Genomic DNA, 57,671 nt, shown 5'->3' with positions numbered 1-57,671 from the left:
TTCCAGCCGGTCGAGCCGTTCCATGATGCCCGACATTACCGGGTCGACCCCTGCGTCCTGCGCACTCGCTGGCAGCGCAAGCACCGTTATCATGGCCGCACTGCCTAGAGCTGCGCCCTTGCGCGAAAGCGAGAGAAAGGTTCGAGTCACGATATCTGCTCCGAGAGGAAGAATGCCGGAGTTTCGCTAGCTCACCGTGGTTACCAAACGTTTAACCATGATGCGCGTGGACGCCCTGTTTGCTCACTCGCATGCTGATATCCCTTGCCAAGACTTCCGAACGACCTACCTATTTAAGTAACACACCCCGGAATTTGCCGGGGGCAGGGCTTGAGTTGCAAAAATGCAACACTATATCGAGGCGGTAATCCAGTGAGGGAATCCGAATGAATCTCGAAAAGTTCACCGACCGCGCGAAGGGCTTCCTGCAAAGCGCGCAGACTGTTGCTATCCGGATGAATCATCAGCGGATTACGCCCGCTCACTTGCTGAAGGCGTTGCTTGAAGACGAAGAGGGGATGGCCGCCGGTCTGATCCAGCGTGCCGGGGGCAATACCGGCCTGGCAGTGGACAAAGTTGATTCCGAACTCGCGAAGATCCCGGCTGTTTCGGGCGGAGGTGCACAACAGACCCCGGGCCTCGACAACGACGCGGTGCGCGCGCTCGACCAGGCCGAACAGATTGCCGAGAAAGCAGGAGACAGTTTTGTCACTGTAGAGCGGTTGCTCGTCGCTCTCGCGCTGGCCAAGGGAACATCGGCTGGCGATGCGATGCAAGCGGCCAGTGTTACCCCGCAATCGCTCAATGCTGCGATCGAGGAATTACGCAAGGGGCGCACGGCTGACAGCGCCAACGCTGAACAGGCCTATGACGCGATGAAGCGCTACGCCCGCGACCTCACGCAAGCGGCGCGCGACGGCAAGCTTGATCCGGTCATTGGCCGTGACGAGGAAATCCGCCGCACGGTCCAGATCCTTGCTCGCCGCACGAAGAACAACCCCGCGCTGATTGGCGAACCGGGCACGGGCAAGACCGCAATTGCCGAAGGACTTGCGCTGCGCATCGCCAATGGCGACGTGCCTGACAGCCTCAAGGGCCGCACGCTGATGTCGCTCGATATGGGCGCGCTTATTGCCGGCGCAAAATATCGCGGCGAATTCGAAGAGCGGCTCAAGGCGGTGCTGGACGAAGTCAAGAATTCGGACGGGAACATCGTCCTGTTCATCGACGAAATGCACACGTTGATCGGTGCGGGCGCCAGCGAAGGCAGCATGGATGCCTCGAACCTGTTGAAACCTGCACTGAGCCGCGGCGAATTGCACTGCATCGGCGCGACCACGCTCGACGAATACCAGAAATATGTCGAGAAAGATCCGGCACTGCAGCGGCGATTCCAGCCTGTGTATATCGAGGAGCCGAGTGTCGAGGACACCATCAGCATTCTGCGCGGTATCAAGGACAAATACGAGCTGCACCACGGCGTGCGCATTACTGACGCGTCGATTGTGGCGGCGGCACAAATGTCCAACCGCTATATCCAGAACCGTTTCCTGCCCGACAAGGCGATCGACCTGATGGACGAGGCGGCCAGCCGTATCCGGATGGAAGTGGAATCCAAACCCGAAGAGATCGAAGCCCTCGACCGGCGGATCATCCAGCTCAAGATCGAGGAATCGGCGCTTGGCAAAGAGACCGACCAGGCGTCGCAGGATCGCCTTGCTGCTTTGCGCGAAGAGCTGGCAAACCTCGAACAGGAATCGTCCGAGCTGACAACGCGCTGGCAGAACGAGCGTGACAAGATCGCCGCCGAAGGCAAGATCAAGGAACGGCTCGATCAGGCACGGCTCGAGCTGGAACAGGCCGAACGCGAAGGTGATCTCGCGAAAGCGGGGGAGCTGTCCTACGGCACGATCCCGGCGCTCGAGAAGCAGCTGGCCGAAGCCGAGCAGCATTCCGAAAATGCGCTGCTGCGCGAGGAAGTGACTGAGGAAGACATTGCGGCTGTCGTCGAAAAGTGGACCGGTGTGCCGGTCGACAAGCTGCTGGAGGGCGAGCGCGAGAAGCTGCTCGATATGGAAAACATCATCGGCCAGCGGGTGATCGGACAAGGAGCAGCGGTGCAAGCCGTGGCCAAGGCTGTGCGCCGTTCGCGCGCGGGTTTGCAGGATCCCAATCGACCGCTCGGCTCCTTCCTGTTCCTCGGGCCAACCGGCGTCGGCAAGACCGAGCTGACCAAGGCGCTCGCAGGTTTTCTGTTCGATGACGACACGGCAATGGTCCGGATCGACATGAGTGAATTCATGGAAAAACACGCTGTAGCCCGGCTGATCGGCGCGCCTCCGGGCTATGTCGGCTATGAGGAAGGCGGCGTGCTCACCGAAGCCGTGCGGCGCAGGCCCTACCAGGTCGTGTTGTTCGACGAGGTCGAGAAGGCGCATAGCGACGTATTTAACGTGCTGCTGCAAGTGCTCGATGACGGGCGGCTGACCGACGGTCAGGGCAGGGTGGTCGACTTTTCAAACACGCTGATCATCCTGACATCCAACCTTGGCAGCCAGTATCTGAGCCAGATGACTGACGATCAGAAGGTTGCCGATGTAGAGCCGCAGGTGATGGACGTGGTGCGCGGGCATTTCCGCCCTGAATTCCTTAACCGGCTGGACGAGATCATCCTGTTCCACCGGCTGGGCCAGGAACACATGGCCCCGATCGTCAGGATTCAGGTCGGGCGGGTGCAGCAGCTGCTCAAGGACCGCAAGATCACCATCGACCTGAGCGAAGCGGCTCTGCGCTGGCTTGGCAGGGTGGGCTACGATCCAGTCTATGGCGCACGGCCCCTCAAACGCGCAGTTCAGCGTTATTTGCAGGACCCGCTGGCGGACAAGATTTTGTCCGGTGACGTGCCCGATGGCAGCACGGTGGAGATCGAAGAGGGTGACGGGCAGCTCAGCATGAAGGTGAGCTGACCCGAATCGCGATGAATTTTCGCGAAACTTCGTTTTGTTAAGCGCCTGTTGCATCAATCGGCTGGGTATTATGTTTCACGCAATTAGCCGTAATGCGCAACATCGTTTCGCCACTATCCGATCACCTGCCAATTTGTGGGATTTGGGCAACAACCCGCGCGTTCATTTGGGGGCAATGTCGTAATCCGCTTTGACAGTGGCTGATGCCTTTTGCAGAACGCAAGCATCTTGGGGTCGGGGACTCTTCGGGACTGAATCAAAAATTGCGGCGGCAGGGGATGAATTCGCCGCTTATTTTTGCCCGCAGAGTTTCTTCCGGTCCTTGTTGTCGCGACTGGAGAAAAAATGAAAAAGTTTAATGGTATTGCGCGTGTCGGGCTGGCCGGATCGGTCTCGGCGCTTGCGCTTGTTGTGTCGGCTCCGGCCTTTGCACAGGATGCGGATGTCGATTGTGACGATCTCGATCCGACCCTGCCGGTTCCGGCAGAGTGTGAGGCCGACATCACCGGCGCAGACGGTTCCGTTGGTGCTCAGGGCGGCATCGTCGTTACCGGTTCGCGTATCGTTCGCGACACCTATTCAAGCATTTCGCCGCTGCAGGTCCTGACGACCGACAGCGAGCAGGAAGCCGGTCTGTTCGACCCAACCTCCATCCTGCAGCGCTCGGAAAGCGCCGCCGGCGTTCAGATCGACGCGACTTTCCAGGGCTTCGTTCTCAACAACGGTCCAGGCTCGACCACGCTCGACCTACGCGGCCTCGGTGCTGACCGTACACTTCTTCTCATCAATGGCCGCCGCCTCGCGCCGGCTGGTGTGGAAGGCGCGCCTACCGCTCCGTCGCTGAACCTGCTGCCGAGCACGCTGATCGAACGCTACGACCTGCTGCTCGACGGTGCTTCGTCGGTTTATGGTTCGGACGCTGTTGCCGGTGTCGGCAACGTCATCCTCCGTAAGGATTTCGACGGCCTTGAGCTCACTGCATTCGGCAACCTCAATCCAAACGGCGGCGGCGATGACTACACCGTCGGCGGCGCTTGGGGTTTCAACACCGACCGCGGTTTCTTCGGCATCGGTGCTGAATACGATTATCGTGACAGCATCCGCCTCAGCGATCGCGACTTCTTCCGCGGTTGTACGACCAACCTCGACATCACCAACACCGGTGAAGTTCGTCGTCTGACGATTGACCAGCAGGCCAATGCGCTTGCCGACTCGAACGGTCTGATCACGACGTCGACCAGTGAGTGCATCCAGCAAGGCTTCAACGGCCGGATTATTGTTCCATTCACGAATGTCGGTTCGGTGTACTTCGATGAGCGCACCTACAATGGTCAGGTTGGTAACTCGGGCATTCCGGGGTTCAGCGAATCGTTCTTCGGTGGACCGATCGATGCTGATGGAGACGGTGTTCGCGATCTCGACTTCTTGAACGACTACAACCTGAACGGGGCGAACCCCGAGCAGACGTTCCTGAGCCAGCAAAAGCGTTACAATATCCTTGCCTATGGTGAGTACACCTTCCCCGGCGCGGCAAACATCACGCCGTTCTTCGAAGCCATGTACACCCGCGCGGAAATCTTCGGCGAAAACGAATTCTTCGCTCAGATTTTCCCGTATGTACCGGACAATAACCAGTTCAACCCGTGTAATACCGCAGTTAGCGGTGTGGATTGTCGTTCGGACACCAACTTCGGCGCCATCACCGGTTTTGGTCCGATCTCGGCACGCCCGGTCTTCGCGATCGAAGGTGACCGGAACAACACCGACGTGACGCAAGAGCAGTATCGCGGTGTGTTCGGCATCAAGGGCGACCTGCCCTTTATCTCACCGAGCTGGTCGTTCGAAACCGCGCTAGTTTACTCCTATGCCGATGGACGTTCAAACGTTCGCGGTATTCGTGAAGACAAGCTTGCCTTTGCGCTCGGAATTGACCCGACGATGGACTTTGACGGCGATGGCGTTGTCGACAACAATGGCGATGGCATTGCCGACGACTACAACTCGGGCGTGACAATCGGTAACTCGTTCATCGCGCGGGTAACCGGAGGCCTTCCGGCCATTACGCCGTGCGACGCCTCGGCGCTTGCCAATCCAGGCGCAGCACTGGCCGATCTGACGCAAGGCTGTGTTCCGGTGAACCTGTTCGCACCGAGCGTGCTCAACTCGGCGCAGGGTGACTTCGCCACGCAGGCCGAACGCGACTACGTTTTCGGTGACCGTTCGTTCGACACGACTTACGAGCAGATAGTCTGGAACGCTTACGCTACGGGTGACCTGTTCGACCTGCCTGCGGGCCCGGTCGGTGCCGTGGTCGGTGTCGAGTATCGCCGTGACGAAATCAACTCGATCGCCAGCGACGTTGCTTCGAACGGTCTGTTCTTCGGCTTCTTCGCTGACAGCGGCGCGGTTGGTTCCAAGGAAATCAAGGAAGCCTTCGCCGAAATCGATATTCCGCTTCAGGCAGGCAAGCCTTGGGTGGAAGAGCTGAACCTCAACCTCTCGGGCCGTGTTACGGATGAAGAGTTCTACGGAACCAACTTCACCTACTCGATCAAGGCTGGCTGGCGTCCGGTCGAACCGCTGCTGTTCAAGTTCAGCTACGGTACGTCGTTCCGCGCACCGAACCTGCGTGAGAACTTCCTCGGTTCGCAAACAGGGTTCAACACCCTGTTCGATCCTTGCGCTGTTCCGGACAATGCGTTCGATGCAACCACCGGCACGTACGATCCGACGAATGATACACGTGACCAGCGCATCCTCGACGCCTGTATCCGTGAAGGCCGCGATCCGACCACTGCCGGTCTGCAGATTGACCCGACAACTGGTAACGCGCTCGCGCCGACTCAGACCAGCAGTGTCGAGATTGCACGTGGTGGTGCGCTGGACATCGATCCGGAAACCTCGCGTTCGATCACAGCAGGCTTCGCCTTCGAAGAAACCTTCGGAGACGGATGGGATTTTGCTCTTGGCGCCAACTATTACGACATCAAGCTGAAGGACTCGATCATCTCGCCGAACCCGCAGTTCATCGTGAATGACTGCTATACACGCGAAGATGGTCAGCGGAGCACCTTCTGTGATCGGATCACGATTTCGCCGACCGGAACGCGCCTGGTATCGGACATCTTCGCCGGGTTTATCAACCTGAACGAAGAAAGCGTTCGCGGCATGGACTTCAATGCCCGTCTGGACAAAGAAGTGATGGCTTTCGGAACTCTGGTCGACCTCGGCCTGAGCGTTCGCGCCAACCATCTGATCGAACGTAGTTCGCTGTTCATCAACGACAATGGTGACCAGACATTCGACGACGATGCCGGCGAAGTCGGTCTGCAGGAATGGACCGGCCGTGCAACACTGACTGCCGACATCGACAAGTTCCGTCTGTCTTACAACATCCGCTATGTTGGCGGGTTTGATCAGGACCCCGACCTTATCGATGAGTTCTCGGATGTGTTCGGGTACAACGAAGCGGGCGAGTTCATTGGCCAGACCGGAAGCACCTGTCTGGGTGGCGGTTCTCGCGATGCAAACGGTGTCCAGGACGGTATTGTCCCTGGCGATGGCGTTTTCTGTCGCCCGATCGGTTTCGCCGATGAGCAGTTCCTGCACACCGCGTCGATCCGTTACCGTGCCGATCGCTTCGACATCCTGCTCGGCGTCAGCAACATCTTCGACACGGCTCCGCCGCAGGTCAGCCCCTTCGCTTCGGGTATCACTGATATCTCGAACACAGTGCTGGGTGCTGGTTATGACTACAACGGCCGTGAGTTCTTCGCACGTGTCAGCGTCGAATTCTAATCTGAATACAGCTTGTTAATCGCAGGCTAAAGGAAGCGGCTCCATGACATTGGCATGGGGCCGCTTCTTCGTTTATGGTTCCGACAAGATCGCAAACTTCCGAGAGTCGCTTTATGAAAATGCTCAAACCCCTTCTTCTAGCCGCGTCTGCCGGCATCATGACCGCTGCAGCCGTTCCTTCCATGGCGCAATCCGCTGACGCTTCCGTAGTCCCGATCGAGGACTGGGCGCTTCGTGATGTTGTAAATGCCGTGGAAGTCTCCCCTGACGGTAAGCATGTCCTTGTCCACGTACTTGGCAGCAAGAAGGGCGAGTATCTTCTTCAGATCTACAAAACGGACGATATGTCCAAGCCTTTTCGCACGCTCAACGCCGATCCGATGGAAATTATCTCCGTCCAGTGGGTCAGTGACACTCACATTTTCGGGACTGCCTGGCAGCAGAAGCGCTCCAAGGTCAGAGGCCCGGAAGACGATACGCGTGACTACAAGGCGTTTTCCTACAATCTGAAGAGCAACAAATTTGCCGATCTTCCCGGCAATTTCAGCTTGACGAACAGGCTCCCGAAAGAACCAAACCATATCTTGATCGAAAGCGGCAATGCCGTCGCCGATTTCAGTGGTGTCGATCCTTTTGCCGCCTTCCGTCCTCGCTCGTATTACAGGTTCGATCTCACCAAGGGCAGTCGGGAACTTGTCCTGAAAGGCAGTGAGAAATACCCGCAGGCCGTTTTCGACAACGAAGGCAATCCGCGGTGGACCAGCTCGGTGGAACGCGGTTCGAATGAACTTCAGTATTTCTACCGTGCGCCAGGTGACGGCTCATGGAAGCAGCTCGACCAGACCTATGATTACGACAAGCACGAGAATCTCTATCGTGTCCTGAGCGGCTTCATGGGGATCAAGGGCTTCGATCCGCAGAACCCCACCATCGGCTATATCATCGACAACCGCGGTGAAGACAAAGCTGCTTTGTGGGAATTCAACTTCGAAACCGGCCAATTCGGCAAGAAGTTGGCGGCGACCGACAACGCCGACATCATGTGGACCCAGTTCCATTCAGTCCCGGGGAACGACACACTCGTTGCGGCGCGTTATCCGTGGGCGAAACGTGAGCGCGTATGGTTCGATGCGGAAGAGAAAGCGCTCCACGAAGCATTGGAGGCGCAGATTCCGAATGCGCATGCAATTGCCATCACCAGTCGCTCGCGCGACGGAAAGACAATGGTAGTTTACAACAGCGGCCCGCGTGATCCGGGCTCCTACTGGATGGTGATGGACGGCAAGATGGCCAAGCTTGGCAGCCGCAATCCTCTGGTGAAGCCTGAACAGCTGTCGGATGTCGAATTCATCCGCTACACAGCGCGTGATGGCAAGATGATCGCCGGTTATGTGACCAAGCCCAAAGGCGAGGGTCCATTCCCGCTGATCGTCCTCCCGCACGGTGGGCCGCACGTCAACGAAGTCATCGGCTATGACGAGTGGGGCCAGTTTCTCGCTAACCGGGGCTACATGGTCCTGCAGCCGCAGTACCGCATGTCGGTTGGCTGGGGCCAGGAATTGTTCGACTCTGCCTATGGCGAACACGGCGGCAAGATGCAGGACGACAAGGACGACGGCGCGCAGTATTTGATTGACCAAGGTATCGTCGATCCCAATCGCGTTGCGATGTTCGGCTGGTCTTATGGCGGTTATGCCGCTCTGGTTGCATCGCAGCGTGAAGAGCAGATGTATCAGTGCGTGATCGCAGGCGCGGCAGTGGCTGATCCGGCCAAGAGCTATCGCGAGCGTCGCAGTCCCTATTCGCCGAAGGCGATCGATGATTGGGCGCAGCGGCGCGGCATGATCGGCATCAATCCGGTTGAAGATGTGGCAAAAACCAACATTCCGGTAATGATGGTCCACGGCGATGTCGATCGCCGGGTGGAAATCTACCATCTCGACGATTTCAAGTCCGCGATGGAAAAAGCCGGCAAGATGGACGCCTATGTCTACATCGGTGACGAGCGTGACGACCCGACTCGCGCATCAAATAGTGGTGCTGCTTCGGAGGCCGGGGGCAACTCGGCATTCCAGCAAGCGAATTATCGGCCAAATCACCGGTTCGTGAAACTGAAGGGCGCAGACCACTTCTACTCGACGCTGATGTACAACCATCAGGAGCAACTCTACACCGAGATGCTGGACTTCTTGAAGAACGATTGCGGGCCGGGCGGTCTATAAGTCACAGGCCATACTTGAAACGCAAAAAGCCCGCGCAACCAGAGAGTTGCGCGGGCTTTTTAATATCAGCAACGGCGCTGAGCGCCCGGGCCGCATGGGCCCGGTCAAACGCTAATCGACACGCTTGCCCTTGACCCCGGTCATGCCTTCGACCCGGATGAAATAGCTGCCCAGGGCGGCTTTCTTGAAGGCGACCGACGCCCCTGGCTCCAACCGCCGGATGACGCGCGACGGGGCGTCCGAAATATACCAGACACTGCCTTCTTCGATTTCAAAGGTGATTTTGTTTCGATTGATCGAAATAACCCGGGTGACCTTGGATTCGAGCAGTTCGAGTTCGCCTTCATCGCCGCTGCCAAAAATACCAAGATCGGGCAGCGAAAAACCGAACAGGCGCCGCCGTGTTTTGTCGACATCGCCCCGATCGACCAGCCGAACTTCACCAGCTTCGGATGCGGTGACCACACGCGCCACAGCGTTGTCATAGCAGCGGAGCCTCTCCGTGTCGGCCTGGACGGCCTGGCACGCCTGCAGGTTCTCCATGTAGTTGTCCCCCGTCTCTCCGGCTCCGCTTTCTTGTGCCAAAGTTGTTGACGACATGGCGACTGCAGACAGCCCGAACGCCAGGAACCCGATCAATTTGCAATGGGTCACGCGTTACTCCTCTGAAATGGCAGAATTCTGCGGCTTTGCTGGCACATTCCGAGGTCTACGCCAACTGTCACTCTAAAGACACACACAGACTTTTCCCTCAGATGTAACGACCTCTGCGATTGCGGAACGGCAGCGCATTGGCCTAAACGCCGAGCATTCGGGTGCTATGCCCGATATTCGTACTTATCACTATGCGCGCCAAGGGGGCGCGTATGAAAAAGGGGATTGGAATGTCCAACCGTTTTAGCAAGGCTACGCTGCTCGCGGGCACTTTCATGGCTGGTGCCATGATTGCCACGCCGGTTTATGCGCAGGAAGAGGCCGAAACCACGGCTTCGTCCGCTGACGACGATTTCATCGTTGTCACCGGTTCGCGTATTCAGCGTCGCGCAAATGTCGACACCGCAGCACCGATTGCTGTTGTTGGTGCGGAAGAATTCGAACTGTCCGGCACCGTCAACGTTGAAAACGTTGTCAACCAGCTGCCGCAGGTTGTTCCGGGTTTCACGTCAAACTCGAACAATCCGGGCACCGGTACCGCCACGCTGAACCTGCGTGGTCTTGGCTCGACCCGCACCATGGTGCTGGTCAACGGCCGCCGCTGGATGTTCTACGATACCGCACAGATCGTCGATCTTAACACGATCCCGTCGTTCCTGCTCGACTCTGTCGACGTTGTGACCGGTGGTGCTTCGGCTGTTTACGGTTCGGATGCCCTTTCGGGCGTTGTCAACTTCAAGCTGAAGGACGTCGACGGCGTCGAACTCGGCGGCCAGTACTCGCTCACCGAGCGTGGCGATGGCGACCGTTATGAACTCCATGGTGCCATCGGCACTTCGTTCGACGATGGCCGCGGTAGCGCGACTGTCTTCGCTGAATACTACAACCGTTCGTCGGTATTCCAGGGCGACCGCGCATTCTCGAATTTCGCACTTGGTGGCGAAAGCTTCGGCGTAACGCAGCAGCAGTTCGGTTCTTCGACCTTGCCGAACGGCGTCATCCGTTACTTCGGCGACGGCAATCGCACTGGTACGGACTTCGCAGCCAACCGCGCTGTGGTGTTCGACAACACGCCAGGTGATTTCCGTACCCGTACCGGTGACACTTACAACTACGCTCCGGTCAACTACCTGCAGATCCCGCAGGAACGTTACCTGATTGGCGGCTACGCAGACTACGAATTCACCGACGGGCACGAATTCTACACCGAAGTCTCGTTTGTGAATAACCGCGTTGCTCAGGAACTCGCCGCGACTCCGGTCACCGGCTCGTTCACTGTCAATCTTGCGACCATCCAGCCCTTCCTGACGCCGGGCGACTTCGCCCAGCTGCAGCAGCTTGATGCAACCGAGACCGACGGTAATCCCGGCAACACAGTGTTGTTCCTTCAGCGTCGTACAATTGAAACCGGTTCGCGTAATAGCCTCGACGAGCGCAACGCTTTCCGTGTTCTCGGCGGCGTTCGCGGTGGCATCACCGACTGGCTGAACTATGACGCATACTACATGTATGCCCGTACGCGTAACGCCAACGTCCAAGAAGGTAACATTTCGCGTTCGGCCTTCCAGGCTGGTCTCGACGGGACGGCACCTGCGATCAACATCTTCGGCCCTGGTACGCTCACGCCTGCCATGGTTCAGCAGATCTCGATCCGGGCGCAGAACGGCGACGTTTCGACCCTCGAACTCGCGCAGGGCTATCTTTATGGTCAGCTCGGCAACCTCGGCTTTGGCGCTGATGACATCGGCTTCGCCGTTGGTGCTGAGTACCGCAAGGTCGCTTCGCAGTTCATTCCTGACACCGCATTGTCCTCCGGCGACGTGATCGGCTTCAACGCCGGTAACCCGACCGAAGGTACCTACGACGTCAAGGAAATCTTCGCTGAGCTCAACATTCCGATCCTCGGACCGGATTCGGGCGTCGAGCGTCTCGAACTGACGGGCGCTGCTCGTTACTCGGATTACTCGCTTGCAGCTGTCGGCGGTGTGTGGACCTACTCGGGCGGTATCGAATTTGCTCCGATCCCAGACGTCACTTTGCGTGGCCAGTATCAGCGCGCTGTTCGTGCGCCGAACGTGGGTGAGCTCTTCGGTGGCCAGTCGATTGGTTTCCCGGGCGCAACCGATCCTTGCTCGACTCCAGCTGCTGGCAATGCGGGCGCACTGCGTGACCTGTGTATCGCAAACGGCGTTCCCGCCGGTGTAGTCGGTACCCCGGGCATTCAGCTGAACGCGCAGATCCCGGCTCTGTTCGGTGGTAACCCTGGTCTCCAGGAAGAAACTTCGAACAGCTGGACTGTTGGCCTGGTTCTCGAACCGACCTTCATTCCTGGTCTGACGATTACGGCTGACTACTTCGACATTGAAATCGAAGATGCGATCTCGACGATCTCGCTGCAGCAGACCTTCGACCTGTGTTTCAACCAGATCCAGGATCCGAATGCGACTGTCTGTGCTCCGTTCTTCGCTAACGGTGCGATCCGTAACGCAGGTGGTGCTATCACCACCGCAAACCCGCCGGTTCTCGGCGGTCAGAACGTTGCGACATTGGCAGTTTCGGGCGTCGACCTTCAGGTCAACTACACGACCACGATCCCGTTCTCGGTCCTGACCGACACGGGTGAGCAGGACTTCAACCTGTCGTTCCTCGGTACCTGGACTGAAAGCTCCGACTTTGAAGCTTTCCCTGGTGCAACCATCGTGGAATGTGCCGGCCAGTTCGGCTTCAACTGTGGCGAACCGACCCCGTCGTTCAAGTGGACGGCACGTGCGACCTTCGTGGATGGTCCGCTGACCACGTCGTTCCGCTGGCGTCACCTGTCCGGTATCGACGATGACGAAGATACGATCGACTTTGCAGCCTTCAATGGTGTCGAGCGTATTCCGGCATACGACCTGCTCGATCTGACTTTCTCGTTCGAAGCGAGCGAGAACTTGACCGTGGCATTCGGTGTCAACAACCTGTTCGACACACTGCCGCAGACGCCAACGTTTAATGGCATCCAGGTCTCGAGCACCAACAACGGAACGCTTATTGGTGATAACCAAGAGCAGGCCAACACCTACCCAAGCACTTACGACGTGCTTGGCCGTGACTTCTTCGCATCGGTCAGCGTCAAGTTCTAAGACGCAACCGCTGCAAAGCAGCTAAAAGGAAAGGGCGGCGGATCTTCGGATCCGTCGCCCTTTCTCTATGGAGCCCCATCTTCATGGCGGGAGCGAACAAGCGGGTGCCTCAAGCGCCCCGTGCATCGAAGGTTTGCTCAGGCCGCGTGTTGCAACAAGCGGAAGTCCGCAAAGGCGGCGTTCCCTGAACGCTCTGCAAGCGGCTCAACCGACAACTGCCGAAGCCCGGCAGATGATACATCCGCCAGAAAACGCTCGGCATTGCCGGTCGTCTGGCAGGCGGCCTCAAGCGAGGCGATCCGGCCAAGCTCGTTCTGCGCTTTGGCCCTGATGGTATCAAGCAACCGTGCCACGTTTTGCGGTCGGTCCCGCTTGCCAAACTGCAGCGATTGCAGGATCGCTTCGGAAATCTCCCACGCCGCTGAGCCGCGCCCGAACTTCCCGGCACCAATCTGAGGGGCCTGAAGAATCTTCGACGGAATCGTGGCAAGGCCGCCTGCCCGCAAGGCTAGGCTCCGCTTCGCCAGTTCCATCAGGCCTTCCTGTTCAAACACCCAATTGATCTGTTCCCGGCGGGCGAGATTGTGCGCCAGGATCGGGCCATCGATCCGGTGCGTCATCAATCCGACGACACCTCCGGGTTTGAGGATCCGGGCAATCTCCGCCGCTGCCGCGCCCGTCTGGCCATATTCAAAACCGAACTGGCTCGTCACGGCACCGAATGCGTCATCTTGATACGGTAACTCTTCCATCGCCACGCCGCCGCGGACCTTGGTTCCGGACGGAGGCGAGGGTAGCGTCGCCGCCAGATCGCAACCGACCGGTTTGAGGTCCTTGCGGCTTTTAAGCAGCCAGCCCATCACTCGGCCATCACCCGTCGCGATATCGAGCAGGCGTGTCTTGCGCGGAAGGTCTTGAGCGAATTTGCGCCAAGCGGCTTGTTGTGCGCCATCAATGCCTTGCCAGGCCGAAGGCAGACAGCCGCCACCGCCGCTCTCCGCATTGTCGGCCCAGAAATCACCCCAGGCTGCTGAATGGTCTTTGTTCATCAATTCGCCTCTGGCCTGAGTGTCACGTCGAACGCCACTGTCATCCGGCGGTCTTCGGCAAACGGACGGGTGCCGTGATATAGCGTGGAAGGGAAGAGAGCGAGATGCCCTACTATGGGTTCGATTGTGCGGATCGGCGGCAGGTCCAGACGCAAGTCGGGTGGTGGACGGCCCAACTCGAGCCATCCTGCCTGTGGATCGTCGCCCCGCTGGCCGGGCAATTCGCAATATAGGGCCGAGGATATCACGCCCTGCGGGTGGATGTGCGACGTGTGGTAGTCGCCGCCGCCCGACAGGCGTACCGACCAAGAGCCGTTGATTTGCCATGCTGCATCACGGTGCCGCAGCAATGGGTGCGTAACATCCTGCGGCGGCAGGTTTGAGCGGTGCGCTTCCACGGTCGCAACAATTGCATCACGCAGAGCGGCGAGTTCCGGCTCGATACGATCGAACAACAATCCGCGCGTCTGGCTGCCTCCACGCAGGGACTGGCCCAGCGGTAGCGGAGAATTGTCATGCAACTCATGCAGCAGAGCGATGGCAGGGGGCAATACAGCATCCCAGTCATGAAGCGGTCTCAATTCTGCAAGTCCCGCCTGACGGTGAAGCCATTCTTCGCGTGGATCGCCGGTCGATCGCCAGACGATCCCCCGCAAGGCCCATGCGGTTATGCTATCCGGATCATCTTCGATCACATCATCGAGCAGATATTCGGCCTTCGCGAATTCGCCGCGCCTTATTCTGTGCCGGGCTTCATGGATAAGTCGATCGGTTGTGCGCATTTGCAGGACAGAAAAAATCTTCTCCGCCCGGTCATCTTCGCCCGCCGCACCAGCATAGATTGCTTCGAGAAGGGCAAACAGTTGATGCTCAGGGAACCGTGCACCCCCCTTTGCCGCTACTTCTGCCGCTTCTTCGTTGAAATCCAGCCCGGCCAAGATGCTGGCCCATGCAACGGGTATGTTGGGGTCCTGCGGAACACGGTCCATCGCTTGGCCGTAGTGTGAGGCAAAATTCGGTTCACCTGCGGCGAGCCGCAGCTGCGCAAGGAATTTCAATCCTTCTTCCCAATGCGGGGCCTGATCCGCCAGTTGTTCGGCGATCGAACGGGCACCTGCCGTATCGCCCTTGACGTCCAGCGATTGCGCGCGCCCGAGCCATAGATCGGCATCGCCCGGGTTTACCGACAGCGCGCGCTCGAACCGGCCCAGAGCAGTATCTTCGCCTCGCTCGATGGCGACCCGTGCACGCCCGTGTAAGGCCTTGGCCCGCGTCGGCTCGATGGCAAGGGCACGGTCATACCAGAGAGCAGCGGCAGACTTGTCGCCAGCAGCCCTCTCTGCTGCCCCTCGGGCAGAACAATACTGCGCTGAATTACGGCCGGCGCCCTCAACCCGTGCAAACGACACGAGCGCCTCTTGCGGTCTACCGGCAGAAGTCAAGGCGATGCCGTAATTGATCGCATATTCCGGATTATCGGGCTCAAGCCCCGCAGCTTTTCCGAAATGCTCTGCAGCAGCTTTCGGGTCTCCCAGTTCCAAGGCAATATTGCCCGCGCTGCTGCGCCAGGCGGCATCCCGGGCATGTTCGGCGGTGCCGCTAGTGAGATGCTGCCTTGCCTCATCAAGCCGACCTGCTCGCAAAGCTGAAAGAGCTCGATTGCGCCAATCAGACGGGGAAAGAGTAGTCACCGGTCCCGAAACCATCCTGTAATTGCGAGCCGGCCCATCGGCGCGAACGGCGGGACATATTGTACCGCGTGGCTTTGTGGCACTAGAAACATGTTAAGCGCATTGAAGCGCGGCCTGTAGCCTTCGATGATATCGCCGTCCTCGTCGAAGAACACGAGGTAGCCCCCCCAGTCGCGCTTCCAGTCGTCTATGGTGAAATTCATGACATAGGCAATGCGCCAGCCCTCAGCGACATGGCTGTCATTGTGGGTCGCGAGGAAGTGATTGGAGGCATAGAGCGTTGCCTGGCCGTCAGCTTTTACAAGACCGGGGATCCGGGTTATTTCGCGCACCAGATCAAGGAATTCTTCAGCGTTGAGATACTCCAGCAAGAGTTCATGCGGGCCACCCGGATCCCATTGCTCCTGTACATTCTGGACCAGCGAGAATTGTCCGTAGCGAAAGGCGTAGTCGCCCGCCGCTGCCGCCTGATCGGTTGTTTTGAAGAGCTGCTGCAGCTTCTGTTGTCCCTCCGGCGTCTTGCCTTCTTGTGCCAGAACCTGTTGCGGCTCGATACCAGGCCCCTCTCCAGCCTTGAACGCCAGACCCCACGGCGTGTGATTGGCAAGAATCAGACGGATCTCCTCTGCTGTCTCGCGGGTTAGCAGATCGCGGATCTGGACGCGCTTGTTGCGCGCAAATTGTTGCGCCAGCGCATCGCGATCAAGGTCAGGGTTCAGTTCGAAGAGTGCTTTGGCCATTGCCGCGCCACGATAGGCATCCGGCCTGTTGCCGCAAGAGGGAACATCGGAACGGGCCCTGCACCAGGCAGCACACCCGTCAGAAGAGGGGCGACGCGGTTGCCGCTTGACCGTCAACAGAGCGACCCTTAACGCTTACGCAAACGGAAACCGGAATAGCCGAGTTCAGCAGGAGAGTTCGATGCCCGAAGCCTATATCGTCGAAGCCGTTCGTACAGCCGGTGGGCGCCGTGGCGGGCGCTTGGCCGGAGTGCATCCGGTCGATCTTGCAGCCAAATCGCTCGATGCGATCATGGAGCGAAGCGGCCTCGAAGCCAAGGCGGTCGACGATGTCGTCATGGGCTGCGTCAGCCAAGGCGGCGAGCAGGCGATGCAGGTCGGGCGCAATGCAGTGCTCGCAGCGAAGCATCTTGGCGAGGGTGTGCCGGCGGTCACGATCGACCGCCAGTGCGGCTCCAGCCAGCAGGCAATCCAGTTCGCTGCGCAAGCGGTGATGAGCGGAACCCAGGATGTGGTTATTGCATCGGGCGTCGAAAGTATGAGCCGCGTTCCGATGGGCTCGACCGCGATGTTGCATATGAAAGAAGGGCTCGGGAACTACAAATCGCCCGGTTTGGAAGAGAAATATCCTGGCATCCAGTGGTCGCAATTCGTCGGCGCGGAGATGATCGTCAAGAAGCACGGGTTCGACAAGGCTCAGCTCGACAGCTTTGCGCTGGGCAGCCACATCAAGGCAATCAAGGCGACCGAGGCGGGTGCCTTTGACCGGGAAATTGTTCCGGTCGAGATTGAAACCGCTGACGGAACAGAGATGCACATGATCGACGAGGGCATCCGCTTCGACGCGACACTGGAAAGCATCGCAGGGGTGAAACTGCTCAGCCCGGAAGGTACGATCACTGCCGCGTCCTCAAGCCAGATTTGCGATGGTTCGAGCGCTGTGCTCGTCGTATCCGAGCGTGCACTTAAGGAATACGGCCTCACACCGCTCGCGCGGATCCACAATTTGACTGTGACTGCCGGCGACCCGGTGATCATGCTGGAAGAACCGCTGTTCGCGACCGACCGTGCCCTACAGAGGGCCGGTATGAAGATTGACGATATTGACCTTTTCGAAGTCAACGAGGCTTTCGCACCGGTCCCGCTTGCATGGCTCAAACATACCGGTGCGGATCCGGACAAGCTCAACGTGAATGGCGGCGCAATCGCGCTCGGCCACCCGCTCGGCGCTTCAGGTACCAAGCTGATGGCGACGCTCGTTCACGCTTTGCGCGCGCGCGGCAAGAAATACGGCCTGCAAACGATGTGCGAAGGCGGCGGCGTCGCTAATGTCACCATCATCGAGGCACTTTGATCCCTTATAATTCGAGAGGATAATTCCATGGAAGTCAGCAGCAATACCCCAGCCGTCGTAACCGGCGGCGCGTCAGGTCTCGGAGAAGCGACCGCACGAGCGCTTGCGGCCAAAGGCGCGAAAGTCGCCATATTCGACATGAATGAAGAAAAGGGCGAAGCTGTCGCCAAGGATATCGGCGGCGTGTTCTGCAAGGTCAACGTGACCAGCGACGAAGATGTCGACGCAGGTTTTGCCAAAGCACGCGAAGCACACGGGCAGGAACGCATCCTCGTCAATTGTGCCGGCATCGGCAATGCGATCAAGACCGCCAGCCGTGACAAGCAGTCGGGCGAGATCAAGCATTTCCCGATCTCGGCATTCGATTTCGTGATTCAGGTCAACCTGATCGGAACGTTCCGCTGTATCGCCAAATCAGCAGCCGGCATGATGAGCCTGGATCCGCTGACAGACGAAGGCGATCGCGGCGCGATCGTCAACACCGCTTCGGTTGCGGCTGAAGACGGCCAGATGGGCCAGGCAGCCTACTCCGCGTCCAAGGGCGGTGTTGTCGGCATGACGCTGCCGATCGCGCGCGACCTCATGCGCGAAGGCATCCGGGTGAACACCATCCTGCCGGGTATCTTCAACACTCCGCTGATGAACGCTGCTCCGCCGCAAGTGAAGGAAGCGCTGGCCGCCAGCGTCCCGTTCCCCAAGCGCCTCGGTTATCCGGAGGAATACGCCAATCTTGCCATGTGCATGATCGAGACCGGCTATTTCAACGGCGAGGATGTCCGTCTCGACGGTGCCATCCGGATGGCACCGCGTTAAACGACTGATGGGGGAAAGGGCGGCCGATGAGCCGCCCTTTTCATATGAGAAGAACGGGAGAGCGGCATGGCGGATTTTACTCAGATCAAACTCGACAAGGCAGAAGGCATTGCGACTGTCACGCTGCATCGCCCCGAGAAAATGAATGCCTTTACGCGGACGATGATGGATGAAATCATCACCGCGATGGACGATATCGATGCGGATGACAGCGTCCGTGCAGTGATCTTCACCGGCGAAGGTGATCGCGCCTTCTGCGCCGGTGCCGATTTGACCCCGGACGGCGGCGGACATGTGTTCTCCGACCCAAATCCGGTCGAGGATCTGTCCGACCCGCGCGTGCGCGACGGCGGCGGGCGGCTGACTTTGCGGCTGTTCGACAGCACCAAGCCGCTTATCGCCGCGTGCAATGGCGTTGCGGTGGGTGTTGGTGCGACGATGCAACTGGCAATGGATATCCGGCTGGCGGCCGACAGCGCACGCTATGGCTTCGTGTTTGCGCGCCGCGGCATTGTTCCTGAGGCTTGCTCCAGCTGGTTCCTGCCGCGGCTCGTCGGCGTGCAGCAAGCCTTGGAATGGTGCTACACCGGTCGGGTCTTCGATGCCGAAGAAGCCAAGGCAGGCGGGCTCATCCGGTCAATCCATCCGCAGGGTGAGTTGATGGATGCCGCGCGCGGCCTGGCCCGGGAAATCGCCGACAACACATCGGCAGTCTCGGTCGCGATGACCCGGGCGATGATGTGGCGCTTGCCATCCGGCGACCATCCGATGGACGCGCACAAGGTGGACAGCAAGGCGATCTACCGGCTCAGCCGGAGCAATGATGCCAAAGAGGGGATTGCCAGCTTCCTTCAGAAGCGCCCGCCGAATTATCCCGATACCGTTTCCGGCGACATGCCCGATTTCTACCCCTGGTGGGATGAGCCCGCATACGAATAGCTGCCGGATCGAGGGGATGAGCGCTTGCCATCGAAACCGGTTTCATTAGAAACTGGTCTTATGAGCCAATCGACCGACACCGAATTCAGCCTGGCAGATTTTCTGCCGTATCAGCTTTCCGTCGCATCAAACGCGGTCAGCAACCGGATTGCACAGGTCTACCACCGTGAATTTGGCCTCAAGGTCACCGAATGGCGGGTGATGGCAATGCTCGGCGATGCCGGTGCACTGACGCAGCGAGACCTGACCGCACGCACTCTGATGGACAAAGTGGCAGTCAATCGGGCGTGCAAGATGCTCGAACAGAGGGGGCTGGCCCGTCGTAATCCGAACGAGCGGGACGGACGGTCTCATTTGCTCGAGCTGACTGAAGCGGGAAGGGCGATGCACGGCCAGATTGTGCCGCGCGCCCGGGCAATCGAAGCCAGCCTTTTGCAAACGCTCGGCGCGGAACAGGAAGACGGCTTTCGCGCTATTCTGGCGCGGATACGCGACGAAGCGACACAATTCGGCCCCGAAGCCTGAAGCGGATCCGGGGCCGACAGTTCCCTTTTGGGAGAGGAAGGGGTGGTCGCTAGCGTCCCGGCTTCGCCGCGAACGCATCGCTGATCGAACAGGCTGCCGGGCCAAGAATAACGATGAACAAGACCGGCAGGATGAACAGGATCAACGGAACGGTCATGATCGCCGGAAGCCGTGCAGCCTTCTCTTCGGCCCGCATCATTCGTTCGTTTCGGAATTCGGCTGACAGAACGCGCAGGGCAGAAGCAAGCGGCGTACCGTAGCGTTCGGTCTGGACCATGGTCGTAACCACGCCGCGCACGGACTCAAGGTCGACGCGATAGGCAAGGTTGTCGAACGCCATCTTGCGCTCACCGAGAAACGACAGCTCGATCGCGGTCAGCGCGAACTCGTCGCCCAGTTCCGGATAGGCCCGGCCCAGTTCCTTGGCCACGCGATTGAAAGCGGCGTCGACGGTCAGGCCTGCTTCGGCACAGATGACCAACAGGTCGAGCGCATCGGGCAGGCCCTTGCGGATTTCGACCGTGCGCTTGCTGGCCTTGTTCTTCAGAAATATCTCCGGACCTTTGTAGCCTGCAAACAGCAGAACGCCCAGGGCGCCGACACGCTTGATGCCTCCCCAATCCGGGAAATAGTCGATCACGTAGATGAGCAGAAAGCCGAGCAGACCGAGTACAATCGGCATGACCATCCGCGCAGCAATAACGAGGACAGCGATTTCCTTGTTGCGATAGCCGGCGTGTGCCAGCTTCTGCTGGATTACTTCGACCTGACTCTGCTGAAGGACCTTCATCCCCTTCAGCGTGTCTTTCATCTTTTCCGTGCCTTCGGTCTTGCGAACGAGGCTTTGGCGCTTGCGTGACTGCGACTTGACGATCCCTTGTTTGAGTTCGTCACGCCGTTCGTTGAGCGCCCTGACGCGCTTCGCCATCGGATCCTTCACGGTGATCGCAGCATAAATTGCCAGCATCACCGCCAGTGCTGCCACACCGGCGAGGATCGTCCCGACGAGAATGACGTCGAAACCGAGAAGTGTTGGTCCGGATCCCTGATTGATCATGTTCTCTCGTCCTGACTCAAATCTCGAAGCTGACCATCTTGGCCATGATGAAGGCACCGATGCTCATCCACACCATGCCGCCCATTCCGGCCACGATCAGGCGATCGTCTTCGAAAAAGCCGCCGATGTAGCCTGGGTTGATCCACCAGATCATGCCGAACACGATAAAGGGGAGGGCACCCACGATGTAGGCCGAAGCTTTCGATTCCGAGCTCATGGCACGGATTTTGAGCTTCATTTGCGAACGTTTGCGCAGCACTTCGGCGAGGTTCGACAGCGTTTCCGCCAGATTACCACCCGTTTCGCGCTGGATTGCGAGCGTGATGCAGAAGAAGTTGAATTCGGGAATGCCCAGACGGTCTGCCGTTTCCTGAAGCGATTCCTCCATCGTCTTGCCGATCTTGATCCGCTCGACGATGCCTTTGAACTCGATGCCGACCGGGCCGGGGACTTCCTGCGCGACGACGGCCAGTGTTTCCGTCACCGGGAGGCCTGAACGAAGACCGCGCACCAGCAGTTCGATCGCATCGGGGAACTTGGCATTGAAGTTCGCGGTCCGCTTCTTGATGAAGTAGTTGACCACCATGTGCGGCAAGCCGCCGCCAATGACGAGACCGATGCCCATGGACAGGAGCAACGCACCCGAGCGAAGGTAGATCACCAGTGCAATCGCAAGCGCAAGGCCGAGCGATGCATACATATATTGCGTAAGCGACCAGTCTTTGCCGGTCCGATCAAGGCGCATCGCGAGAGCTTCGGAGCGCGAGCTCGATCCGGCAACAGCGTGCCTTTTCGGTTTGCGCGAAGCAATTGCCTTTTTCAGCTGAGATTCAACTTTTGTGTCGGTGCTTTGGGAATGCCGGAAGCGCACGGCCTGGAGGCGGCGCTGGCTTTCCTTCGCCGCTGAGGGGCCGGACATGACGGTATAGCCAACGACCATAAGGGTCATCAGTCCACCACCCACCAGCAGGAGCTGCAGTATGCTCATGCTCTCGACCTGCCTTTCCTAAACACTTGTAATTCCCAATCGGCTGCGGTTGCCCGGCACGCGCCGGTGCAACCGCGAATGACCGACTTACTCAGCCGGAACCTGTTCCGGCTTCTTGGTTTTCTTGGCGAGAAGCGACTTGATGTCGAAGCCACCGAGGAGCGATTTCTTCTCCGCCGTTTCCTCATCGACTTCCTCTTCGGAAGCGCCGAGGATGCGTTCGGCCACCTGTTTCACCACAGCGGTAGATTTCGCGCTGCGATTGGCTTCGACGAACGTCTGGCCCATCTTCGCAGCAGTCGAAGCAGCCTTGAAGTCGTACGGGATCGAGAAATCGATCTTGCGTTCGATCGAGGCTTCGAAATCGGCTTTGCTGATTTCAGAATTGCCGCCCTGAACCTTGTTGGCCACGATGATCGGTGTCGCATGCGCGGCGTTCGTTTTGAGCCAAGACAGGATACGGATCGTGTCGCGGGCCGAAGCAAGTGTCATTTCCGTGGCCAGCACGACGACATTTACGTCGGCGAGCAAGTGCGGGAAATTGATCAGCATATTGCGCGGCAGATCGATCATGGTCATTTCGAAGGCCGAGCGGAACTCTTCCTCGAGCTGGACGAATGCCGAACCGTCGGTCATCAGCGGCGCGCTGATTGGCGCTTCTGCTGACAAGATGGCCAGGTTTTCATTGGCCCGGATCATTGCGCGTTCGATGAACAGACCGTCGATACGGCTTGGATTGTCGATCGCGTCGGTCAGACCGCGGCCTGGTTCGAGATCGAGCGCCAAGGCACCGGTCCCGAAGTGGACATCGAGGTCGAGCAATGCCGTCGGCATGCTTTTGTCATCGCTGAAAATCCACGCCAGCGAGGTCGCCAGCATCGAAGCTCCAACACCGCCGCGCGTTCCCACGACGGCCGTCGAGACATGCCGTTTGGCGGTGTCCGGATCGTTGGCACGCGGTGCGGCGAATACGGCCTGGGCCTGATTCAGCGAATCGCGCAGCTGGCCTGCGGAAAGTGGTTTCAGCAGGTAATCATGGATGCCGCTCGCAAGCAGATCACGATACAGGCGAACATCGTTCACCTGGCCGACGGCAATGACCACTGTGCCAGGTTCGCAAACCTCGGCGAGAGCGTTGATATCGTTCAGCGGGTCACCACTTTCCGACAGGTCGACCATCAGAATGTTCGGACTCGCGGCAACCGAGAGCGACTGGACTGCATTGCGCAGGCCGCCCTTGTTACACTTCTCAGGCTGCCAGCCCATCTCGATGCACACGGGACGCAGGACGTCCAGCGCGGCTTCATCACAGATATAGGCGGCAAACGGATCGCGGTTACCCGAACCGCTGGGTTTCCAGGGTGCGTTCATCGATCAATTCCCTCCTTCGCTGGTACCGGAACTCTTCAGACCCTGCTCGCCGGTCGGAGCCTGCGCGCGGTAGCTGTCGATCGCCTTGGTTCCAGTCGAGACGACGGTTTGACCCGTGCCCGTCTGCCCGGTGATCAGATCTTCCGGATTGGCAACCATCGCAGCCATGTTGCTGTTTACTGCGCAACCATAGCCAGGCGATGTGCTGTTGTTGTAATTCATGTCCGACTTCGCCGACCAGTCAGGGCAGCCGGGAACGGATGCGGTCGACCGGGTAACGACAATGCGGGCGCTACCTGGCTGGATATAACCGGCTGTAACCGGGGCACCTTCGCTGACCAATACGCCGTGGCGGGCAGCCAACTTGGCGATGCCTTCACGCGTTGCCGCGCTCATCATCGGATCTTCAATCGAGAGACGATCGCCGTAACCCAGTTCCATCGCTTCGAACCAGGCAGCAAGCCGTTGTTGCTCGGGGATGGTGAGTCCGCCTCCCGGGGCCTGCACATCGAACGTGTAGTTGGTCCGTTCGACGACCGGCTGCTTGATGCTGTTCAGGCTTGGATTGGTCGGCATGCCGCCGCACGCACCCAGCGCAACGCTGAGTGAGAGGGCGAGAGCGCCTGCGAATTTGCGGTTCTTTGCAAGTGGCATCGTACTCACCTTTCTCACTTGAGGCTGAAACCGGGAGCGGCAGAGGCATCTGCCTGACGCTCGCCGTTCGGCTTGGTTTGGTTGGTCTTTGCGTTGCGTTCACTGGCAGCGCCTGACGGAAGAACAGCAGCCGGATCGATCCGTGAGACTTCAGGCGGCGGAGCGTCCTTGTCACGTGCGGTCGGAACCGGACGGTCAGCAATCGGACCATCCTTGTTCTGCTGGAAAAGCAGTGAGCTTTCGAGCGCGCTGGCGGCGTTGAAGCCGTCGGTCGGCAAGCGGATCTCGTTCGCGTTGACCGGCTTCACCAGATACGGGGTGACCACGATCACCAGCTCGGTTTCGCCCTTGCGGAATTCGGTCGAGCGGAACAAGTTGCCGAGGATCGGCAGATCGCCGACACCAGGAGCCTTGTCGATCGAGTTCTGAGCATTGTTGCTCATCAATCCCGCGATCATGAAGCTCTGGCCGGAGCCCAGCTCGATGGTGGTTTCAGCGCGGCGAATAGTAAGCGCCGGGACCTGGAAACCATTGAGTGTCACGGCCCCCTGACTCGAAAGCTCGGAGACTTCGGGCTTCACGCGGATCGAAATCCGGCCATTGGCCAGGACGACGGGTGTGTAAGCCAGACTGACACCGAATTTGCGATACTCGATTGCGGTTGTGCCGAGACCCTGGCTAACCGGGACCGGGAACTCGCCGCCGGCGAGAAAGTCTGCGGTTTCACCGGACAGTGCAGTCAGGTTGGGCTGTGACAGAGTTGTCACCAATCCGTCGCGCTCTGCAAGGTCAAGTGCTCCGAGAAGATCGAGGCCGAGAAAACGCCCTGCACCGGCAAAAGTCGTGCCGTTACCAATGGCTGTAACTACGCTCGAACCGTCGGAGGCTTCGGTTGCGCCTGTGAACAAAGCTGTTCCGGGCGCTGAACCGGGCGAATACTGCGGAAACGCGCCGGTACGGCCGTTGGATACGCCGAAGCGGAAGCCAGACGAGGAATCCGCCGAGAGCAAGTTGGCACCGATTGTGCGGACCAGCGAACGGCTGACCTCAGCAAAGCGCACTTGCAAGTTGACCTGCAGCGGCGTTGCCATTTTCAGTCGGCTGATTACGTTTGCGTCTTCTCCGACAAACGCTGCGACGAGGCGTTCGGCCTCGGCTGCGTCTTCAGGTGCGGCCACAGTGCCGGTCAGCAGGACGGTGTTGGTACCCATGGTGGCAACGGAAATCTGCGCTTCCGGCATGGCCAAAGCGAGCATTTGATCGACGCTGCCGATATTCGAACCAACACGTATGTTGGCCGACCAGACGATGTCGCCGCGTGCGTTGCTGGCATAGACAGTGGTTTCGCCACCGGCCTTGCCGAATACGTAAAGCTGGCGCTGCGACTTGATCTGCACATCGGCAATCGAGTCATTCGCGATGAAGACATCGGCCATCGTGCCAGGCACGTTGACCAGTTCGCCGCGGCCGATCGACAGAACGATATCCTGCTGCGGGCTGACGACAGACTGGGCGTTGGCAGTGCCAGACGGAACTCCGGCGAGCGGTGCCACGGCCAGGCTGGCGAGCAGCGCTGTTGCGGTAAGACGGCGTTTCATAGTCTTGCCCCTTGGTTGGGTGGTCTTCGCCATGACGGCGTCGATATTCTTGATTGCGATCTTGCTCATGGCTGACCTCACCGGATTATCGTTGCTTGAGCAGCGGGAAGGACGGTCGAAGCATCTTCGATGCCCTTGCGCTGCTGGCTCAGCAGGCCGGTCTTGCCGACAGGCACTTCGGTCGTGCTTTTGCCGCGGGTCACCCGGACTGTCGGACCCTGCGGGACTGCGGCGGTCGTCGTGGTTGCCGGAACACCCATCGAAGGAGCGGTGGTGGTGGTCTTCACATCTTTCGGCGGAATGCTGCTCCGCTGGAAGCGCGACACATCGCCGCCGGTGGAATAGGTCGTGCCCTTTTCGACCGGCCGCGACATGGCCGCACGGAGGATCTTCTCTTCCTCTTCCGGCGATGCATTGTCCGGGATCTTAACGTCACCCGAAGCAATTGCCTTGTCGAGTTCGCTCTGATTGTCAGCGATCGACCGCAGCGACAGGCTGATCGTGCCGATCGTCTGCGCGACTGCGACTTTCTCTGCGATGCGCGGGGTCACTTCGAGCGTCACGGTCCGGAAAGTGCGAACGACCGTGTCGCCGGTTTCGTTGGATTCCTGAGTGGTCGACTGGTCGGTCGCAAGCACACGCAGGTTGGAAAGGATCGTTTCAGCCGCCCGCAGCGTGTCGTCGTCGCCCTTGACCGATTGCGTCAGGACCAGGTCCACCCGGTCGCCCGGGAAGACGAAGCCGGCAACACCGGTTTTGTCGGACACAGGCACAGTCACAGCGCGCATGCCTGGCCCGAGAGCCGCAGCAAGGAAGCCGCGGTCGCCCGGTTTGACGAGCGAGCCTTGCGTAACCGGTTCACCTGCCGTGATGGGGTGGCGTACGACAGTGCCGAGCAGCTGCGCGACATCCGATTCGCCATCAATGAAGTATGCGTCCTGGACGAGCTCTTCAGGCCATTGCTGGAAGCTGACTGCGTCAGCCGTGATGATCGTGCCCACCGGCAGCCCGCGTTGCGCGACCAGCACCTTCGGTCCCTGCGGAACCGGCGGTGCAGCTTCAGCTTGCGGAGCCGACGCCCCGGCAAACATACTACGGGCAGCCAAGGCTGTGCCGATCGCGATGATCAACGCCCCCAGCAGCAGAACCAGCTTTTTCCTGTCCATGGCTTTTCAAGCCCCCTTATTCGGCCCGGCGGGATTGCGGGCATGTGTGATTGCATCGCTTACGATGCGATTGGTTAAAATCAGGTTCACCCGAAGCCTGCGGCCGAGCCTGCAGCCGGCAGATAATCGGTGCCCAGTACCCACAATCCGGCTGCCGCAATCGCGACGCCATAGGGGATAGCGAGCTTGTGTTTTTCGCGGCGGATGACGTGCCAGCCGCCCATGACGATAGTCAGGACACCGCCAAGCAGTGCCATGATGATAAGCAGTTTGAGAAACAGGCTGGGCGCGATCCACAGCGCCAGTGCGGTCAGCAGCTTGACGTCACCGCCGCCCATCCAGCGAATAGCAAACAGACCGGCAAGCACAGCAAAGGCGGCCAAAGCGACGCCAAACTGAAGTGCCACGTCAGGCCACAGCGAAAGCCCGCTCGACCACCAAAACAGTGGAGCACCCAGCGCAATGCCGGCGGTCAGCCAGTTGTCGATCTGGCGCCGGCGCATATCGGTAAAGGCTGCGACCAGCAGCGCAATTGCCAAGCACAGCAGCAGCCCGTAATGGAAATATTCGCCCAGCATTCTTGCCCCCAAAGGTCCCCAATGGGAGCTGTGCTACAGAACAGGGCTTACCAAAAAGTAACCAACGCCAGGAGGTTCGCATTAGTCACGCCGATGAAGCCGCTGTGAAGGATGAGGATCGGGTTAACCGTTTCGACCGACGCGCCATCCCGTCCGCGGCGCAGGAAAGCCTGTGGGAGACAGCCGACGGGCACCGCGTGCGCCGGATAGACTGGCCCGGCACGAACCCGGCGGCCAAGGGGTCGATCCTGTTTCTTCCAGGTCGGGGCGACAATTACGAAAAATATCTCGAAACTTTGCATCATTGGCATGAAAGCGGATTTCGGGTCACCGCGTCGGACTGGCGCGGACAGGCCGGATCCGGGCGGCTCGGCAATGACGAGATCACCGGCCACATCGAAGATTATTCCATCTGGATCGATGACCTGGCCCAACTCTGGCACGAATGGGTTTCACAAACGCCGGGCCCACACTTCCTTGCCGGCCATTCGATGGGCGGTCATTTGATCCTGCGCGCTCTGGTGGAGCACAAGGTCGAACCCGCAGCTGCTGTGCTGGTCGCGCCGATGCTGGGTTTCTACAGCACTTTTCTGCCGCTGCGCTGGATGCAGAAAATTTCCGGCTTCATCATGAGAAAGGGCGATCCGAAACGATTGGCGTGGAAATGGAGCGAGAAGCCGGGCGAGATACCGGTAGGGCGCATCAACCTGCTGACGCACGACAAGGACCGCTATGATGACGAGCTATGGTGGCGGGACAATCGGCCGGAGCTGGTCATGGGACCGGGAAGCTGGCGGTGGGTCGAACGCGCCTATGCTTCGAAACGGGTGATTTTCGCATCCGGAGCATTGGAAAAGGTTAGGACGCCGGTGCTTCTGCTGGGCACTTCGAATGACAAGCTGGTGGCCATGAAATCGATCGTGAAAGCTGCGGGCAGGCTTCCAAATGCGCGGCTGGTCCGGTTCGGCAAGGAAGCTCACCACGAGATCCTGCGCGAAGTCGATGCGGTGCGGGACCGTGCGCTGAGCGAGATCGATGACTTCCTCCAAGCGAACTCGAACAGCGAGGGCGAAGACGGTTGAACAAGACGGTCTACGATTTTGCCATCGTCGGAGCGGGCATGGCTGGGGCGAGCCTGGCGGCCGAACTGGCAGACGATGCGCGGGTCCTGGTACTCGAAGCGGAGGATCAGCCGGGCTATCATACCACCGGGCGCTCTGCCGCATTCTGGGAAGAGTGCTATGGCGGACCGGAAATCGTTCCGCTGACGCTTGCCTCGGGCAAGATGCTGCGTGATGGCGGTTTTCTTTCGCCCCGCGGAGCGCTGTATGTCGCGCGGCGCGAAGACACGGCCAAGATCGACCGGTTTATCGAACGTTTCAGCGGCACCGGCGTAACGATCGAGAGGTTGGGGCGTGACGCACTGGCCGAACGTGTGACTGGCTTGAAAGCAGCTTGGTGCGATGCTGTTTGGGAGCCTGCCTGCGCGGATATCGATGTTGCCGGCCTGCATGCGCATTATTTGTCCCGGGCTCGCAAAGGCGGCATAGAGCTTGCGATGCGCGCGCGCTTGTCCGGTGTGCGGCGAGCCGGTGACGAATGGCGGCTTCGCACCGAAGACGGGCGAGAATTTACTGCCAAAGTTCTGGTCAATGCGGCCGGTGCCTGGGCCGATCCGGTGGCCCGGCTCGCTGGCGCAAAGCCGCTTAATATCATCCCCTTGTTGCGCACGGTCGCACAAGTGGTTGTCGACCCTCCCGTACCCGCCGACCAGCCGCTGGTGCTCGATATTTCGGGGCAATTCTATTTCAAGCCCGATAATGGCCGTATCTGGCTGAGCCCGCATGACGAGACACCGACGATAGCGCATGACGCTGCGCCGGACGAAATGGCGGTGGCGGAAGCGATCGACCGCTTCCAACGGGTGGTCGATTGCAAGATCGAGCGAGTCGAGCGCAAGTGGGCCGGGCTGCGCAGCTTCGCGCCTGACCGTGCCCCGGTCTATGGTTTCGACGATACGATTGATGGCTTCGCCTGGTTCGCAGGGCAGGGGGGGTATGGCATACAGACCGCGCCTGCAGCTGCTGTGTTGATGGCTGACACGCTGCTGGGGCGAGAGACTTCGCAAGCGGTGAGGCAAATTGACAGAAATTTATATTTGCCCAGCCGCTTCGCCTAGCTTTTCAGGAGCAACCCTTTAGGGTGCAGCCGAGGTCAAAAGCAGGAGAGAGCCCGATGGCGCACCGTTTCGAAATCCGCAAGAACAAGAAGGGCGAGTTCGTATCCTATTTCGTCTATAATTCGGAAACGATCTGGTGGACTGAAGGCTACAGCTCCAAGGCTGGCGCGAAGAATGCGATCGAGTCGGTTCTGAAGAACGGTCCGAAGGCCGAAATGGTCGACACGACAACTGACTGATCCGACCTGAAATTCTGGCATCGGAAGCGCGTGGATTTTCCGCGCCCTTCGCTTATCAGGGGCGCAGATTGTCCGCTTCTGCGCTGGCCAACGCATCGGCCCGGTCGTTCTCCGGATGTCCGTTATGGCCTTTGACCCAGTGCCATTTGACCTCATGGCGCGCGGAAGCCTCGATCAGGTCATGCCATAGATCGGCATTGCGAACCGGCTTTTTGCTCGCGTTGATCCAGCCGCGCTTCTTCCAGCCGTGGACCCACTTGGTTATCCCGTCGAGCACATATTTGCTGTCCGAGAAGAGCTGCACGGCGCATGGTTCCTTCAAGGCGTTCAGGCCTTGGATCGCTGCGGTCAGTTCCATCCGATTGTTGGTCGTATCGACTTCGCCGCCGGACAGTTCCTTCTCGTTTTGCCCCATGCGCAGGATAACGCCCCAGCCGCCGGGCCCCGGATTGCCTTTGCAGGCGCCATCAGTGAAAATTTCAACCTGTTTCATGGCGGTTGTACCTATCCTTGTTGGCCAGCGCGAAACACGTCATCGCCATGATCCGTGTAGAATTGCAGCCGACGCGCAAAATCCATCGGATCCTTGCGCTTTACCAGTGCTGTATCAGGGGTGTCGATCCAGTCGAACGCTCGCGTCGCCATGAAGCGCAGCGCTGCACCCCGCGCCAAAAGCGGCAGCGCGGCGACTTCTTGCGCTGACAACGGGCGCGACTGCACATATCCTTGCACCAGCGCATTGCCGATTTCCGCACGATATTCGCGGCCATCGTCGGAAAATGACCAGGCCGCATGCGTCACGGCCAGATCATAGGCCGCGAAATCGGTGCAGGCGAAGTAGAAATCGATCAAGCCGCAGACTTCATCACCCAAAATCAACACGTTGTCGGGAAACAAATCGGCATGGATTGTCGCAAGCGGCAGATTCTGCGGCCAGTTTGCCTGAATGGCGGGGAGATTTCGTGCGATCATGCCGGGCAGCGCGGGGTCGATTGCCTCAAGTGCGCTGTCGCTGCATCGCGCGAACAGATCGGCCCAGTCGCCTGGGCGCAGATCGTTGGCGCGAGTGGGCGCATAATCGGCAGAAGCCGTGTGGATCCCGGCCAGTTCCTGTCCGACATTTCGCGCTTGGGCTTCGCTCGGCGTGGTAACGGAAATGCCGGGCAGGAACTCTATCAGCGCCACGGCTTTGCCATCCATCAAGCGGAAAGCCGCACCATCGCGGTCATGTATTGTGCGCGGCACGGGGCATCCGCGTTCGGACAGGTGATCGAGCAAGCCGAGGAAATAGGGCAGGTCGTCGAGTTCTATCCGGCGCTCATACATGGTCAGAATGAACCGGCCGCTATCCGTCTCGATCAACCAGTTGCTGTTGGAAACGCCTTCAGCAATGCCTTTGGCCGAACGCAGATTGCCGACATCGTAGGCTGCAATCAGGGATTCCATCTTGTCAGCGGAAAGATGGGTGTAAACAGCCATCCGTCGGAAATCAGTCGAACAGCTGGCGTGGCAGTTTGAAGACCATTTTCTCTTCGGTCGTAACCAGGGTCTGTTCCTCGACCGAGCGCCACTCACTCAGTTTGTCGATCACTTCACGGACGAGCTTTTCCGGGGCCGATGCACCGGCGGTCAGGCCCAGCGTGCCGACACCTTCGAGCCATGCCGGATCGATTTCATCTGCGCGCTGGATCAGTTTTGCATCGACACCGCATTTCTCGGAAACTTCGACCAGTCGAAGCGAGTTCGAGCTCTTGGGTGAGCCGATGACCAATACCAGATCACTGCTTGGCGCGATCTGCTTGACAGCAGCCTGCCGGTTCGACGTGGCGTAACAGATGTCCTCGGCCTTGGGCCCGACAATACCCGGGAATCGTGTCCTCAGGGCAGAAACGACTTGCGCAGTATCATCGACCGACAAGGTCGTTTGCGTGAGGAAAGACAAATTGCTCTCATCTTCCAGCTCCAGCTCAGCGACATCGTCGACTGTTTCGACCAAAGTCATCTGGCCTTCTGGCACCTGACCCATCGTACCGATCACTTCAGGATGACCGGCGTGACCAATGAAAATGATGTGCTGACCCTTTTCGATCTGCCGTTCGGCCTGACGGTGGACCTTGCTCACCAGCGGGCAGGTCGCGTCGACATAGAACAGCTTGCGCCGCTCAGCCTCGGCGGGAACCGATTTCGGCACGCCATGCGCGCTGAACACCACCGGCGCGTCATTCGGGACCTCATCCAGTTCCTCGACGAAAACCGCGCCCTTCGCGCGTAGTTCATCGACCACGTATTTATTGTGCACTATTTCGTGGCGGACATAGACCGGCGGTCCGAAGCGCTCGATCGCGCGTTCGACAATCTCGATTGCGCGGTCGACACCGGCGCAAAAACCGCGCGGCGCCGCAATAAGCACAAGCAGGTGCGGGGCGTCGGTTACGGGCGTTTCTGATGGAAAGGGGGCATTCATGTCCAAGCCTCTAGCGCAGCCCCGCGAGGGCCGCTAGGGCCATACCAAGCGAATTTCGAAGGACCGTTTGTAATGACATTGCGCCGCACCACACTGATTGCATCCATTCTGGCCGCTGCACTCGCGGGTTGTGCCAGCGAAGGCGAGCTGGTGGTGAGCGACGGGGTGGGCATCACCGCCGTTCGCTCGGCGTGTCCGGCTGTCGGAATTCCAGACTATACCGGTGATATCACAGTGTTCGCCCAACCGGGAAGCCGTGCGGCCTCGAATGTCGATATGACAGCCAGCATGACAAACCTGCGCAGCAATTGCAGCGATAGTGGAGAGAATGTCTACACCGAAGCGACATTCGACGTGCTCGTGCGGCGTACCGATGTGCGGGGGGCACGCACCGTAAGCGTTCCCTATTTCACGACTGTTCTGCAGGGCGGTAGCGCGGTCCAGGCCAAGCGCATCGGTTCAGTGACCGTGCAGTTTGCCGATGGGCAGGAGCGCGCTCAGGCACAGGGCAAGGCTGGCGCTTTCATCAATCGTGCCGCCGCGACATTGCCTGCCGACATTCGCGAACGCATTACCCGCAAACGCAAGCCGGGCGATCCCGATGCCGCGCTCGATCCGCTGGCCGATCCGCAGGTGCGCGCCGCGCTCGACCGGGCGACGTTTGAATTGCTTGTCGGTTTTCAGCTGACCGAAGACCAGCTGGCCTACAACGCGACACGCTGACCGGGCGGCGCTGCGCCCTGAAAGCTTGCGATTTCGGCCAGTTCGGCTAGGCGCGCAGCCATGTCCGAACACACCACCTTGCACGCCGGTTTCGCGGCGAAAATCCACGCCGTCCTCGATGCGCTGGAGGCTGAAGGCTCGTTGCCGAAAGATGTCTCGCACGCGAATGTAGCGGTGGAACCGCCGCGCGATCCGTCGCATGGCGACCTGGCAACCAATGCCGCCATGGTTCTGGCCAAAGCTGCGGCGACCAATCCGCGTGAGCTTGCCGCCAAGATAGCCGAGAAGCTGGGCGCAGATGCGGATGTCGACAGTGCCGAGATTGCCGGCCCGGGTTTCATCAATCTTCGCCTGTCGGGTGCGGCGTGGCTGCGGGAACTGGCTGCGATTGCCGCGCTGGGAAGCGATTACGGCCGCTCCGAGATGGGCGGCGGATCGCGCGTCAATGTTGAATATGTCTCAGCCAATCCGACCGGGCCCATGCATATGGGGCACTGCCGCGGCGCCGTTGTCGGTGATGCGCTGGCCGCGCTGCTCGAATATGCCGGTCATGATGTCACTCGCGAGTATTACGTTAATGACGCGGGCGGACAGGTGGATGTGCTCGCGCGCTCCGCACACCTGCGCTACCGCGAGGCACTGGGCGAGCAGATCGGTCAGATTCCCGAAGGGCTGTACCCCGGCGACTATCTGATCCCTGTCGGCGAGTATCTGGCTAAGGAGCTTGGCGACCGCTACCAGAACGAGCCGGAAGAAGAATGGCTGCACATTTTCCGCGCGGAAGCGGTGGAACAGATGATGGAGCGGATTCGGGCCGATCTCGCACAACTCGGTATCCATCATGACCTGTTTTCGTCGGAAGCGGCACTTCAGGCGGCACAGAAGCCGGAGCAGGCCGAGGCGTGGCTGCGCCAGCACGATCTGGTCTATGACGGCATTCTCGAGGCTCCCAAGGGCAAGGCGCCCGACGACTGGGAGCCGGTTGAACTTCCACTTTTCCGCTCGACCAAGTTCGGGGACGATCAGGATCGCCCGATCAAGAAGTCGGACGGGAAATGGACCTATTTCGGAGCCGATCTGGCCTATCACATGCAGAAAGCTGAAAGCGCCGATGCTCTGATCGACATCTGGGGTGCGGACCATGCAGGCACGGTCAAACGGATCAAGGCTGCTGTGGCTGCGCTGAGTGAAGGGCAGGGCAAGCCAATCCCGTTCGATGTCAAACTGGTGCAGATGGTCCAGCTGATGCGCGCAGGCGAACCAGTCAAAATGTCCAAGCGTTCGGGCAATTTCATCACCATTGCCGACATGGTCGAAGAAGTCGGCAAAGATGTCGTGCGCTTCACCATGCTGACGCGCAAGCCCGAAGCACAGATGGATTTCGATTTTGCCAAAGTGGTCGAAGCATCGAAAGACAATCCTGTGTTTTACGTTCAATACGCCAATGCCCGGATTCATTCGACGTTGCGCAAGGCGGTGGCGAAGGGAATGGCTCCTTCGGATTCAGCGATTGATCGGCTGGGAGCGGAAGAGCTGGCGCTGATCAAGGAAGCGGCGCAATTCCCCCGGATCGTCGAAGCCGCAGCAAAAGCGCGCGAACCGCATCGGATTGCGTTTTTCCTGTATGACCTGGCAGGCGCGTTCCATGCTTTCTGGAATATGGGGAATGACGACCCGTCCAAACGCGTCATCCTGACACAGGATGCGGAATTGACCGGCGCAAGGCTTTTCCTCGCGACGCAGATAGGGCAGGTTATTCGTAATGGGCTTGCCCTGCTTGGGGTTGAAGCCGTGGAGGAGATGTAGGTCATGAGCATGATCGATGGTCGCGACGGCGAAGATGAAGAATATGAAACCGCCTATGAAACCTTGCACAGCGATGACGACGATGCGGTAGAGCAGGAACTCGAGCTCGCCGATGACGACGAAAGCTTGCCGTGGCTTGATTCTGATTACGATGACGAAGAAGAGCAGGGCTACGATACCGGCCGCCTGATCGGCATCGCCATGCTCGGGCTGCTGCTGATCGCAGTCGGTTTTGGCGGCTATTGGCTGTACAACAATCGTGGTCCCGATTCTGAACTTGTCGCCGATGGCAGCACAATTCCGGCACCGGACGGACCCATCAAGGAACGACCTGAAGACGAAGGTGGCAAGCAATTCGAAGGCACCGGCAACGTCGCACCCGCTGTAGGGGAAGGCGAGACACGCGAAGGCCGGCTCGCAGATGATACGTCTCCCAAGCCGAGCATCGATGCCGCAGGCAGCCGCGCCGAAGCCGCGCCCGGCAGTTCGCAGGCGGCGGGCTCGACCGGCGGCGTGGGCGTACAGGTTGGCGCATTTTCTTCCGAAGCGAGCGCCAAGTCTGCGTGGTCCACGCTGAACAGCCAGACCGACAAATTGTCTGGCTTCAAATATCGCATTCAGCCCGGCCAGGTCGATGGCGGCACCGTTTATCGCCTGCAAGCTGTTGCGGGCGATCAATCGGCGGCTCGCAATCTGTGCAACGCATTGAAGGCCGATGGTCTGACCTGCCAGGTCAAGCCGTAACGCAAGCAGATCATTTTCCACATTGCACGGGGGCCGGATACTTGCCTACCCTCGTGCCAAGTGCGACGCTGAAGTCATGACGCCTGCCATCTTCGGCATTGCCGGAACCACCCTCTCGGCCAATGAACGCGCCTTCTTCGAAGATGCGGACCCGGCGGGCTACATCTTGTTCGGCCGCAATTGTGAATCGCCTGACCAGCTGCGCGCGCTGACCGATGATCTGCGAACGATCCACGGCCGCGATAAATTGCTTGTGTCGATCGATCAGGAAGGCGGGCGAGTGGCTCGATTGCGTCCGCCCCACTGGGCGCATTACCCGTCAGGCGAATCCTTCGATCAGCTATATCGTCTCGCGCCCGCCAGTGCGATCGAGGCAGCGCGGGTCAATGCCCACGCAATGGGGATAGAGCTGGCAGAGATGGGCATCACGGTCGATTACCATCCGCCGCTCGATGTCCGGCAGCCGGGCGCGCATGATGTTATCGGTGACCGGGCGCTGGGTTCGGAACCGATGCAAGTTGCGGCATTGGGCCGAGCCATACTTGATGGCCTCGGCAAGGCCGGAGTTGCCGGATGCATCAAACATATGCCGGGGCATGGACGCACGACGACCGACACGCACAAGGCCATGCCGACAGTCACGGCAAGCGATGAAGAGCTGGAAGTCGATATTGCTCCCTTTCGCGCGCTCAAAGCGGCGCCTGTCGGAATGACTGGCCACTTGCTGTTTACCGCTTGGGACAAGCACAACCCGGCGACGCTTTCACCATTCGTGATCGAAGAAATCATCCGCCAGCGGATAGGTTTCGATGGGCTTCTGCTTACCGACGATATTGATATGGAAGCGCTCGACGGGTCGATCCCCGATCGCTCTGAACGCGCGATTGTTGCCGGATGCGATGTGGTGCTCAACTGCTGGGCGAAGCTGGACGATATGACCGGCATTGCCCAGCGCCTCCCGGCAATGAGCGAAGCGGCTCTGCGCCGCCTGGACATCGCGCTGGCCGGTACCGGCAAAGCGCCTGGCGGTGACAAGGCCGAACTGCTGGCGAAACGTGACAGCTTGCTGTCGCTGGTGGAGCAGTCGGCGTGACGAATGCTCCGATGATGCTTTCCGGTTCGGGCCGGTCTTCGGATCAGGATTGGGTGGAGGCACCTGAAAACTCGGATGAAAGCCCGCTCTATCTAGAACTTGATGGATGGGAAGGGCCGCTCGACCTGCTGCTCGACCTCGCCCGGCGGCAGAAAGTCGACTTGCGGTCGATCTCGATCCTTGCGCTGGTCGACCAGTACCTTGGCTACATCGATAGGGCGGAAGCACTCAAGCTCGAGCTGGCAGCCGATTATCTGGTGATGGCGGCGTGGCTGGCTTACCTGAAATCCGCGATGCTCCTGCCCAAGGAAGAGCAGGAGGATCCGAGTCCGGAAGAGCTCGCGCTTCGCTTGCAGTTGCGGCTCCAGCGGCTTGGTGCGATGCGCGAAGCGGCGGCGCGTTTGCTCGCACGCGACCGGATCGGGCGCGATGTATTCCCGCGCGGTGCGCCCGAAGGGCTCCGGACCAACCGCAAGATAATGTGGCAATGTGACTGGTACGCGCTGGTTCAAGGCTATGCTCAGGTCAAAGCGCGCACCGCCCCGGCAATTCACATGGTGCGCGAGCGCCCGGTGATGACACTCGATAGCGCGCTCGAACGCGTGTCCGCCATGCTTGGTATCACGCTCAATTGGATGACGCTGGAAGAATTTCTGCCGCCAAATGCCGACCCGCGCCTGCGCCGCTCGGCGATGGCTTCAAGCTTCGTCGCGGCATTGGAACTGGCTCGCCTGGGCAAGGCTGAAATCTCGCAAGAGCAAGCCTTCGGCGAAATGCGCCTGAGGCGAGTGAAGGCCTGATGGAACAAAAAAGCGATGAGATGCAGCGTGCAGTCGAAGCGACTCTGTTCGCCGCTGAAGAGGCAATGACGGCAGAATCTATCGCCAGCCATCTGGGCGACGCGGATGTCGGGGTAGTCCGGGTTGCGCTCGGTGCGCTTGCCGAACAATACGGCCAGCGCGGGATAAACCTGGTAGAGCGAGGCAAGCGCTGGCATTTTCAGACCGCTGCCGATCTGGCGCATCTCCTGCGGCGTGAGCGGGAGCAGGTTCGTCGCCTTAGCCGCGCAGCCACTGAAGTTCTTGCCATCATTGGCTATCACGAACCTGTCAGCCGCGCGGAAATCGAATCAATCCGGGGGGTTCAGACTTCCGGCGGTACTCTCGATGTACTCATGGAGGCTGGCTGGGTCCGCGTGGCCGGGCGACGCGAGGTCCCGGGAAGGCCGGTCATCTACGCTACCACGCCTGAGTTCCTGCGGCACTTCGGCCTTTCGTCGCGCAAGGATCTGCCGGGGCTCGATGAATTGCGTGCGTCCGGCTTGCTCGATCCGGTGGATGATGCATTCGATGCGCTGATGGACGGTTCTTCGGAAGAGGAACGCGATGAGGAAGAAGCCGAAGCCGACGACGCCGAACCTGACGACACCGATAACAGACGCTGATCGCACCGCTGGCGCTTTCGCCAGTTAATCCCTATATCGGCCACACACATTCGAAAGGTGCATCATGTCTCTCGGCCCCTGGCAGCTCATTATCATTGCTCTCGTGATCCTCGTCCTGTTCGGACGCGGCAAGATTTCCGAGATGATGGGTGATTTCGGAAAAGGAATCAAAAGCTTCAAGCAAGGCATGAACGAAGATGAAGGCAAATCGCCTGCTCCCTCCGCTCGCATCGAAGGACCGGATGCGGACGCGGGCAGCGGCAATGCCGCGAAACAGCCCGACAGTTCCGACCAGACCCGCTGATCCCGGCCAAAACCGCGCGACATGTTCGATATAGGCGCCTCCGAATTGCTCTTGATCGTCGTCGTGGCGATTCTGGTGATCGGACCGAAGGATATGCCGGCGGCATTGCGCACGGCGGGGCGCTTGATCGGCAAGATCCGGCGTACATCGGCCCATTTCCGCTCTGGCTTCGACGCGATGGTGCGCGAAGCGGAAATGGAGGAAATGGAAGAAAAGTGGAAAGCGCAGAACGCTCGTATCATGGCCGAAACGCCCGCAGGTGAAATGGGGCCGCTGCCGCCCCCAGACGGTGCAAGCGCCGAATCTGCCGCCCTGCCTGGAGCTGCCGACGAGACAGCGGACGACAAAATCCCCGAAGACCCGAAAGCGGTCTGATGGCGCTAAAGCTGCGTGACCTTGATGATACACAGGCGCCGTTGCTCGATCATTTGATCGAGTTGCGTGGGAGGCTTGTTCGCTGCGTGATGGCGTTGGTGGTCGCTTTCTCGATCAGCCTCTATTTTGCCGACTATATTCTCGGCTTTCTGCTGCAACCGCTGAAAGCGGCTTTTCCGGAAGGGGAAGGGCAACTGATCTTCACAAAGCTCTATGAAGTGTTCTTTGTTGAGTTGAAGGTCGCGCTGTTTGCAGGTTTCTGCCTCAGCTTCCCGATCATCGCCAATCAGCTGTGGGCTTTCATCGCGCCGGGACTCTACGCGAAGGAGAAGAAGGCCTTCTTGCCTTTCCTTCTCGCAACGCCGATCCTGTTCACTGCCGGAGCATCCTTGGCCTACTATGTAGTCATGCCGACTGCGTTTCGCTGGTTTCTCGGCTTCGAAGGCGAGGCTGGCGGGTTGGAGATCCAGGCCCTGCCTACGGCCAATGATTATCTCGGCCTTGTCATGCAGTTCATTTTGGCCTTCGGGATCAGTTTTCTGCTGCCGGTGCTTTTGCTGTTGTTGAACAGGGCGGGAATCGTGTCGCGAGAACAGCTTGCGGGCGCACGCCGCTACGTGATTGTCGGCGTGGTCGCGCTGGCAGCGATCATTACGCCGCCCGATCCAGGCTCGCAGCTTCTGCTAGCGATACCGCTTATCATTCTGTTCGAAGGATCGCTGTTGCTGATGCGGTTCTCGGAACGAAAGCGTCTCCCAGAAGACGAATCGCCTACCAGTCAAGCCGCCGATCAGGCTGAATAGGCCCGGAGCGAACGCGCTCTGAGTATGCGCGGGTCTTGGTCAATCCAATAAGTTATGGCTCGCCGATGGTAGCAGACCATCCATCATCCTCAGGCCATCATTCTCAGGCCACAAATACCAGGATTGCAGACAAAAAAACGGGGCCCGCAGGCCCCGCTTAATCACGAAATTCGATCAGCCGTTACGGGCTGGTCGGAGTATCGTCGTCGTTGCCAGCGGCAATGACGATGCCAGCGATGATCGCTGCAGCAGCGAGGATCGCGAGGATGATGCCAGCGCCGCTGCCATCTCCGTCACCACCGAGTGCACTTTCTTCAGCGACCGGCGCGGTGGCGCGGTCGGCATTCGCGCTTTGCGCGAGGGCCGGCGATGCGGCCAGCGAAACAGCTGCGGTTGCAGCAAGCAGGGTACGGAACTTCATTAAATCGTCTCCTCAGAGCTCTCTTTTGTTCAAATCTCAAATGGGTCGATACGGCACTAGGCCAAACGAGGCAACCCCAAATGTCGTATCAAAACGTCTTATATGTTACCGAATTGTAACAGTTATCCTAGTTAACGGCCAACCCCGGTTTCCCACTATCGCCGATGCAAGCCGGAGTCATATGAGACGCAGCATTAGTCTCGCGCCTCTGAAGCTACAAGGTTTCAAACCGGTTAAAGTTTCGCAATTGCAGCAATTTTTCGGCAAGTTGCACTTCGTCTCGGACGAAGCGAGGTGAAATCTACTGAACGTCAGATTGGTAAACAAGCTGGCCGCCAACCCAGGTTTGGAGCACCTTGGTCGCACGCAAATCTTGCGGTGTTGCAAGAAGCGGGTCTCGGTCGATGATCAGAAAATCTGCCCGTTCCCCCGCCACCAAGCGCCCGAATCGGCCATCGGCATATGCAGCGTAAGCCCCGTTGGCGGTGAATCCGGCAAGAGCCTGCTCGCGGTTGACCCGCTCTGAAGGGCGCCAACCGCCGAAAGGTTCACCTGCAGGACCGGTCCGGCTCATTGCTGCGGCAAGACCGGCAAACGGATCAGCCGATTCGACTGGTGCGTCCGAACCGAATGCCAGCCGCGAACCCGTGCGTCGGATTGTTTCCCAGGCATAGGCCCCTTGAAGGCGGGTCTCGTCCAACCGTTGCTCCGCCATGATCCGGTCGGAAGTTTGATGGACCGGCTGCATCGAGGCAATAATGCCATGTTCGCCGAATTTCGCGAGATCGGCTGTGTCGACCACCTGGGCATGTTCGATCCGCCAGCGCCGATCGCCCTTGTAGGTCTCGGCAAGCTCGTCGATTGCCTGCAGCAATTCGCCGTTGGCCGCATCGCCAATTGCGTGGACTGCGATCTGGAAGTTGTCGAGCGCCGCGCGGCTCATCAGGTTGCGCAGGCGCGTCGGGTTCTGCAGCGGCAGGCCGGTGTTCCCGGGATCGTCCGCATAGGGCCGCTTAAGCCACGCCCCGCGCGAGCCGAGAGCGCCGTCGAGATAGAGTTTTACGCCATTCAGGCGCAGCTTGTCCTCATACAGCCAGGGCGAGGGCCCGGGCCCGCCAATCAGTTCCATCTGCTCGGTGCCCGCCGCGTAGGCAATGATCCTGACATTGAGCGAGCCATTGTCGCCGGCGCGGCGGAAGGCCTGCCAATCCTCGATCGTGGTGCCCATGTCGGCAGCGGCAGTTATTCCTTGCCTGAGCAGGATTTCCTGTGCCTTGGCGAGCGCGATATCGCGGTCGTTCGGGTTTGGTGCGGGGACAAACTTTTGCACCAGCTCGCTCGCGGCATCGACAAAAATCCCTGAAGGCTGGCGCGATCCGGAAACGCGCTCGATCCGTCCACCCGCGGGCGGCTGAGTTTCTGCTGTTATTCCTGCTTGCTGCATGGCCACAGTGTTGGCCCAGCCTGCATGGCCATCAACCCGTTCCAGCCAAACCGGGCGGTCAGCAACCGCTGCGTCAAGCTCGGACGCAGTTGGAAAGCGGTCGAGACCCCATTTCACCTGGTTCCATCCGCGCCCGATGATCCACGGGCGGCCCGGATATTCTGCTGCATAGGCAGCGATCCTTTCCTGTGCCTCTTCCAGGGAACTGGTGTCGGACAGATCAAGCGTCATTGCACCGAAGCCGATCCCCATCACATGAAGATGCGAATCGATCAGGCCCGGGATGACATAGCGTCCTTCGCCATCGACCACTCGTTCGATCGAGCGGGGGCGCGCGTCGGACCGATCGAGCACTTGCCTGATCCGGCCATCATCGTCGATCCACAAGGCGGAAAACCGCTCGACCTTGCCCTCAGCATTGATCGCTATGCCCTGGACATTGTCCACCAGCGTGTCTGCTCTTGCCGGCAGAGCCGCCAGTGCGATCGCTGAAACGGCTAAGGTGGTCAGTAGGCGCTTCATGGTTGTTTTCCTTGTGGCAGACGGCGAATCAGCGCGCTTGTATCCTGGCGCGACCCGCCCATGACCTGAACGTCTGCATAAAACTGGTCGATCATGGTGGTTACGGGGGTGGACAGGCCCAGCCGCTCCGCCTCTTCTAGCGCGTAGCCGAGATCCTTGCGCATCCAGTCGATTGCGAATCCGAAATCGAAATCGCCTTCGATCATCGTCTTCCAGCGATTTTCCATTTGCCAGCTTTGAGCCGCGCCGCCGGATATCGCTTCGAGAACTTTGTCGCTGTCCATGCCCGATGCCTGCACCAGTCGGACGGCTTCCGACAATCCGCCCAGTACGCCAGCGATACACATCTGGTTGGCCATCTTGGCGGTCTGACCGGCGCCCGCCGACCCGACGTGGACGATGCGCGCGCCATAGGCCTGCATGACCGGCTCCGCACGGCGGAAAGCTTTGTCTGTGCCGCCGCACATGATTGCTAGCCTGGCATTCTCCGCGCCCGCCTGTCCACCGGACACAGGGGCGTCGATCGCATCGATCTCTTGTTCGGAGGCAATTGCGAAGACACGGCGGGCCATATGCGCGGACACAGTCGTGTGATCGATCAGCAGGCTTCCAGGTTTCATCACGCCCAAAGCGCCGCTGTCGCTGAGCAGGACCTGCTCAAGATCCTCGTCATTACCAACGCAGGTAATAACCACGTCGGCAGCGCTTGCTGCATCTGCCGGCGTAGATGCCGTAGCAACACTCAGTCCATCGGATTCAAGTGCTTCTTTCCACTTGGAAGCTCTTGAGGGCGTGCGATTGTAAGCAATTACACGGTGGCCTGCGCGGGCGAGGTGCCCGGCCATCGGTCCGCCCATTACGCCCAATCCAAGAAAGGCAATCGTCCGTCTGTTTTCAGCCGCTTTTTCCATCCGCGAGGCGTTACGGCAGTTTCCGTCCGATGCAAATGCTTGGCCTGCGCCAAGGGCAAATTCGTTTGCCGGAAGGCCTATTTCCCCTACGTCGCGGCACCATGGACCAGGATGCTCTCGATCAGTTGACCCTTGAAGATATTCGCGCAGCAGCAGAGCGGATCGGCGATGCCGTTGTGCACACGCCGACGATGCACAGTTTTACGCTGTCGCAGATAACCGGGGCGGAGATATGGCTCAAGTTCGAGAACCAGCAGTTTACCGCAGCCTACAAGGAACGCGGTGCGTTGAATGCGTTGCTGTTGCTGACTGACGAGCAACGCAAGCGCGGCGTTATTGCCGCATCGGCTGGCAACCATTCGCAGGGGCTCAGTTATCACGGCAAAAGGTTGGGCGTGCCGGTGACAATCGTCATGCCGCGTCCCACGCCGACGGTGAAGGTCATGCAGACCGAGAAGGCCGGAGGCAATGTCACATTGTTCGGCGAGACCTTTGACGACGCCTACGCCCATGCGAGGCTCTTGGAGCAGGAACTCGGTCTGACATTTGTCCATCCGTTCGACGATGCCGATGTGGCTGCGGGGCAGGGCACAGTGGCGCTGGAGATGTTTGCCGATGCCCCTGAACTCGATTGCATCGTGACGCCGATTGGTGGAGGCGGCCTTATCTCTGGCATGGCGACCGTGGCCAAAGCGTTGCACCCTGCCATGGAAGTGATCGGGGTGCAGGCGGAACTGTTTCCGTCGATGTTCAATCGAATGAAAGGTCACGACCGCGTTTGCGGCGGCGATACGCTGGCAGAAGGGATCGCCGTAAAGGCGCCGGGTGAATTCACCGCCCGCATCATCGCTGAGCTGGTCGACGACATCGTGCTGGTGGATGAAGAGTCGCTGGAGGAGGCTGTCGCGCTCCTGCTCCAGATTGAAAAAACAGTTGTTGAAGGTGCCGGTGCGGCCGGCCTTGCCGCCGTGCTTGCCAACCGCGAACGTTTCGCTGGCAAAAAAGTCGGCCTTGTCCTGTGCGGAGGCAATATCGATACGCGGCTGCTGGCCAATGTCCTGTTGCGCGACCTTGCCCGATCGGGCCGCCTGGCCCGATTGCGGGTCACTTTGCAGGACCGGCCCGGGGCACTGTTCAAGGTGATGAAGCAATTTGATGATCACAACGTCAATATCATCGAAATCTACCACCAGCGCATTTTCACCAGCCTCCCTGCGAAGGGCCTGATCACCGACATTGAATGTGAAGCCCGAGATCGCGACCAGCTGGACGCGTTGATCGCTTCTCTCCGTGCGAGCGGATACACGGTGAATTCGGTCGAGTTGAACTGATCTCTGCAAGGGTCGATCCGGCGACACAGATCGTCGAGGGTTTGTGCAAAGTAACCCGAAATAAACCATGATAGATGGTTAAGGGACTTTTACCTCGCGCGTTACATGGCCATAACGTCTGACAATAACCGTTCATCGATTCTTGCCGCAGCTAGAGGATTTGGTCAGCAGCGTGTCCGCACCCGTTCGCTTCCCCCGGTTTTTCGTTACCACCCCTGCGCCGTGTCCTTACCTTGAGGGCAAGACGGAGCGAAAGGTGTTTACGGAGCTCAAAGGTCCGCATGCCGACCAGCTGAACGAGGCGCTTGGGCGCATCGGATTTCGCCGCAGCCAGACCGTCGCCTATCGCCCCAGCTGTGCCGACTGCAACGCCTGCGTCTCCGTGCGTGTAGTGGCAGAGGAATTCCGCGCGAGCTCGACCCAGCGCAAGAATCTTCGCCGCAATAGCGATCTCGTCACGACAGAATGCCGCCCTTGGGCGACCGAAGAACAATTCGAATTGCTGCAAAGCTATCTTGGATCGCGCCACCCCGATGGAGGGATGGCCACGATGGAAGAGATGGACTATGCTGACATGGTGGAGCACACGCCGGTCACATCACATGTGATCGAATATCGTGAGCCCTCCGACGGGTCGCAACCGGGCCGCCTTGTTGGCGCGTGCCTGACCGATCGGCAGGGTGACGGGTTATCGATGATTTACAGCTTCTATGACCCGGAGCATAAGGCAAGGTCAGGACTTGGGAACTACATCATTCTCGATCACATCCGCCGCGCGGCGGAGCAGGGTCTGCCTTATGTCTATCTCGGATATTGGGTCGATGGATCCGAGCGTATGCAATACAAGATCCGTTATCGACCGATTGAGCGTCTCACTCGCGGTGGATGGGAACGCATGTCCCAGGACGCGCAGTCCGCGCTTGTCCGCAAAGTCATGCAGAGTCCGTCAGTGGACCGGACCGCAGAAAGCAGTGGCAAGACCCACAGCTTCGCCAAATAGCAAGCTTTTGGTTCGAACTGCATTGCTTGCCGCGGGCGCGTTGCTGGCGCTGGCCGCGCCTGCGTACGCCCAAGACACTTCGACGCTGCCCACACTCGAAGACCTGATCCCCGATAGCGCGGTCGAAAATCCGGAAGAGTGGGCTCAAGATGGTGCCGATGGTGAGCCGATTGTCGCGCCGAACGGTGATGACGATTCGGTTTCGGTTGATGAACTCGATCCCGATGCTTCATTGGCTGAAATGCCCGACTTGGGAGTGAATTGGCCCGACACCGTCGAATTGCCGCCGTTTGAACCGCTTGAGGCGAAACCCGATGCCCGCCTAGCGCAGGACGCACTCCCACTTTTACCGCCGCTGCCAGAGTCCGAATTGGTCCGGGTGAACAGCCAGCTGGTTATGGCTTTGCCGCAAGATCCGGCGCTGTTCCCAGTGCAGGCCGAATTCATCGAGCGGTTCGACCAGCTTTCAACGATCGAACAGCTGGGCGATAGTGAAAGCAATATCGCGCAACTGGCCGCGCGTGCTCGCGCCGACGAGGATTTGCTGGTCGAGTTGCTGAGAGTCTACGGATATTACGATTCGCAGGTCATCCGGTCGGTCGGCGCGATCCAGCCCGGCGACGATGCAGCGGATGACGATCCGGTCGTCCGGTTCGATATTATTCCCGGCCAACGTTATCGCTTTGGCGCGATCGATCTTGGCCAATTGTCAACCGCGCCCGATGCTGACAGCTTGCGCACAACATTCGGGATACAGACTGGTGATCCGCTGTCCAGCGACCGGATTGTGGAACAGCAATTCGAACTGGACCGTGCCTTGGGCGAGACTGGTTATCCATTCGCTGAGATAGATGCACCGGAACTGCTGATTGATCATCGCCAGACGACCGGCGACCTGACGATGGCAGTTCGCCCCAATGGCAAATATGTAATCGCCGGGGTTAACAGCAACCTGCCCGATTTCCTGCCCGGCAGCCATCTTGAGACCATAGCGCGGTTCAAGAAGGGCGATGCATACCAGAGGTCGCTTCAGCTGGATCTGCGGCGCGCGATCACAGCGACCAGCCTGGTCTCCAGTGTCACCGTGACACCGCGCGAAGTGTCACCGCCACAAGACGCAGCGCCGGGCGAAGTAGTGCTCGATATCGAAATGGCCAAGGCCAAGCTGCGCACGATCTCGGGAGCTATCGGCTACGGCACTGAGGAAGGCTTCCGGCTGGAAGCCAGCTGGGAGCACCGCAATCTGTTCCCGCCAGAAGGTTCGCTCAAGGTTCGGGCCATCGCCGGCACGCAGGAACAGCTGGCGGGTGTCAGTTTCAAGCGCAACAATTTCAAACGCCGCGATCAGATCTTGCTGGTGGATGCCTATGCCTCTGCGCTTGATAATGATGCCTTCGACGCGCAGACGATCGCGCTGCGAGCCAGTCTGGAACGAACGTCAAACCTCTTGTTCCAGAAACCCTTCGGTTGGGCGGTCGGCGCGGAAATACTGGCTTCTGACGAACGCAACCGGGTAATTGGTGGCATCCCGCGTCCGCGGCAGAGGTTCTTCATTGGGTCTGTCTTCGGTCGGGCGACGATCGACACAACGGATTCGCTGCTGGATCCGACTGAGGGTTACCGCCTTACCGGCTATGTTGCCCCGGAGATATCGCGGACCGAAGAGCAGAATTTCTTCTATGTCCGCACGCAGGCCGATGCCAGTTATTATCAACGGATCACTGAGCGGGTAGTGCTGGCTGGCCGGGTGCGCGGCGCAACGATACAGGGCGCGGATCTGGCCGGCATCGCGCCGTCGCGCCGCCTTTATGCTGGTGGTGGTAGTTCGGTTCGTGGTTACGGCTATCAAGCGGTCGGTCCGCGCAACGATCTGGGGGAGCCAACCGGTGGCCGCTCACTGGTCGAAGTCTCTGCCGAGGCGCGAATACAGACCGGTTTCTTCGATGGCGCTCTGTCGGTGGTGCCGTTCTTCGATGCCGGTTCGGTTTCGATCGATCCAGTGCCCGATTTCCGGTTTATCAAATATGGCGCCGGGATGGGCATCCGCTATGAAAGCGGCTTCGGTCCAATCCGGGTCGATGTCGGCGTACCGCTGAACCGAAATCCGATGTTCGATAGCCCTGTGGCCGTTTATGTCTCTTTGGGGCAGGCGTTCTGATGGCCGGCGAAGGAATATCCGAAGCGGCCGAACCGCAAGAGCGGGCGGAGCGTTCTCGGCGCAGGTGGAAACGGTGGGTTTTTGGGCCCGTCGCTGCGGTTGTCTTGCTGATTGTCGCGGGCCTGCTGTTTCTCAACACGCCGATCGGGAAGCGATTTATCGCCGACCAGATTGCCGATATCGCCCCCGCGTCCGGGCTTCGGATCGAAGTCGGGCGCATCGAAGGCGATATCTACCGCGATGCCGTGCTGCATGATGTCGTTCTATCCGACCCGCAGGGACGCTTCTTGACCATTCCGCGAGCGGAAATCGACTGGCGGCCCTTGAGCTGGCTAACCTCGGGGATCGACATCCGCAAGCTCACGGCCGAGCGCGGAACCTTGTTGCGAGTGCCGGAACTGGAGCCGGGTGATCCCGATGCCCCGATCCTGCCCGATTTCGATATCCGTATCGACGAATTCGAATTGCGCGATTTCACGATTGCCAGAGGCGTGATCGATGATCGCGCTCACCCGCTCGATTTGAAGGCGAGGGCGGACATCCGTGACGGATTGGTCGAGTTGGATGGGCAAGGGCAATTTGGCGAAGAGGACCGTTTCGACCTAGCGCTTCAAGCCGAGCCCGACGGCGATGTGTTCGATATGGAGCTGGATTATCGTGCGACGCGTGACGGCGTGCTGGCCGGACTGGTCGGAACGGATGCAGGATACACCGCGCGAATTGCCGGGGACGGAACCTGGACGCGGTGGGACGGGGCGCTGGTCATCCGGCGCAATGACGAACGCTTTGCGGCCCTGACTTTGAAGAATTTTGCCGGGCGGTACGAGATTGCCGGGCAGGTTCGCCCGGAAGGCGTTCTCTCGGGCCTGCCATTGGCAGCAACCGGTCCGGTGCTTTCGATCGGTGCGATCGGTTCGCTGGAAGACAGCGTGCTTGACGGTGAAATCGCCTTGCGCAGTGCCGCGCTGCGGGCTTTTTCCGAGGGTTCGGTGGATCTCGCCGACAACAGCGTGAGCGCCCTCGAGTTTCGCGCCAGCCTGCTGAATCCCGAACTGTTCGGGGAAAGTGTGCGGCTCGAAGATGCAGTGCTGTCCGGAACAGCCGATGGATCCTTCCGCGATCTGACCATCGACCATCAGCTCAGCGTTGCGCAATTGGTGAGCGGCACCACACAGGTGCAGGACATCACGCAAAGCGGCGTCGCAACATACGATGGATCGCGCTGGACTCTGCCGCTCGAGGGGAGCGTTGCCCGCATTGTCACCGGCAATGCGCTGGTCGATCCCAAACTGGATCAAGGCAGATTCGGCGGCACACTGGTCTATACCGGGCGCGATCTTTTGTCCGACGACCTCACGATCGATTTCCCTGCGGCCAGCGCGCGGCTTGCCGTGCGCGGCGATACGTCGGTTGGCTCTTACGGGATTGCCGGGCCGGTGACGATGAACGGCCTGCCGCTGGAGAATATCGGCACCGTCAATGGCAGCGCACGCATCCGGTTGATGCTGGCAAGCGGCGTGCCGTGGACCCTCAGGGCCGCTCTCGATGCGCGGATCCCGCGTGTGACCAACAGCACGATCGAAAACCTTGCAGGGCCGGATATCCGCTTGCGTGGCAACGTCGCGCTGGCCGGAAATGCGCCGATTGTGTTCAACGATTTCACCGTCGACGCAAGCAAGCTCAATATGACGCTCGACGGACGCGTGAACGGCGGGACGACCAGCGTGGTCGGGCGCGGACGTCAGGCCGACTATGGGCCGTTTACGGTAGAGGCAACGCTTGCCGATGAGGGACCGCGCGCAGAGCTGGTATTCGCTTCCCCGCTTCCGGCTGCGGGCCTTGAGAACGTCCGCGTGGCGATTTCGCCCAGTGCAGACGGTTTTGCCATCGATACTGAAGGTCAGTCGATGATCGGGCCATTCAATGGCGCACTGGAATTGATCTCGCCTGAAGCCGGACCGACGCGCATCGCGATAGAGCGACTCAACATCTGGAAGTCCAGCGTGACCGGTGATCTTACGCTCGGCGATGATGGGGCGAATGGACGACTGGCCGTTTCAGGCGGGGGGCTTGATGGCACCATCGGGCTTGCGGCCCGTGACGGCGGGCAAGGTTTCGCAGTCGACATACGCGCGAGGAATGCGAGTTTCGCCGGCCCTGCAAACCTCAGCATCGCCAGCGCCGATATCGAAGGCCGGGGTTTCGTTCCCGGTGCTCAAGCGCTCAACAGCGAAACCCTGATTCAGGGCAGCATCTATGCCGAGGGGCTCAACTATGGCCAGATCTTCCTCGGACGGGTGGCCGCAAACGCCAATCTGCGGGGCGGCGAGGGCAAAGTCACAGCATCGCTTGCCGGACGCCGAGGCAGCCGCTTCGCCTTGCAGCTGGAGGCCGATGTCGCGCCGCAGCTGGTCGCTGTCGCCGCGCAAGGCAGTTTCGCCGGAGAGGCTTTGCGCTTCCCGCGCCGGGCGGTCTTGCGAGTTCATGACGATGGTGGTTATCTCCTGGAGCCGACGCAACTGAGCTACGGCGATGGCGGCACTATCGTCTCAGGCGAATTCGGAGGCGGCGATACGCGGCTCAGGCTGCAAATGCTTGATATGCCTTTGTCGCTGATCGATCTTGCCGTCGCCGATGTTGGCCTTGGTGGGACGATCTCCGGTGTGGTCGACTACAGCAACGCCAGCGGTACTCCCCCGACAGGCAATGCCCGGGTGACAGTCGACAACCTGACCCGCTCCGGTCTCGTGTTGACTTCGCGGCCGTTCGACCTTGCGCTGGTCGCCGATCTGTCCGCAGACAAGCTCGCCGCTCGCGCTGTGATCGATGAAGATGGTCAACGCCGTGGGCGGTTGCAGGCGCGTATCTCTTCGCTCCCGCAGAACGGGGACCTGTTCAAGCGGTTGCAAACCGGGCGTCTCTTTGCGCAGCTGCGCTACAATGGACCGGCTGATGCGCTTTGGCGGCTCGCAGCGATCGAGGGCTTCGATCTGACGGGGCCGCTGGCCGCCTCCGCCAATGTCACCGGCACGCTCGCCGATCCGCAATTGCGCGGTTCCCTGTCGAGCGACAGTTTGCGGGTCCGTAGCCTCATCTCCGGTACAGACGTGACCGGCGTCAGTGCGCGCGGAAGCTTCGCGGGTTCGCGGCTCACGCTTTCTCGCTTCGCCGGCAAGACCGCGAATGACGGCCGAATTTCAGGCAGCGGTACGATCGATTTGAAGGACCTCGGCGATCGCGGCCCTCAAATGGATATCCGTATTGCAGCAAAGGATGCGCGGTTGGTCGATGCGAACGGACTGGTCGCTACGGTTACCGGCCCGATCCGCATAGTCTCCGATGGCGTTGGCGGGACGATTGCTGGTCGATTGGCGATCGATCGCGCAAGCTGGCAGTTGGGTGCTGCAGCAGAGAGCATGGCCTTGCCCAATATCAGGACGCGCGAGATCAACATCCCTGCGGATGTCCGCGCACCGCGCGCCCGGTCTGCTCCCTGGCGCTATCTGATCAATGCGAGCGGCCCGAGCCGGATCGATGTCGACGGCATGGGTCTCGACAGCGAGTGGGGCGCGAACATTGTCTTGCGCGGAACTACCGACGACCCGCGCATCGGCGGAGAGGCGCGTGTCGTGCGGGGTTATTACAGCTTCGCCGGGACACGGTTCGAGCTGACGCGCGGGCGGATTGCGTTTGACGAAAATCAGCCAATCGACCCTAGGCTCGACATCGTTGCAGAAACGCAAAAGGAAGGAATTGAAGTAGCTGTCACCGTGACCGGCAATGCCCAGTCGCCGGAGATCACCTTCAATTCGACCCCGGCCTTGCCAGAGGAAGAGATACTTGCGCGGCTGTTGTTCGGCGGTTCGATCACAGAGCTTTCCGCAACCGATGCCTTGCAGCTGGGCACCGCGCTTGCCAGCCTGCGCGGCGGTGCCGGAATGGACCCGATCAATCAGCTGAGAAGCGCGATCGGGCTTGACCGTTTGCGGATCGTTTCCGCCGACCCTGCGCTCGGTCGCGGCACCGGAGTTGCGCTGGGCAAGAACTTCGGTCGGCGCTTCTACGTCGAATTGATCACCGATGGACGCGGCTACAGCGCAACTGAACTCGAGTTCCGGGTCACCGGCTGGCTTTCGCTGCTAGCTGCCGTGTCGACCGTCGGGCGGCAGAGCGTCTCGGCTGAAATCAGCCGAGACTACTGATTGTTTCATTCATCGGGTGGCACAACCAGAAGCCGATCGATCATCAGCAAGCCGCCGTTGTTGCCCTGCTTTTCCGCGCCGGTGAGTTTGGCCGACCTGTCGCTTTCGTTGAGCTTGACCGACAGGGCCCCGCCTTCGCGCGTGAATGTCAGTGTTCCGCTGCCGACCGTCGCGATCGATACGGAGCCACCACTGGATTCGATGGCGCTCTCGATTGCAGCCAGATCGAGTTGCCCGGGCATGATGTGATCGCGCAGGATCGCTGCAACCAGCGCAGACTGGCCATCGTCGGGATTGCCTGCGGCGATCGGGGACAAGGCTTCGTTGGAGGGCGCGAGGATTGTATAGCCGCCAGGCCCGTCGAAGACGGCCGAAAGACCGGTCCGGTCGAGCGCCGAAGCCAATGCAGCCGTATCATCCGAAGACCTGACCAATTCAGTCAGACTGCTATCGTTGATTTCAGTTCCGTCAGCTTCAACGGTTTGTTCAGTGCAGGCCGTGGTTGCGGCGAACGCCAAGGCTGCGGGAATCAGGTGCGAAATTTTCATGGTGACTCTCCCCCTCAGTCGAGCGCAAGCTCGATCGCGGCTGCGACCAGCCTCGTTTCCGGATCGAGACGATATACATATCCGTCCGAATAACGATAGTTGGCGTCTGGCCCGTCGCGATATTGGTCGCGATAACGATACGGCACGTTGTAAACATCATAACCAGTCGGTGCCGGCTGCCCGACAGCAAAGTCGTCGCCGGTCAAAAGCGCAGCGACTGATGTGATGGCGGCAGTCTCCGGGTCGACACGGTAAAGCACATTGTTGGCATAGCGGTAGCCGTTGGGCTGTAGTCCGTAATAGTTTGCGTAATATGGGCGCACCTCGACCGGGCGGTAGTAATCGGGCCACAGGTTTCCGGCCGCCAGGGCACCGCCAAGCAGCGGAATCGATGCAGATATGCGGCCATCGCGGCCCAGTCTCAGCAGGAAGCCATCGTCGTAATGGAACCGGCGATCGCCCAACCCGTCGAAGCCAAAGAAGGATGGGCGGTAGTTCGGCTGCTTTTTCGCCAGTCCGGGAGGCATGCAGCCATTGTACTTCTTGGCGAGGCCCGGCGGGCACCCCTGATAGGACGCTACGCGGCGGTCGTAATCGCGGAAGATACCGAAGCTGTCGCCGCGGTCGACAAAGCGGACATCGAGATCGCGCCCACCGCGATCATTTTTACGGCTATTTCCCTTGCCATTGTCTCGCTTGGCAGACGGGCCATTGTCGCGGAATGCCTTGCGGTCATTGCCCCGTGCAGCAGGCGCATTGCCGGCACCGCGATTGCCGTTGCTGCGCACCGCAGGCGCGCCGCGATCGTTGCCGCGCTGCTTCATGGCGGGCGGGCCACCACGCTTGTCCGCGCCGGCGTTGCCCCGGTTTGCTTTGGGGCCACCTTGCGACTTGGTGGCGGCCGCCTTGCTGTTGCCGTTTCCATTGCCATTGCCATTGCCCTTGCCGGGTTGTGCGTAGGCACCGCCCGAGGCGAGTGCCAGTGCAGCGACGGATGCGATCAGTAGACGCATTTGAATTCTCCTTTGATGGACTGAACGCGGGCGTCTTGTTGTGAGTTCCAAGATTTCTCGAACCCCACGCCGTTCCATCGCATACGACTCAGGGCGTTTTGTATAGCCTGGCCTCCGCCGTGCGGCGGCGGACCAGTCCTTTGAGTACGCGCCCTGAGGCTTTGTTCCAGCGGGCAAACTCCCGCGCCGTATCGCCATACCTGCCTGACTTGTGGCGCCGTGTCAGTGTCGCACGGCCAATCGCACCGGTGTTGTAATGGAAGCTGACCAGTGCATCGAACTGATTCTGGGTCGTCGGAGCATCGCCCAGTGCGGTAGCTACATCGGTGCCGTAAAGAACCAGATCCCGCTCCAGCCGGTCATCACATTGTTTCTGAGTCCAGACAGTGCCGGGCCCGATCTTGCCGCCATTGAAGAGGTCTGCCCCGGTTGTACCCCAGCCGATGGTCCATGGTTCGCCGCCTGATCCCGGGTCGGGATAGGCCTCGACCAACCCGTCGGTCCGCAAGCGCGCGCACCCTTCGAAACGCTTGATCAGGGCGATGCCTGCGGGGCCAACCATTCGTCGCACCTTAGGGGCAAGTGGAACATGTGGAACACTGTCCTGAACCTCGAATTTTTCGCAGGTTTCCGGTGTTCGCGATTGCGCAGCCTCCAATGTGCGCGCGACGAGATCGCGCAGGCTGCTAAACAGGGCACCTGACGGGCTAATAGAATGCATGGGTTCCTCCATAATGGGAAAGCGGCGTGAGCCTTTGGGGGGAGGTGGCCGGATCATGCACAAATCGTGCGAGTAGGAAAATGGATTGTGCGCCTCAAAACTGCACGCCTGGATTTACTCCGTGACTCGCAATGGCAATCAACTGGTATTAGGCTGTGATAATGGGACTATTTGCAACCAAACCACCGGTATCGCGGGAAGAATTTGATTGGCTGCTGGCGTGTTTTGCATGGTTGCGGACTGTCGTGGACGATGCTGATTTGCGGCAAGAACTGGTTTTGCCGGATCATTCCCTGTTGATGGCAGCGCAAACCGGCCCCGAACTGTTCGGAGCGGTACGAGGTCTGATGCAGATGTCAGACTGGCCTTGCCGGTTGGAAATGCTCGATGATGCTTTCGAGCCGGGTGATGCGCGGATCCAGCTGGAAGGCAGCAGCGCATGTGGCACATTTTCTGTCGAACAGGGGGAGGCGGTCATTCGTTATAGCGCAAGCATGTTGCGCAATCCCGATGCGCTGGCCGCGACCTTTGCCCATGAGCTGTGCCATTATCTACTGATGGAGGCAGGAGACCCGCCGGGTGGGCCGGATCTGATGGAGCACGCGACCGATTGCGCAGCGGCCTTTCTCGGTTTCGGTGTGCTGCTCGCGAACAGCGCGCGTCAGTTCGAACAATGGACCGATGGCGAATGGCAGGGGTGGCGCGCGTCGACCGCCGGATACCTGTCTGAGCAATCCCTAGTTACCGCGACAGCGCTGTTCGCTCGGCTGCACGGCCACAACGCCAAAATGGCTGAAGCTGGCCTGAAGCCTTACCTGAGATCAGACATGCGCAAGGCGGTAAAAGCGGTTGCCCGTGAGCATGATGATCTTGACCGCACTTTGCGGTCGATCGATCTGGCGGACTGGCAACATACGTGAGCAGAAGGAAAAAGGGCGCCCGGATTGCTCCGGACGCCCCAATTTCTGGTCACAATTACGCGCAGATCAGGCGCTGTAATACATGTCGAATTCGACCGCGCTGGGCGTGGTTTCCCACCGCGAGACTTCTTCCCACTTGAGTTCTGCGTAGGCGTCGATCTGGTCCTTGGTGAACACATCGCCCTTCAGCAGGAACTCGTGGTCGGCTTCGAGTGCTTCGAGCGCTTCGCGCAAGCTGCCACAAACGGTCGGAACATCGGCGAGTTCTGCCGGCGGCAGGTCGTAGAGGTTCTTGTCCATCGCTTCGCCAGGATGAATCTTGTTCTGAATCCCGTCGAGGCCAGCCATCAGCAATGCCGAATAGGCGAGGTAAGGGTTTGCCATTGCGTCGGGGAAACGGAATTCTACCCGCTTCGCCTTTTCACCGGCACCATACGGAATGCGGCAAGAGGCCGAGCGGTTACGCGCCGAATAGGCGAGCAGCACTGGCGCTTCGAAACCCGGAACCAGTCGCTTGTAGCTGTTGGTCGTCGGATTGGTGAATGCATTCAGCGCCTTGGCGTGCTTGATCACCCCGCCGATGTAATACAGGCAATTGTCCGACAGACCGGCATAACCATTGCCTGCGAAGGTCGGCTTGCCGCCGTCCCAGATCGACATATGGGTGTGCATGCCACTGCCGTTATCGTCCCTGATCGGCTTCGGCATGAAGGTCGCGGTCTTGCCGTAGGCATGGGCAACCTGATGCACGACATATTTGTAGATCTGCATCTCGTCGGCGGTCTTGACCAAAGTCGAGTAGGTCAGGCCCAGCTCGTGCTGGGCAGCGGCCACTTCGTGATGGTGCTTGTCGCAATCGAGGCCCATCTCGATCATGGTGGAGACCATTTCGCCGCGAATGTCGACCGCGCTGTCGACCGGCGCGACCGGGAAATAGCCACCCTTTTCACGCGGACGGTGGGCGAGGTTGCCGCTCTCATATTCCTTGCCGCTGTTGGTCGGCAGTTCGACATCGTCGATTGCAAAGCCCGAACCGGCATAACCGTCTTCGAACCGGACGTCGTCGAACATGAAGAACTCGGCTTCGGGGCCGACATAGACAGTGTCACCGACACCCAGCGTCTTCATGTAATTCTCTGCGCGCTTGGCGGTCGTGCGCGGGTCACGGCTGTACCAGTCACCGGTCGACGGCTCGACGATGTCGCAGAAAACGATCATCATCGGAGTCGCGCTGAACGGATCTATATACACCCGGTCGAGATCCGGTCTGAGGATCATGTCGGATTCGTTGATCACCTTCCAGCCGGCAATCGAGGAACCGTCGAACATCAAGCCGTCTTCGAATTCGTCTTCGCCCATGACACCTGCGACCATCGTCAGGTGTTGCCACTTACCCTTGGGGTCGGTGAAGCGAAGGTCTACCCATTCGATGCCTTCGTCCTTGATCTGTTTCACGATGTCTTTTGCGGTGGCCATATTCGGTCCTCTAGCAGATTGTGTCAGGGCTCTGTTCGTGCGGCTGGCGAAGCCCGCCCCGGGGCTCCACCGCCAATCGGTTAAATTGCGTCGTCGTTCTTTTCACCGGTGCGGATGCGCAGCGCGCTTTCAATAGGCGAAACAAAAATCTTGCCGTCGCCGATCCGCCCGGTCTGAGCGGAAGCAGCGATGGCTTCGACCACTTGCTCGGCCATGGTGTCAGGCACAACGACTTCCAGCTTAACTTTGGGGAGGAAGTCGACGACATACTCAGCGCCGCGGTAAAGCTCGGTGTGGCCCTTCTGGCGGCCGAACCCCTTGGCTTCGGTAACGGTTATGCCCGATACACCGACCTCGTGCAGCGCTTCCTTCACTTCATCGAGTTTGAAAGGCTTGATGATCGCTTCGATCTTTTTCACGTGGTCCCTCTCAACATTCCGGACCCTGCGCTCAAAGCCGGCTCCGCCATGCGGGTCGGCGCTCGGGTGGATCCACCATCATCCTCTATCCAAGAACCGTGCCAATCAAGGGTTGTTCCGACGAAGTCCCCCAAGCTTGCGGATTCACGCGATTCCGGCCAGTTTGCCAGTCCGATACTATGGCCGGACAAACGGCGGGTCGAGGCTGTTGCCCGGTTTCCCGGCAAGTGCTGCCCAGATTTTAGGCAGAAAGGGCGAGCCCTGTTTCTTCGGGCTGCCCGGTCATCAGGTTGAGCGATTGCACTGCAGCCCCGCTCGCGCCTTTGCCGAGATTGTCGAGCCGTGCGACCAGGCGCGCATGCCAGCCGCCCTCATTGCCGCAGACGAACAGTTCCATCCCATCATGGGGTTCTGCGTTCGTTTCGAGCAGAAGTTCGGCCACGGTACTGCCATCATGCACCGAAACGATCGGTGATCCGTGAAAGAAATCGGCCAGCGCGGCACGGAGTTGCTCTGCGGTTGGATCACCCTGCATCGCCCCGAGATGCAACGGAACTTCAACCACCATTCCGCGATAGGCGGGAACGACGGCAGGAGCGAAGATCACACCATGCACCAGCCCCGCGTGCGCTTTCATTTCTTCACGATGCTTGTGTGCCATGTCGTAGCCATAGGCACGAAACGCAATGTCGCTGCCATCGTCTTCGAACCGCTTGATCAGTGCTTTGCCCCCTCCGGAATAGCCGGACACGGCATTGATGGTGTAGGGCCAGTCGGCCGGGATAAGGCCTTTGCGGACAAGCGGCGCCACCAGGCCGAGAAAGCCGGTGGGATAGCAGCCGGGGTTGGAAATGAAGCGCGCTTTGGCAATTACGTCGCGCCCCACCAGTTCCGGAAAACCATAGGTCCAGCCATCGTCAACACGATGCGCGCTCGAAGCGTCGATCACGCGCGTCCTGTCATTCGCAATCATCGTCACGGCTTCGCGCGCGGCATCGTCGGGCAGACACAGAATCGCGATGTCGCAATCGTTGAGCGCCTCCCGCCGTGCTGCCGCATCCTTGCGGGCAGCGCCGTCCAGTGCGAGAATGGAAAATTCGGTGCGACCCGCAAGCCGCTGACG

At 59.7% G+C, this 57,671-nt stretch carries 49 protein-coding genes (2 of these 49 cut by a window edge); 25 read left to right on the top strand and 24 right to left on the bottom strand.

Annotation, left to right across the window (positions count from 1 at the left end; all coding sequences use genetic code 11):
• Window positions 1-150 carry the 5' end (the start) of a hypothetical protein gene (locus E0502_RS02245; protein ID WP_240048820.1) on the bottom strand. Its footprint begins 1,416 nt before the window's first position, so only the first 150 of its 1,566 coding nucleotides appear in the window; its start codon is at window positions 148-150; the stop codon falls past the left edge of the window.
• A gap of 236 nt (window positions 151-386) precedes the next feature.
• On the opposite strand from E0502_RS02245, the gene clpB reads away from it, so the two are divergent.
• The 3 genes from clpB to E0502_RS02230 all read left to right on the top strand — a co-directional run bounded on the left by clpB (window position 387) and on the right by E0502_RS02230 (window position 8,986).
• Window positions 387-2,966: an ATP-dependent chaperone ClpB gene (clpB, locus tag E0502_RS02240; RefSeq protein ID WP_137676346.1), complete on the top strand. Its 2,580-nt coding sequence runs from the start codon at window positions 387-389 to the stop codon at window positions 2,964-2,966.
• A gap of 345 nt (window positions 2,967-3,311) precedes the next feature.
• The gene (locus tag E0502_RS02235) at window positions 3,312-6,764 is read left to right on the top strand and encodes a TonB-dependent receptor domain-containing protein (RefSeq protein ID WP_137676345.1); all 3,453 of its coding nucleotides are present in this window, start codon (window positions 3,312-3,314) and stop codon (window positions 6,762-6,764) included.
• Window positions 6,765-6,877: 113 nt separating this feature from the next.
• Entirely contained in the window at window positions 6,878-8,986 is a 2,109-nt protein-coding gene (locus E0502_RS02230; protein WP_137676344.1) for an alpha/beta hydrolase family protein, read from the top strand.
• Window positions 8,987-9,097: 111 nt separating this feature from the next.
• Here the strand turns inward: E0502_RS02230 and E0502_RS02225 are convergent, their stop codons facing one another.
• Window positions 9,098-9,640, bottom strand: a complete 543-nt coding sequence (locus tag E0502_RS02225) for a hypothetical protein (protein WP_137676343.1) — start codon at window positions 9,638-9,640, stop codon at window positions 9,098-9,100.
• Window positions 9,641-9,870: 230 nt separating this feature from the next.
• Between E0502_RS02225 and E0502_RS02220 the strand changes: the two genes are divergently transcribed.
• Window positions 9,871-12,765, top strand: a complete 2,895-nt coding sequence (locus E0502_RS02220; RefSeq protein ID WP_137676342.1) for a TonB-dependent receptor domain-containing protein — start codon at window positions 9,871-9,873, stop codon at window positions 12,763-12,765.
• A 137-nt stretch (window positions 12,766-12,902) separates the two neighbouring features.
• On the opposite strand, the gene E0502_RS02215 is transcribed toward E0502_RS02220, so the two are convergent.
• The 3 genes from E0502_RS02215 to E0502_RS02205 are packed head-to-tail and all read right to left on the bottom strand — an operon-like array spanning window position 12,903 to window position 16,245.
• Window positions 12,903-13,814, bottom strand: coding sequence for a class I SAM-dependent methyltransferase (locus tag E0502_RS02215; RefSeq protein WP_137676341.1), 912 nt, complete (start codon window positions 13,812-13,814; stop codon window positions 12,903-12,905).
• Window positions 13,814-15,520, bottom strand: coding sequence for a 2OG-Fe(II) oxygenase family protein (locus tag E0502_RS02210; RefSeq protein ID WP_137676340.1), 1,707 nt, complete (start codon window positions 15,518-15,520; stop codon window positions 13,814-13,816). Before E0502_RS02210 ends, E0502_RS02215 begins: the two co-directional genes overlap by 1 nt.
• A complete protein-coding gene (locus E0502_RS02205) occupies window positions 15,502-16,245 on the bottom strand; it encodes a 2OG-Fe(II) oxygenase (RefSeq protein ID WP_137676339.1) in 744 nt (247 codons plus the stop codon). Before E0502_RS02205 ends, E0502_RS02210 begins: the two co-directional genes overlap by 19 nt.
• Before the next feature lie 181 nt (window positions 16,246-16,426).
• On the opposite strand from E0502_RS02205, the gene E0502_RS02200 reads away from it, so the two are divergent.
• The 4 genes from E0502_RS02200 to E0502_RS02185 all read left to right on the top strand — a co-directional run bounded on the left by E0502_RS02200 (window position 16,427) and on the right by E0502_RS02185 (window position 19,876).
• A complete protein-coding gene (locus E0502_RS02200; RefSeq protein ID WP_137676338.1) occupies window positions 16,427-17,599 on the top strand; it encodes an acetyl-CoA C-acetyltransferase in 1,173 nt (390 codons plus the stop codon).
• A gap of 27 nt (window positions 17,600-17,626) precedes the next feature.
• Window positions 17,627-18,412 (top strand): SDR family NAD(P)-dependent oxidoreductase, encoded by a 786-nt coding sequence (locus tag E0502_RS02195; protein WP_137676337.1) that lies wholly within the window; start codon window positions 17,627-17,629, stop codon window positions 18,410-18,412.
• 66 nt (window positions 18,413-18,478) lie between these two features.
• The gene (locus E0502_RS02190; protein WP_137676336.1) at window positions 18,479-19,351 is read left to right on the top strand and encodes a crotonase/enoyl-CoA hydratase family protein; all 873 of its coding nucleotides are present in this window, start codon (window positions 18,479-18,481) and stop codon (window positions 19,349-19,351) included.
• A gap of 60 nt (window positions 19,352-19,411) precedes the next feature.
• A complete protein-coding gene (locus E0502_RS02185) occupies window positions 19,412-19,876 on the top strand; it encodes a MarR family winged helix-turn-helix transcriptional regulator (protein ID WP_137676335.1) in 465 nt (154 codons plus the stop codon).
• 49 nt (window positions 19,877-19,925) lie between these two features.
• Here E0502_RS02185 and E0502_RS02180 read toward each other — a convergent pair whose 3' ends face one another.
• The 7 genes from E0502_RS02180 to E0502_RS02150 form a co-directional block, all read right to left on the bottom strand.
• Entirely contained in the window at window positions 19,926-20,933 is a 1,008-nt protein-coding gene (locus E0502_RS02180) for a type II secretion system F family protein (protein ID WP_137676334.1), read from the bottom strand.
• A 16-nt stretch (window positions 20,934-20,949) separates the two neighbouring features.
• Window positions 20,950-21,921 carry a type II secretion system F family protein gene (locus E0502_RS02175; protein WP_137676333.1) on the bottom strand — a complete coding sequence of 324 codons (972 nt, stop codon included), beginning with the start codon at window positions 21,919-21,921 and terminating at the stop codon, window positions 20,950-20,952.
• An 87-nt stretch (window positions 21,922-22,008) separates the two neighbouring features.
• A complete protein-coding gene (locus E0502_RS02170) occupies window positions 22,009-23,292 on the bottom strand; it encodes a pilus assembly protein CpaE (RefSeq protein WP_137676332.1) in 1,284 nt (427 codons plus the stop codon).
• A gap of 3 nt (window positions 23,293-23,295) precedes the next feature.
• Window positions 23,296-23,946: a CpaD family pilus assembly protein gene (locus E0502_RS02165; protein WP_137676331.1), complete on the bottom strand. Its 651-nt coding sequence runs from the start codon at window positions 23,944-23,946 to the stop codon at window positions 23,296-23,298.
• Window positions 23,947-23,960: 14 nt separating this feature from the next.
• Window positions 23,961-25,544: a type II and III secretion system protein family protein gene (locus E0502_RS02160; RefSeq protein WP_137677486.1), complete on the bottom strand. Its 1,584-nt coding sequence runs from the start codon at window positions 25,542-25,544 to the stop codon at window positions 23,961-23,963.
• 77 nt (window positions 25,545-25,621) lie between these two features.
• Complete coding sequence (gene cpaB / locus E0502_RS02155) at window positions 25,622-26,710, bottom strand: Flp pilus assembly protein CpaB (protein ID WP_137676330.1); 1,089 nt, start codon at window positions 26,708-26,710, stop codon at window positions 25,622-25,624.
• Window positions 26,711-26,796: 86 nt separating this feature from the next.
• Complete coding sequence (locus tag E0502_RS02150) at window positions 26,797-27,288, bottom strand: A24 family peptidase (RefSeq protein WP_137676329.1); 492 nt, start codon at window positions 27,286-27,288, stop codon at window positions 26,797-26,799.
• Window positions 27,289-27,392: 104 nt separating this feature from the next.
• Between E0502_RS02150 and E0502_RS02145 the strand changes: the two genes are divergently transcribed.
• From E0502_RS02145 to E0502_RS02135, 3 genes are read left to right on the top strand one after another with little or no spacing between them, the layout of a single operon-like run.
• Window positions 27,393-28,370: an alpha/beta fold hydrolase gene (locus E0502_RS02145; RefSeq protein WP_137676328.1), complete on the top strand. Its 978-nt coding sequence runs from the start codon at window positions 27,393-27,395 to the stop codon at window positions 28,368-28,370.
• Window positions 28,367-29,467 (top strand): NAD(P)/FAD-dependent oxidoreductase, encoded by a 1,101-nt coding sequence (locus E0502_RS02140; protein ID WP_137676327.1) that lies wholly within the window; start codon window positions 28,367-28,369, stop codon window positions 29,465-29,467. The genes E0502_RS02145 and E0502_RS02140 overlap by 4 nt, the downstream gene beginning before the upstream one ends.
• A 56-nt stretch (window positions 29,468-29,523) precedes the next feature.
• Window positions 29,524-29,706, top strand: coding sequence for a YegP family protein (locus E0502_RS02135; protein WP_137676326.1), 183 nt, complete (start codon window positions 29,524-29,526; stop codon window positions 29,704-29,706).
• 55 nt (window positions 29,707-29,761) lie between these two features.
• Here the strand turns inward: E0502_RS02135 and rnhA are convergent, their stop codons facing one another.
• Genes rnhA through ispH form a run of 3 tightly spaced genes read right to left on the bottom strand, consistent with a single transcriptional unit; the run spans window position 29,762 to window position 32,170 of the window.
• Window positions 29,762-30,199, bottom strand: coding sequence for a ribonuclease HI (gene rnhA, locus E0502_RS02130; protein WP_137676325.1), 438 nt, complete (start codon window positions 30,197-30,199; stop codon window positions 29,762-29,764).
• Window positions 30,200-30,210: 11 nt separating this feature from the next.
• Window positions 30,211-31,185 carry a homoserine kinase gene (gene thrB, locus E0502_RS02125; protein ID WP_137676324.1) on the bottom strand — a complete coding sequence of 325 codons (975 nt, stop codon included), beginning with the start codon at window positions 31,183-31,185 and terminating at the stop codon, window positions 30,211-30,213.
• Window positions 31,186-31,195: 10 nt separating this feature from the next.
• On the bottom strand, window positions 31,196-32,170 hold the full coding sequence (ispH, locus tag E0502_RS02120) for a 4-hydroxy-3-methylbut-2-enyl diphosphate reductase (protein WP_137676323.1): 975 nt from the start codon (window positions 32,168-32,170) through the stop codon (window positions 31,196-31,198).
• A gap of 72 nt (window positions 32,171-32,242) precedes the next feature.
• Here ispH and E0502_RS02115 point away from each other — a divergent pair, with 72 nt between their 5' ends.
• From E0502_RS02115 to tatC, 9 genes are all read left to right on the top strand, one after another.
• Window positions 32,243-32,893: a hypothetical protein gene (locus E0502_RS02115; RefSeq protein ID WP_137676322.1), complete on the top strand. Its 651-nt coding sequence runs from the start codon at window positions 32,243-32,245 to the stop codon at window positions 32,891-32,893.
• Window positions 32,894-32,953: 60 nt separating this feature from the next.
• On the top strand, window positions 32,954-34,699 hold the full coding sequence (gene argS, locus E0502_RS02110; RefSeq protein ID WP_137676321.1) for an arginine--tRNA ligase: 1,746 nt from the start codon (window positions 32,954-32,956) through the stop codon (window positions 34,697-34,699).
• A gap of 3 nt (window positions 34,700-34,702) precedes the next feature.
• On the top strand, window positions 34,703-35,443 hold the full coding sequence (locus E0502_RS02105) for an SPOR domain-containing protein (protein WP_240048819.1): 741 nt from the start codon (window positions 34,703-34,705) through the stop codon (window positions 35,441-35,443).
• 76 nt (window positions 35,444-35,519) lie between these two features.
• On the top strand, window positions 35,520-36,536 hold the full coding sequence (nagZ, locus tag E0502_RS02100) for a beta-N-acetylhexosaminidase (RefSeq protein ID WP_137676320.1): 1,017 nt from the start codon (window positions 35,520-35,522) through the stop codon (window positions 36,534-36,536).
• A 14-nt stretch (window positions 36,537-36,550) separates the two neighbouring features.
• Window positions 36,551-37,336: a segregation and condensation protein A gene (locus tag E0502_RS02095; protein ID WP_192895939.1), complete on the top strand. Its 786-nt coding sequence runs from the start codon at window positions 36,551-36,553 to the stop codon at window positions 37,334-37,336.
• Window positions 37,336-37,980: an SMC-Scp complex subunit ScpB gene (gene scpB, locus E0502_RS02090; protein ID WP_137676319.1), complete on the top strand. Its 645-nt coding sequence runs from the start codon at window positions 37,336-37,338 to the stop codon at window positions 37,978-37,980. Before E0502_RS02095 ends, scpB begins: the two co-directional genes overlap by 1 nt.
• A 64-nt stretch (window positions 37,981-38,044) precedes the next feature.
• Complete coding sequence (gene tatA / locus E0502_RS02085; RefSeq protein ID WP_137676318.1) at window positions 38,045-38,284, top strand: twin-arginine translocase TatA/TatE family subunit; 240 nt, start codon at window positions 38,045-38,047, stop codon at window positions 38,282-38,284.
• A 21-nt stretch (window positions 38,285-38,305) separates the two neighbouring features.
• Window positions 38,306-38,659 (top strand): Sec-independent protein translocase protein TatB, encoded by a 354-nt coding sequence (gene tatB, locus E0502_RS02080; RefSeq protein ID WP_137676317.1) that lies wholly within the window; start codon window positions 38,306-38,308, stop codon window positions 38,657-38,659.
• Window positions 38,659-39,462 carry a twin-arginine translocase subunit TatC gene (tatC, locus tag E0502_RS02075; protein ID WP_137676316.1) on the top strand — a complete coding sequence of 268 codons (804 nt, stop codon included), beginning with the start codon at window positions 38,659-38,661 and terminating at the stop codon, window positions 39,460-39,462. The genes tatB and tatC overlap by 1 nt, the downstream gene beginning before the upstream one ends.
• Before the next feature lie 181 nt (window positions 39,463-39,643).
• Here the strand turns inward: tatC and E0502_RS02070 are convergent, their stop codons facing one another.
• The 3 genes from E0502_RS02070 to E0502_RS02060 all read right to left on the bottom strand — a co-directional run bounded on the left by E0502_RS02070 (window position 39,644) and on the right by E0502_RS02060 (window position 42,841).
• The gene (locus tag E0502_RS02070; RefSeq protein WP_137676315.1) at window positions 39,644-39,883 is read right to left on the bottom strand and encodes a hypothetical protein; all 240 of its coding nucleotides are present in this window, start codon (window positions 39,881-39,883) and stop codon (window positions 39,644-39,646) included.
• Between the two features lie 301 nt (window positions 39,884-40,184).
• Window positions 40,185-41,849: an amidohydrolase gene (locus E0502_RS02065; RefSeq protein WP_192895902.1), complete on the bottom strand. Its 1,665-nt coding sequence runs from the start codon at window positions 41,847-41,849 to the stop codon at window positions 40,185-40,187.
• On the bottom strand, window positions 41,846-42,841 hold the full coding sequence (locus tag E0502_RS02060) for an NAD(P)-dependent oxidoreductase (protein WP_338047315.1): 996 nt from the start codon (window positions 42,839-42,841) through the stop codon (window positions 41,846-41,848). Before E0502_RS02060 ends, E0502_RS02065 begins: the two co-directional genes overlap by 4 nt.
• 20 nt (window positions 42,842-42,861) lie before the next feature.
• On the opposite strand from E0502_RS02060, the gene E0502_RS02055 reads away from it, so the two are divergent.
• The 4 genes from E0502_RS02055 (at window position 42,862) to E0502_RS02040 (ending at window position 51,451) form a co-directional block, all read left to right on the top strand.
• Entirely contained in the window at window positions 42,862-44,091 is a 1,230-nt protein-coding gene (locus tag E0502_RS02055) for a threonine ammonia-lyase (RefSeq protein ID WP_137676313.1), read from the top strand.
• Window positions 44,092-44,263: 172 nt separating this feature from the next.
• Window positions 44,264-45,091, top strand: coding sequence for an arginyltransferase (locus E0502_RS02050; RefSeq protein ID WP_137676312.1), 828 nt, complete (start codon window positions 44,264-44,266; stop codon window positions 45,089-45,091).
• A gap of 7 nt (window positions 45,092-45,098) precedes the next feature.
• Window positions 45,099-47,249 (top strand): autotransporter assembly complex protein TamA, encoded by a 2,151-nt coding sequence (locus tag E0502_RS02045; RefSeq protein WP_240048818.1) that lies wholly within the window; start codon window positions 45,099-45,101, stop codon window positions 47,247-47,249.
• Complete coding sequence (locus E0502_RS02040) at window positions 47,249-51,451, top strand: translocation/assembly module TamB domain-containing protein (protein ID WP_137676311.1); 4,203 nt, start codon at window positions 47,249-47,251, stop codon at window positions 51,449-51,451. The genes E0502_RS02045 and E0502_RS02040 overlap by 1 nt, the downstream gene beginning before the upstream one ends.
• 5 nt (window positions 51,452-51,456) lie before the next feature.
• Here E0502_RS02040 and E0502_RS02035 read toward each other — a convergent pair whose 3' ends face one another.
• The 3 genes from E0502_RS02035 to E0502_RS02025 form a co-directional block, all read right to left on the bottom strand.
• Window positions 51,457-51,999, bottom strand: a complete 543-nt coding sequence (locus tag E0502_RS02035; protein ID WP_137676310.1) for a fasciclin domain-containing protein — start codon at window positions 51,997-51,999, stop codon at window positions 51,457-51,459.
• A 14-nt stretch (window positions 52,000-52,013) separates the two neighbouring features.
• A complete protein-coding gene (locus E0502_RS02030) occupies window positions 52,014-53,012 on the bottom strand; it encodes a hypothetical protein (protein ID WP_137676309.1) in 999 nt (332 codons plus the stop codon).
• Between the two features lie 88 nt (window positions 53,013-53,100).
• Window positions 53,101-53,733 (bottom strand): lysozyme, encoded by a 633-nt coding sequence (locus E0502_RS02025; protein ID WP_240048817.1) that lies wholly within the window; start codon window positions 53,731-53,733, stop codon window positions 53,101-53,103.
• 161 nt (window positions 53,734-53,894) lie between these two features.
• Here E0502_RS02025 and E0502_RS02020 point away from each other — a divergent pair, with 161 nt between their 5' ends.
• Window positions 53,895-54,653: a hypothetical protein gene (locus E0502_RS02020; RefSeq protein ID WP_137676308.1), complete on the top strand. Its 759-nt coding sequence runs from the start codon at window positions 53,895-53,897 to the stop codon at window positions 54,651-54,653.
• A gap of 66 nt (window positions 54,654-54,719) precedes the next feature.
• Here the strand turns inward: E0502_RS02020 and glnA are convergent, their stop codons facing one another.
• From glnA to argC, 3 genes are all read right to left on the bottom strand, one after another.
• The gene (gene glnA / locus E0502_RS02015) at window positions 54,720-56,129 is read right to left on the bottom strand and encodes a type I glutamate--ammonia ligase (RefSeq protein ID WP_137676307.1); all 1,410 of its coding nucleotides are present in this window, start codon (window positions 56,127-56,129) and stop codon (window positions 54,720-54,722) included.
• Window positions 56,130-56,209: 80 nt separating this feature from the next.
• Window positions 56,210-56,548 (bottom strand): P-II family nitrogen regulator, encoded by a 339-nt coding sequence (locus tag E0502_RS02010; protein WP_137676306.1) that lies wholly within the window; start codon window positions 56,546-56,548, stop codon window positions 56,210-56,212.
• 241 nt (window positions 56,549-56,789) lie between these two features.
• A protein-coding gene (gene argC, locus E0502_RS02005) for an N-acetyl-gamma-glutamyl-phosphate reductase (protein WP_137676305.1) crosses the window boundary here: on the bottom strand, window positions 56,790-57,671 show its 3' portion. It continues 54 nt past the right edge of the window; 882 of the gene's 936 nt are visible here — the last part of the coding sequence; the start codon falls outside the window, past its right edge — the gene reads right to left on this strand; the stop codon is at window positions 56,790-56,792.

Origin of the sequence: Parerythrobacter lutipelagi, from assembly GCF_005434975.1 — a bacterium.
GTDB classification, from domain to species: Bacteria; Pseudomonadota; Alphaproteobacteria; order Sphingomonadales; family Sphingomonadaceae; genus Parerythrobacter_A; species Parerythrobacter_A lutipelagi.
This window is presented reverse-complemented; position numbering and strand designations above follow the sequence as displayed.

Coding starts and splice junctions, on each gene's coding strand:
- clpB (WP_137676346.1), top strand. CDS start 387: ATGAATCTCGAAAAGTTCACCGACCGCGCGAAGGGCTTCCTGCAAAGC.
- E0502_RS02235 (WP_137676345.1), top strand. CDS start 3,312: ATGAAAAAGTTTAATGGTATTGCGCGTGTCGGGCTGGCCGGATCGGTC.
- E0502_RS02230 (WP_137676344.1), top strand. CDS start 6,878: ATGAAAATGCTCAAACCCCTTCTTCTAGCCGCGTCTGCCGGCATCATG.
- E0502_RS02220 (WP_137676342.1), top strand. CDS start 9,871: ATGTCCAACCGTTTTAGCAAGGCTACGCTGCTCGCGGGCACTTTCATG.
- E0502_RS02215 (WP_137676341.1), bottom strand. CDS start 13,814: ATGAACAAAGACCATTCAGCAGCCTGGGGTGATTTCTGGGCCGACAAT.
- E0502_RS02210 (WP_137676340.1), bottom strand. CDS start 15,520: ATGGTTTCGGGACCGGTGACTACTCTTTCCCCGTCTGATTGGCGCAAT.
- E0502_RS02205 (WP_137676339.1), bottom strand. CDS start 16,245: ATGGCCAAAGCACTCTTCGAACTGAACCCTGACCTTGATCGCGATGCG.
- E0502_RS02200 (WP_137676338.1), top strand. CDS start 16,427: ATGCCCGAAGCCTATATCGTCGAAGCCGTTCGTACAGCCGGTGGGCGC.
- E0502_RS02195 (WP_137676337.1), top strand. CDS start 17,627: ATGGAAGTCAGCAGCAATACCCCAGCCGTCGTAACCGGCGGCGCGTCA.
- E0502_RS02190 (WP_137676336.1), top strand. CDS start 18,479: ATGGCGGATTTTACTCAGATCAAACTCGACAAGGCAGAAGGCATTGCG.
- E0502_RS02185 (WP_137676335.1), top strand. CDS start 19,412: ATGAGCCAATCGACCGACACCGAATTCAGCCTGGCAGATTTTCTGCCG.
- E0502_RS02180 (WP_137676334.1), bottom strand. CDS start 20,933: ATGATCAATCAGGGATCCGGACCAACACTTCTCGGTTTCGACGTCATT.
- E0502_RS02175 (WP_137676333.1), bottom strand. CDS start 21,921: ATGAGCATACTGCAGCTCCTGCTGGTGGGTGGTGGACTGATGACCCTT.
- E0502_RS02170 (WP_137676332.1), bottom strand. CDS start 23,292: ATGAACGCACCCTGGAAACCCAGCGGTTCGGGTAACCGCGATCCGTTT.
- E0502_RS02165 (WP_137676331.1), bottom strand. CDS start 23,946: ATGCCACTTGCAAAGAACCGCAAATTCGCAGGCGCTCTCGCCCTCTCA.
- E0502_RS02160 (WP_137677486.1), bottom strand. CDS start 25,544: ATGAAACGCCGTCTTACCGCAACAGCGCTGCTCGCCAGCCTGGCCGTG.
- cpaB (WP_137676330.1), bottom strand. CDS start 26,710: ATGGACAGGAAAAAGCTGGTTCTGCTGCTGGGGGCGTTGATCATCGCG.
- E0502_RS02150 (WP_137676329.1), bottom strand. CDS start 27,288: ATGCTGGGCGAATATTTCCATTACGGGCTGCTGCTGTGCTTGGCAATT.
- E0502_RS02135 (WP_137676326.1), top strand. CDS start 29,524: ATGGCGCACCGTTTCGAAATCCGCAAGAACAAGAAGGGCGAGTTCGTA.
- rnhA (WP_137676325.1), bottom strand. CDS start 30,199: ATGAAACAGGTTGAAATTTTCACTGATGGCGCCTGCAAAGGCAATCCG.
- thrB (WP_137676324.1), bottom strand. CDS start 31,185: ATGGCTGTTTACACCCATCTTTCCGCTGACAAGATGGAATCCCTGATT.
- ispH (WP_137676323.1), bottom strand. CDS start 32,170: ATGAATGCCCCCTTTCCATCAGAAACGCCCGTAACCGACGCCCCGCAC.
- E0502_RS02115 (WP_137676322.1), top strand. CDS start 32,243: ATGACATTGCGCCGCACCACACTGATTGCATCCATTCTGGCCGCTGCA.
- argS (WP_137676321.1), top strand. CDS start 32,954: ATGTCCGAACACACCACCTTGCACGCCGGTTTCGCGGCGAAAATCCAC.
- E0502_RS02105 (WP_240048819.1), top strand. CDS start 34,703: ATGAGCATGATCGATGGTCGCGACGGCGAAGATGAAGAATATGAAACC.
- nagZ (WP_137676320.1), top strand. CDS start 35,520: ATGACGCCTGCCATCTTCGGCATTGCCGGAACCACCCTCTCGGCCAAT.
- E0502_RS02095 (WP_192895939.1), top strand. CDS start 36,551: ATGCTTTCCGGTTCGGGCCGGTCTTCGGATCAGGATTGGGTGGAGGCA.
- scpB (WP_137676319.1), top strand. CDS start 37,336: ATGGAACAAAAAAGCGATGAGATGCAGCGTGCAGTCGAAGCGACTCTG.
- tatA (WP_137676318.1), top strand. CDS start 38,045: ATGTCTCTCGGCCCCTGGCAGCTCATTATCATTGCTCTCGTGATCCTC.
- tatB (WP_137676317.1), top strand. CDS start 38,306: ATGTTCGATATAGGCGCCTCCGAATTGCTCTTGATCGTCGTCGTGGCG.
- tatC (WP_137676316.1), top strand. CDS start 38,659: ATGGCGCTAAAGCTGCGTGACCTTGATGATACACAGGCGCCGTTGCTC.
- E0502_RS02070 (WP_137676315.1), bottom strand. CDS start 39,883: ATGAAGTTCCGTACCCTGCTTGCTGCAACCGCAGCTGTTTCGCTGGCC.
- E0502_RS02065 (WP_192895902.1), bottom strand. CDS start 41,849: ATGAAGCGCCTACTGACCACCTTAGCCGTTTCAGCGATCGCACTGGCG.
- E0502_RS02055 (WP_137676313.1), top strand. CDS start 42,862: ATGGACCAGGATGCTCTCGATCAGTTGACCCTTGAAGATATTCGCGCA.
- E0502_RS02040 (WP_137676311.1), top strand. CDS start 47,249: ATGGCCGGCGAAGGAATATCCGAAGCGGCCGAACCGCAAGAGCGGGCG.
- E0502_RS02035 (WP_137676310.1), bottom strand. CDS start 51,999: ATGAAAATTTCGCACCTGATTCCCGCAGCCTTGGCGTTCGCCGCAACC.
- E0502_RS02030 (WP_137676309.1), bottom strand. CDS start 53,012: ATGCGTCTACTGATCGCATCCGTCGCTGCACTGGCACTCGCCTCGGGC.
- E0502_RS02025 (WP_240048817.1), bottom strand. CDS start 53,733: ATGCATTCTATTAGCCCGTCAGGTGCCCTGTTTAGCAGCCTGCGCGAT.
- E0502_RS02020 (WP_137676308.1), top strand. CDS start 53,895: ATGGGACTATTTGCAACCAAACCACCGGTATCGCGGGAAGAATTTGAT.
- glnA (WP_137676307.1), bottom strand. CDS start 56,129: ATGGCCACCGCAAAAGACATCGTGAAACAGATCAAGGACGAAGGCATC.